This is a genomic window from Mucilaginibacter sp., from assembly GCF_039925265.1.
In the GTDB taxonomy this organism is placed as follows: Bacteria; Bacteroidota; Bacteroidia; order Sphingobacteriales; family Sphingobacteriaceae; genus Mucilaginibacter.
The window spans coordinates 1-57,671 of the sequence record NZ_JBDSZG010000029.1 but is presented as its reverse complement, the minus strand read 5'-3'; the positions used below and the strand labels follow the sequence as shown (position 1 = coordinate 57,671).

The following is a 57,671-nucleotide window of genomic DNA, read 5'->3' as shown; positions in this document are numbered from 1 at the left end:
CACCACCCATGCTACCCACCCAAATTCGGCCCGATTTGTCTTTATATAATGAAGTTGTCTCCTTTGCCTGGATAGTTACCGGATTGCCTGTGCTGAAACCATAGCCTTTTACGTCCCGCCCGTTATACCTATCAACGCCCTCGGGAGTTGCAAACCACATATAGCCGTCATCATCTTTTAAAATACTATTAACCGTATTTGATGACAAGCCATCCCTGGAAGTTACCGCTGTAAATTTTATTTCCTGAGCATTTGCATTGCCCACAAAAACAAATAAAAAAAAGGCCCAAAAGCGCAGTTTAACCCCTTGCAGCATTTTCACTAATCTACTTAAAAACAAGGGGGTATAAGTTATTTCCATACTACTTGCAGACAGATTTAGGTTAACATCGCAAATGGATCAAAATACCAATTGCAAATATTGCCCAAAGATAATTCCATTCTAAGTAAGCTCACCATAAAGAATTATAGCCTATTCAAAGACAGCCTATTCAATTTTATCAGGCCTGTTATCAATCGCTTCAATTTTCCATCTTTTACCCACCAAACATCCTGGCGTGCAAAAAAAACAGGGTTAACATAACTTAACACAATTTCAATATTTATTTTTTAACTATTTGACAATCAATACGTTAAAAAAATACAGGGTTAACATATTTTTCCAGAATAGTGTCACTATAAATTCTAAATCTTTTACCATGAAACCGTAAAGAAATTTGATAAAAACTATCTTCTTAATGGCCTATTAATTATAAAAGATGCCTGTAACAGAAAAACTGGTGGTTTATAATTGTTAAATTTACTAAAAATTTTATCTAAGATGCAACTGAAATTAACGTTTGAGAAATAAAAGCAAAACAGACTTATATCGCACTAAACTTAGTTGATATAACGCTGTTTTGGAACCCCACCGGTAGTTGATTTAGCTATTTGGGGTTCTATTGAAATAATAACGGGGCAAAATGGTACAGGTTATTACGCCATACCGGCCAGGTGTGGCCACCGGGGTACTCGTAATAGGTATAGTTAATGTTCAATTCCTTTAGTTTAGCAAGCATAGCCTGGCAGTTATTATAGGCGATGTCTTCCTTCCCGCCCATGGCTATCCAAAACTTTTTAAGGTTAGTATTAACCTGCAGTTGGTTTTTTTTCAGGTAATCGTATTGTGCGCTCGCTATTTTATCTTGCATTGGCATTATCCAACCCGAACTGAATACGCCCAGGTAGGAGAACATATTATTGTTTTTTATCCCTGTATAAAGCGTATTTAAGCCGCCCATAGAGAGGCCCGCCAATGCCCTGTGCAAAGCATCGTTTTTAGTGTGATAATTTTTTTCGATAAATGGGATGATAGATTCTTTTATTTCGGCCTCAACAGCTAATAAATAGTCTTCTGAAAAGCCTGCACCGCTAAAATTAGCATCGGGCATAACTACAAGCATTGGCTTTGCTTTCTTTTCGGCTATCAGGTTATCAAGTATCACATCCGTTTTACCCTGATTTGCCCAGCCCCGTTCATCCTCACCGCCTCCATGTAAAATATAAAGCACAGGAAACTTTTCACCAGTTTTAAAATCGTATCCTGGCGGCGTGTAAATAAATACGCGACGCCAGGCCTTAGCTTTCGCTGAATAATATTTCTTTATGCGGACATCGCCATGGGGTACATCCTTTTCCGCATAATAACCACCTCCGGAAAAAGGGATCTCGATACCGCTTGCCATACGCCCCATACCATAAAATGATTCACTGGCCGGGTCGGCAACGGCAACTCCGTCTATCAGCAAAGAATAATAATGAAACCCCTCCCCTATGGAATCTGTAGTTACTGTCCAAACACCACTGCTGTCTTTTTGCATATCGTACTTCTTACCAAGATCTATCTGTAGCTTCTTAGCATCGGGCGCTTTTATGCTAAACATTACCCTGTTATTGGGCAATATTACAGGGGATTTTGCCTGCCTTATATTGGTAGCTGCAGGCACACCTGCAGTATTGGCCATATTGGATGTCGCGCTACCGGCATTGTTGTTTTGAGCGTAACACTGGTAGCCCCCCAGCATCAATAAACAACACAAATGCACTAACTTTCTCATTTTTTTAACTTTATTGATAAGCATCAGATTATCGATTTATTTTAAGGTTTGTATCCATTTAAAAATAGGGCCCATCCAAACTTCGGTGGGTTGCCTAAGCACAAACCCATGCCCGCCATTTGGGTAAAGGTGTAATTCGGCTGCTACGTGGTGATGCCGGAGCTTTTCGTAAAAAACAATACTGTTATCCACGTCAACCAATTTATCGTCTCCGGCATGGGTAATATAAGATGGAGGTGTGTCGTCATCCACCTGCAATTCATTGGAGAACGCATCCACAACTGCCCTGGATGGCGTTTTGCCAAGCAAATTACGTTTAGAATCGGGATGGGTAAGACTGTCCTGCATGCTGATCACCGGATAAATCAGTATCAAAAAATTGGGGCGCAGGTTAATTTTTTCGGTGTTACTAATGAGTGGTTTACGAAAATGCGTTGCGAGCGTAGACGCTAAGTGCCCGCCTGCTGAAAAACCCATTACGCCAATACGGTTCGTATCAATCCCCCATTTTTTTGCATTCCCGCGAACAAATTTCATGGCCTGCTGGGCATCCTGAAGCGGCCCGATCGTTTTGTCGATCATAATGGAATCGTCCGGAAGCCTGTATTTGAGCACAAATGCCGTTATGCCGTTTTTGGCAAACGCCTTTGCGGCGGTAACCCCTTCTCCCTCATACACCAAAACTTTGTAGCTCCCTCCCGGGCAGATGATCACAGCAGCCCCGGTTGATTTGCCTTCTTCCGGCAAAAACATCTCCAGTTCGGGCTTCAAAACGCTGTAAATGAGGCCCGGGTTTAATTTCTGGGTCAATAACAGGTGCCCACTCCTTACATTAGGAATGGTGTCAGGGTATATAGCCATCAATTTTTGCGCATATGTGCTATCAGGCCATATGATGAGGAGCAAACATGTAAATACTATTTGTAAGCCAGCCGTAGTGCAATACTTTTTTAAATACATTTCTTTCTGCTATTAAAAATCGACCACCGAGAAATACGCTTTCTTGCGCAGCAGCTTTTCATCAAACAATAATGGGTAGGCTTTTCTAATTACCCGCCGTGTTGGGTCGCTCGCAGCCGCTCCCCCTCCTATCCCACCATTCCGTGCATCAAGCCAGCTATACCGGTCAGAAACATTCCAGAAGGTAACATTGGTAATCACATTTTTATACGCCCTGAAGATGTCGAAGATCTCCCGGTAACGCTGTTCCTGCAACCGGGCTAAATCCGGTGTCAAGCCAGAATCAACGGCCATAGGCGTTTGTGCTGTGCCAACGGGTCTGTCTTCGGGCCTCATAGGCTTACGCACTGTTACATCCAGTTCGGTAATTTGAATTTTAAGGCCTAAGGAAGAATACCGTTCAATCGCTTTCCTTATTAATTCAGGTGTTGGATTATCCAGTTTCCAATGGCCCTGCAAGCCTACCCCGGTGATAGGTACCTTTGCATCGACAAGGCTTTTCAACAACCGGTAAATTTTCTCGCGTTTAGATTCATCTTCGCTGTTGTAGTCGTTATAATACAGGGCGACAGAAGGGTCTGCCTCATGGGCGTATTCAAACGCTTTAGCTATAAAATCTTCCCCGCATATTTTATACCATGAGGTATTACGAAAGTAGTTTTCCGGCTTATCGTCTATGGCTTCGTTTACCACATCCCAGGCGTATATTTTACCCTTGAAATGCTTAACAACTGTTGTAATATGCTCTTTTAAGCGCGCCAGCAAAACCTCTTTACTTACCTGGTTGCCTGTACTATCTTTAAAAAGCCAGGCAGGGGCCTGGGCATGCCACAACAAATTATGGCCCCTTACCTTAATTTTATGTTTAATAGCAAAGTTTACGATGGAATCGGCATTGCGCCAGTTGTAAGTACCTTCGGTTGGATGTATTGGCCCCATTTTCATATCGTTCTCGGCAGTTACACTATTAAATTCGCGAACTATCAAATCCGCTTCATCGCCGGATAATGCCCTCACATTAACCGCCACACCAATAGAAAAATACTTTTTATAATAATCTTTCAGCCCTTTTTCGCTTTTCGTAACATGGCCGCGAAGGCGAACGTCTCTTTTGCTATGGGGCATATAAGACCAGCTTATAAGGGCAAAGGCAAAAATCGCAAGGCAAATTACCAGGGAGGTATTTTTTGGCATCCGGCTAATTTTAGAGTAATTCATATAACTATGATAAAGATTCAATTTTACTAAAATGACTAATTTATAATGATCAGCATACAACAATTCGCCTGATATGGCTACCAAATGTTCAGTCGCTGTATTAACTACGTAAATCCGGCGGAACAGTTCGATCTTTTATACAAAAGAGGCCGTCCCAAATGGAACAGCCTCTTTGTAATTCGGCTCAACAGTAAGATGATACCATTAACAAGGCTAATAGCCTGGGTTTTGTGGCATCTTTGGTCCTTCTGTTACCAAATCAATTTCGTTTTGCGGAATAGCCCTTAGCATAAACTCATCCTTTACATAAGCTGCTGCTTCGTTATTCCAGGCTTTTACCCTCGCGGTTAAGGTGCGGGTGCGTACCAGATCAAGCCATCTTTGGCATTCGGCAAAAAACTCGCGGCTACGTTCGTCCAAAATAAAGTCGAGCGTTACGTCTGATGGCTGAATAGTCATAGCCAAAACCGCTGCAGAATTTTGAACGGCAGTATTTGTTTTACGGAATGCCGCGCGTTGCCTAACTACGTTTATCCATTTGGCTGCATTTCCCAAATCCCCAAGTTTAAAAGCAGCCTCGCCGGCCAGCATATACACATCAGAAAAACGCCATATCACCACCGGCCGGGTTGAAGGGTCGTTAAAGTTTGCCGCGGCACGGCTTGGGTCCATAAATTTCTTTACAGACGGGAAGATGTTGTTATTCCAATACTTAGGCGGGATAACTATACCTTTAAAAGGACGTGTACCAACAAATTGCGGGGCACCATCGATATTGGTAGCCGGCATATAAATGGCGGTATCTACCCCAGGTACCATCGTATATGAAATTCCACGTTTGTTATTTGCAGCACCGGCTGTGTTTGATGTGGCCACGTTAGAGATCCATGCGGTATAGAATGTGTTCTCATAACGGGAATCAACGTCGCGGTTAACAAAGGCCTGGTCTAATACATAGCGTTTCCCGGCATTGGCACCAGTTTTAACAGGATCGGAATTGGGCCTTGTTCTGGTGTAGGGGCGGCCGTATTGAACGTCGCGCACCATTCCGCCGGCACCTGTAGTTACCAGGCTCCCCGAGGCACTTTCATACGAATTTATACCGCTTAAATTGGGGTAATTAAAGTTTGTGAACCATGGCAACAGATTGTACGGACCACCACCCTGGGCTTGCCCAAGCGGGTAAATACCGTATTTGGTATCGATGTTATGGTCGCTTACAAAAATGGTTTCTTTGCCATTGTCATTGGCGGGATTAAAAGCATCACCATAGTCTTGCCATAGGTCCAGGCCGTAGGTACCCTTATTAGCAATAATATCCGTAAAAAGAGCGTACGCTTGCTGAAAATCTGCCTGGTTGTTGGTTAGCCAGCCTCTTGTAAGATACACCCGTGCCAGTAAAAACTGGGCAACAGGTTTGCAAGCCGCCTTACCTGTAAAAGGTGCTGCCGGCGTATTCGGCAGGTCTGCTGCGGCTTCTGTCAGATCCTGTATTATTACTTTGTAAACATCGGCCGCAGGTGCACGGGTGTCCGCCTTTGTAGGAACGGTTATGAAGGCAGTGTGCAATGGCACATCTCCATGTTTTTGCACCAGCAAAAAATACCAAAATGCCCTTAAAAACTTAGCCTGGGCAAGGTATTGTTTACGTGTCGCGGCATCCAAATCAATACTCTTGCCATATTCCAATACGCCATTCATGGTATTGATAGCCCGGTAAGCATCTCCAAAGCCGGCGCCGCCTACGCTTGAGTTGATGCCGTTGTACGTATATAATTGAATACCACTTGCACTACCACCTGCCAAATGGTCATCGGTACCGGCATCCATTTCGGCTGTGAAACCTTCAGTACCATAGGTCGACTCGCGGATTGCCGCATATCCCCCGGCAATTCCACCTAAGACACCCGATGGCGTGTTAAAAAAAGATGGCACAATACTGGATTGCGGGTGTTCCTCCAATATTTTTTTACAACCATTGCTTACCAATGCCGTTAATATTAAAAAAGCGCAGGCAAATTTTCTATATGTTTTCATATCAATATCTTTTAAAGTTTAAAATTTAGCATTTACACCTACGGTAAATTGCCTGTAAGATGGGTTATTAAGATTCACGCTTACAGCACGATTGGTCACCGCGGCATTGCCACCAGTATTATTTACCGAACCGCCATATCCATTTCCTTCCGGGTCAAGTGCCAAATGATCTCTAACTATTGGCGAGTAAACGATGAATGGATTGGTAGCATTAGCGTAAACACGTAAACTGCTTAAACCTATTTTATTGATTAATTTGGTTGGCAACACATAACCCAGGTTGATGCTGCGGCATTTGATGAACGAGCCATCGTAATAGCCAAGCGTTGAGCCAAACAACAAACGATCTGTACTGGCATCCGGTGCCGGGAATTCATTTGTTGGGTTTGTTGGCGTCCAGTAATTGGTTTTAAGTTGATTAACACGCCCCTGGTTAAAGAAAGCGAAACCAGCAGCACCGCCATCAGCAGTAAAATAAGGCAACAGTACTTTCATACCCATACGAGCGTAAAAAATCGCGGAAAGATCAAACGCTTTATAAGCGAAGCGGGTTGTAAAGCCTCCAACCCATTTTGGTTGGAAATTGCCAAGGATCTGCCTGTCGTTAGCGTTAATTATACCATCGCCATTCACATCTTGTGCCCTTATTTGCCCCGGGAACTGTACCGGAGAGGTTTGTTTTGCAAGCGTTCCGTTGGTTTTATCTTCCGTTTGCCAGATGCCTATCTTTTTTACGTCGTAAATAACGTTCAAAGGTTGGCCCACAAACCATCCGTTGCCTGGGTCGCTCAATTGGCTTGCGTTTGTCAGTTGCGTTATTTTTTCCCTGTTAACTGCAAAGCTAAAATCGGTGCTCCAGGTGAAACCACCTTTTGTTTGAATGTTAATTGTAGATAGGTTAATCTCTATACCCCTGCTTTCGGTTTTACCAAGGTTTTGGAAAGTACTGCCGGTACCACTGCTTGGCGGCAGGCTAACCTGTAAAAGAATGTCTTTTGTTTTTTGCTGATAAACATCAATATTGGCGGTGATACGGTTATTCAGGATGGTGATATCTAAACCTATATCTGTTTGCGCTGTTGACTGCCACCCTAAATTCGGGTTTGGCAAACTCGTAACTGTATAAGCCAGCTGGCCCCCGCTACCAAAGTTATAAGCTGTTGAGGTTAGGCCTCCCAATGTGGCATAAGCACCTACATTTCGGTTACCCGAGACCCCGAAGCCGCCCCTTAGTTTTAAATTATTAACGAGGGTAACGTTCTTCATAAAAGCTTCGTTGCTGATGTTCCAGCCTAAGCCAATTGATGGGTAGGTGAACCACTGGTGGCCCGGAGCTAAAGAAGATGCCCCATCACGGCGCGCTGTAAGGGTTACCATATAACGATCATCATAGCTGTAAGCAAAACGTGCCATGTAAGAAAGCAGGCCCTGCTCGCTAAAACTACCGCCACTGGTTATAGCCCCGCTTGCCAGGTTAAAGTTAGAGTTGAGGATATAATCTGTTGGTACCCCGGTGGTGGCGAAATTGCTGTTCTTGTTATGATCCTTTGTTATTTCGTAAAGCGCGGTAAAATCTATCCGGTGCTTGTTAAACGTTTTATTATAGTATAACAAGTTCTGAACATTATAATTCCACTGCTCGTTATTATAAAGGCTGGCGTTATTTAATGATGAGTTGCCATTTACATAGGTGAGTGTTCCGTTGTAAGTGTTACCATTCTCCTGTATAAAATTCAAACCAACATTTAAACGGTATTTAAGGCCATCCAAAATATTTACCTCGCCATAAAAGCTATTGAATGTGGAATAGCGACGGGTACGGTCATATATAGAACTCGCCTTTGTAATTAAAGTATAAGGGCTTACCGCGGCGGCATCAATGCTTCCTATTTGCGGGAAAAGATTTACGGTGCCATCTTCGTTTTTCAGCGATGCAAGCGGCGTGGTTCTTACCAAGCCACCCGGTACGCCGCCACCACCCGGCAGGCTGGTGTAACGCAAGGTGTTTATACTGTTCAATCCAATTTTAACACGGCTGCTAATGCGGTGATCAATTGTGGTACGCAGATCCGCACGATCGAAGTATTGGTTAACGATGATACCGTCCTGGCGGTAAAAACCTGCACCAATATTAAACTGGGTGGCATCACCACCACCCGATACAGTTAGTTGATGGCTTTGGGTTGGTGCCGTGCGATAAATAAGGTCTTGCCAATCCGTAGAAACGCCGGCTGTTAATGCCGCCTGTTCGGCCGGGGTTATAGGATAAGCGCTGGTACCCGGAGCGGCGGCATTATAGGTAGCTGCATCAGCCTTAAGCTTGGCGTAACCGGCTCCGTCGTAAATGTTATATTTCCCAAGCACTTTGGCATTTGCGTAGTATGCATCGTAAGAAACAACCGTTTTGCCGGCACGCCCTCTTTTAGTGGTAACCAAAATAACGCCACCCGCACCACGTGACCCATATACGGCTGTAGCAGATGCATCTTTTAAGATATCAATAGATGCAATATCTTCCGGAGCAAAATCATTAATGCTGCCGGGGTAAGGGATCCCGTCTAAAACAACAAGCGGGCCATCCTGGCCATCATTATTACCGGTGGTAATAGTACGGTTACCCCTTATACGGATCTGGCCGCCTGTGCCTGGTGTTGCACCGTTACTCACTACGTCCACACCTGCGGTACGGCCTTTTAATTGGTCAATTAAGTTTGGGGCGGGTACTTCTGCCAATGTCTTGCCCGACACGGAAGCAACAGCTCCCGTTAAGTCCTTCTTACGCACGGTTCCGTAACCCACCACGATAACCTCGTTCAGATTTTTGGAGCTGGGCGTAAGCCGGACGGTAAAGTTGGTTTGGCTGCCTATATTTACCTCCTCATCTACGTAGCCTACAAAGTGAACAATTAACGTTTGTTCATTATTGGCCACGCTAATGGTGAATTTACCGTTGACATCTGTACCTACAGCTATTTGCCCGGATTTATTTTTAATGGTCGCGCCGGGAAGTGGTTGATTTTGTTCATCAAACACAGTACCGGTGAGCCTCTTGTCTTGCGCCAAAGCGGTAGCACAACTCAAAATGCTAAAAAGCAATAGGAGCGCCGCTTTATTATAAATGTTCAGTAGTGATCTTTTCATAATTTGGTTATTAGGGATTAGGAATTTAAACCGACAATGGAATGGTAGCGAGCAGCCTTTTTTGCAAAGCCATTTCTTTAATTCTAATCGTGCGGATTATCTTTCCTATTGAATATTGGTTAGTTGGTTATGGGGAGCAGATTTTGTCCTTGACAAGTGCCCTTAGATTTTCATTTATGTTACCATCATAGGTTGCTCATTTAAATTGGTTTAATAAGGCTTAAAAATCAAACAAGCAGTTTACCCGTTAAACCCAAAGCAATCGATTGCAAAATGAGTCGTAAGCGGAGTCTGAAAAATGTTGTCTGAGTAAAATTTGGTTATTGATTTATAATTTGGTTATCAGGCGGGTTTTACACCTTTTGACATCTGCTAAGTTCTGCGGTTTGGCATATTTTGTATATCACATATCGTCAAAATCATCGTACAAATGTGCAATTGCAACCTTTGGATAGCTTTTACCGGATGCATTAGCACTTTCAGTCGCAATTACGCAATGCTAATCAGTAAGTTATTTTTATGAGGAGAAATGTTGCCGCCATAAGCAGGTATCAGGAGCCTTATTAACTCCGGCGGGGAAATAAATGTGAGGATGATTGATGTGGTTAGGCAATTCAAAAGCCCATATATAATCACCTTTTGTGATGAACCGACGAAAGTATGGTCAATTAAGGCTATTCTCAGTCGTGTTAATGACCCAACTCCTCAGCAAAGAGCGCTGTGCATTAAACTTTGTTCAATTTACCGTAATACATCTGTTGTATAAAAATGGTAAACACAGCTATCTTATTACTTTAAAAATGGGGAATTTTAATCCGAGAAAATTTTCAAATATCTCTTTAGGGCTCTCGCCTTATTGGTTTCAATTCAATTGGTTAAGGACAGCGCAAGGCTGTCCTTTTTACGTTAACAAACCACTATAGTTTATTATTTGGACCCGTCTGTCCGAAACGGAGATGCCGGGAGCCCCTCACGATTATAAAGGTTAGCCCCCTCGGGATTATCTGCCCAGGCATAGCGCACGTACATAGGGTGTTCAACAGCCGGCGACGTAACAACTACCTTATCGCCCACTATCGTAGCCGTGGCCCAAACAAATTGTTTATCCTCCCCGGCAATGGCAAACCGGGAAAGTGGTTCCTGGTTGTTTGATACCAGTCCGGTTCCAACATTTGAAAAATTTAGGGTGATCTTATCACCTTCTATTATAGAAGATTGAAAGATTGGGCCAGAAGCGACAATTCGTTGATCAGCGTAAGCCAGTTTTTCAGCAGCAAGGGCCAACCGTTCGCCAACATCTTTTTTGTTTAGAGGGTGCAGATCATTCCATTCTCCGGCGTCTATGGCAACCGCTATGGCTGTATTTTTTAAACTGAGCGCCTGCAGCTGCGCTTCCCTGATCTCCGCCCAGGAACTTTCAGCTGGTGAATACTCAACTTCGCCAAAATTGGGCAACTGTACGATCAAAAACGGAAGAGAATCAGATCTCCAGGCAGTACGCCAGTTTTTTATCAAAGCGATCAATAGTTCATGGTAATCTTTTGTGCCAACATTGGTTTCACCCTGGTACCATAAAAACCCTTTAACAGGCAATTGTATAGCCGGCGCAACCATAGCGTTATATAAGGCGGCAGGCTCGTTTTGGGCAGAAAATAGTACCGGCTTTTGAAAATTTGACTTATGTGGTGGATAGACTAAGCCAACCTGGTAAAGCCAATCGCCACGCAGGTCTATAACGGTTTTACCGTCTGTTAATTCATAACGCTTATCTGGTGCAAACCCGCCTTTTCCATCGGTATTAGTTACGCGCACGGTAATTAAATTTTTCCCGGCTTTCAATAAGCCTGCTGGTATCTCATACCTGCGTGGTGGGTATTGATAGGTAATGTTCCCCACTTTTTTACCGTTAACGTAGGTTTCATCTGCATCAATAATCCGCCCAAGGAAAAGTTTAGCGGGCTTACCGGCCATTTCAGCCGGAACAGTTACTTCTTTCCGAAACCAAACAACTCCGTTTAAACCATTTACGCCCTGGTCGGCCCAGTAACCTGGTAACCAGAATTTATGCCAGTTTCTGGGCTCATAGTTAGGGTCGTACCATTTCAGCTCTCCCGCCAGGCCCTTATCGCTTTCTTGCAAAGGCGGTTTAACCGGGACTGCTGGCAGCTTACTCCGGCTAATACCGGCCATAAAAGAGGTATCTCTAAATTGTGCCAACCTACTGCTGTAAGTACCTATATCTTTTAGCCCCTCTTCGCTTATCCAAGCTTGTATTGGCGTACCGCCTATGCTGGAATTTATTATACCAATTGGAACCCCGTATTTGGCATATAGCTTTTTAGCAAAAAAGTAAGCGACCGCCCCAATATCCAGTATGTTTTGTTTTGTTGTGGTAACCCAGTGGCCGGGCAAATAATCATCGTGTGTTTTTAGCAGGTCGGCATCTGTGGTAACAAAAAAATACCGGATGGACGGATAATTAGCGTTGACGATCTCTTCCGGATATTTTTCTTTTACCCGTTCCATTTTAATGGTCATGTTAGATTGCCCGGAGCAAAACCAAACATCTCCAATAAGTATGTCATTTAAAAGAATATGGTTGCTGCCGTTTATGTCCATTTGGAATGGCCCGCCGGCTTTCATTTTCGGGAAGATCACTGCCCACTTGCCGTCATAGCCCGCAACGGCATTGAGCGTTTTCCCATTAAATTTAACTTTAACCGGTTCGGCGGGGCTACCCCACCCCCATATTTTAATTTTGGCGTCGCGCTGCAGAACCATGCCGTTGCCAACGAGTTGTGGAAGTCGTATGGTTGCGTTCGCACGTAAACCAGGGAATAGCAGTAATAGGATGCATGTAAATACTCCCAACAATATTTTCATAAACTGGTTATTCTATTTTTAGGCAACAGGTACATTGGTTCGGTCATAACTTAAATAAAGCAGAAACGCTTTAATAAGCAATCGATTGTAAATATACAAAGGCGTTCTTATTTTGCGTACAAGCTTTGGTAACAATTTGTTGATTTTTCACAAATAAGCTGAAAATATTGGTTGAAAAACAAACAAAAACACACTTGCCGACAACAAGGCGGCACGTTATACAATCGATTGTATGAAATCCAATTTTATTATTAGCCTTTCGTAGAATTTATTAATTCATAGTAATTATATTTGTTACCATAACCAATAATTTGCTTATTTAACGCCTTTGTGATTTATATCTGACGACCCAAAACCGATATAATTTACCTGGTCTAAAAACACCCTATGTTGAAGTTAATTAAATGCAGCCTTAAGCTATGCTTGATGTTAATTAGTATACCACTAATTAGCCTTGGTCAGGACAACTTCAATTTTACATCCATCACCGCAAAAGAAGGGTTATCGTCAAACACGGTTAACGCCATTGTTAAAGATCATAATGGGCTGATATGGTTTGGCACCACTAACGGGTTAAGCAAGTACGATGGCAGTAACTTCACTATTTACAGGCATCATCAGGGCGATAATACAAGCCTTCCATCTAACGAAGTATTAGCGTTGTTCGTGGATCATACGGGGAAACTTTGGGTTGGCACCTCGGCTGGCGGCCTTTGCTATTACGATCAAAAGTTCGACAGGTTCGAACAATATAAAGGTGACGGCAGCTGGAAAGAACTGCCCACAATATCTGCCAGAACTATACTGGAAGACCACGACGGGAACCTGTGGGTTGGCACTTACGGCGATTTGAGGATGCTGGATCTTAAAACCGGCCGATCTATTCCTTTACCAATCAAATTCCCTAAAACTACCGAAGTTGGTAGTTTTGTGGTCATTTCACTATTGGAAGATAGTAACCGTAATATGTGGGTTGGAACCAACAACGGGGCCTATCTTTATAACCGTAGTCAACAAAAGTTTACAAGGTTCGCCCATGATCCTGCTGATCCAACAAGCCTGAGTAATAACGTTATCAAATCAATTGCAGAAGACTCCAACCGAAATATTTGGTTTGGCACTTTCGATGGCCTTAACAAACAGGTTTCACCGGGTAAATTTGCAGTATATAAATGTATAAAAGGGGTAGCAAATTGCTTAAGCAATAATGCCGTATTCTCTTTAACCGCCAGCGCAGATGGCAGCCTCTGGATAGGGACAGAGGATGGGGTAAATATATTTGATTTAGCGTCGGCCCGGTTTAAGCAATTAAAGCCCGACCCCCGCAATATGTTCAGCCTGAAGAGTAAATCCATCCGAAGCTTTTTTATTGATTCGGAAGGCATTTACTGGGTTGGTACTTTTGGCGGCGGCGTGAGTAAATATGATAAACATCTACCGCTTTTTAATTTGAAGCAAAGCAACCCGTTTGATCCGTATGGCCTTTCGGCACCATTTGTAACTTCATTTGCGGAGCACAAAAATGGAAGCATCTTCGTTGGTACAGACGGCGGCGGGCTGGAGCTCTTTAACACCAAAACCGGTTTACTTACCCCCTGCAAGTTGATCAGTAAACTTGACGAAGCCGCAATGCCGACAATTCTATCCATGCATATGGCTCGAAATGGGAAGTTGTGGGCCGGCACCTATCACCATGGTGTTTTTTGTATTGATCCGCGCGACAAAACCTTCAGGCAATTTACAAAGGACAACACATCAAAAGGATTAAGTCAAAACAACATAACCGCTATAACCGAAGATAAACAAGGAAGGGTTTGGCTTGGCACCCTTGGGGATGGCGTTGATATTTACGACCCTCTCACCCATTCATTCTCTAAATTACACAGGAAAGCGAGTATAGGGTTCCAACAAAATTTACCCTTGAATGATTTTATTGTCGCCCTGGTAACTGCTCCAAATGGCAACGTTTGGATAGGTTCTACAGGTACGGGTATAGCGGTGTACCGGCCAGCAGACGGAAGCATAAGCCATTACACCAAGGCCAACAGCGGGTTGGCTGATGACATCATTTCTACTTTAACCATCACTAAAGATGGCGCGCTTTGGGTGGGTACGAATGATGGCATCAGTTATTTCGACTCAAAAAAGAACCGCTTCCGTTCTTTTAAAGAAACGGATGGATTGACAAACAGCTTTGTGAAAAGTATTATTGAAGACGATGCCGGTTTACTTTGGTTTAGTACCGACCGCGGGATTGGCTCTTTCGACCGCGCAAAAAAGAAATTCAGGAATTTCACAGCAGAAAACGGCGTTCAACAAGGCTCATTTATGCCCGGCGCAGCCATAAAAACCTCCCTTGGCGATTTATATTTTGGAGGGCAGGATGGATTTAACTACTTCAATCCCGATAAGTTGCCGCCCTCATCTGTACCCGGCAGGGTTATATTTAGCGGCTTAAAGGTGAATAACGTGCCGGTTACGCCTGCATCAACCTCGCCCATTCAGGAGCAGATCAGCAACGCTAAAGAGATCACGCTTAAATATGGCGAAAACTTCTCTATCAGCTATGTAGCTGTTGATTATACCTCGCCCAGGCAGGATTTATATGCTTACAAGCTTTCGGGATTTGATAAAGGATGGAACTTTGTTAACAGAACCCGAACCGCAAATTATACCAACCTTGATCCCGGCAGCTATGTTTTCCAGGTGATGGCCAGCAAAAACGAAAATTCATGGAACAACGCCACCAGCCAAATAAAAATCACGGTGCTGCCGCCGTACTGGCGCACGGTGTATGCATATATAGTATACCTGTTGGTTGCCGTCTCCATTTTATTATTCATTCGCCGACAGGGTATTAGAAAATTGCGAAACGAGTTCGAAGTGGCCCGGGAAAAATTACAGGCTAAGCAGTTGATAGAACGTGAACGCCTCGAAGCTGAGCGCCTGCATGAGCTCGATCAGGTAAAAATTAAAATATTGACAGATCTGAGTCACGAATTCAGAACACCAATTTCGCTTATCCTCGCCCCTGTTGAAAGACTAATGAACCGCGGTTTTGAGGGCGACGATTTTGGCCAGCTGAACATGATCAAAAGAAATGCAAAACGTCTGCTTAATTTGGTTAATGAGCTGTTGGATTTCCGCAAGCTGGAGGAGCAGGAATTAAAGCTAAACCTTACGCCCGGAGACATTATTCGTTTCATTATTGAATGTGCCGAGTCTTTCCGTGATATTGCGGATAATAAACAAATTAAGCTTGATATAGAAAGCACGCAAAAAGTTTGGATAACGCAATTCGATTGCGACAAATTAGAAATGGTGATATTCAACCTGTTATCTAACGCGTTTAAGTTTACCCCGGGCGGTGGCTGCGTTACCATAAAAATTAACATTTGCGATGCCGATGAATTGCAGCCTATACTGAATTTAACCGTTTCGGACACCGGGATAGGCGTGGCTGAAAATGACGTTGTTAAAATTTTCGACCGGTTTTATCAATCAGCGCAAAAAAGTTCGGTGATGAACCAGGGAACCGGGATCGGCCTCTCCATCACCAAAGAATTTGTAGAACTCCACGGTGGTAAAATACATGCTAAAAGTGCCCGTGAGCAAGGGAGCGACTTTATCATAACCATGCCATTGCTTCCTGCCATTCCTTTTGCCGAGGAACCAGAAATGGGCCTGGAATACGCTTATAATCCCCTGCAAAAAACAACAGGGATTCTTTCGTCCGAAGACTCCAGGGAAGGCAATCCAAACATGGCTACGGTTTTGCTGGTGGAAGATAACGACGAATTCCGATACTACCTTGCCGATCATTTAAAACACTATTTCCACGTTTTGGAAGCCGCCGATGGGAAGCAAGGCTGGCAAAAAGCACTAAGTGCCCACCCCGACCTGGTGGTAAGCGATGTGGGTATGCCTTATGTAAACGGTATAGAACTGAGTAAAAAAATAAAATCGGATAAGCGCACCTGCCACATCCCGGTTATATTACTTACAGCCATGGCAAAGGAAGAGGAGCAGCTTAAAGGCCTTCGCTCCGGGGCAAACGACTACCTTACCAAGCCGTTCAATTTCCAGATCCTGTATACAAAAATTTGCAACTTGCTCATTATGAATAACAGTTTGAAAGAGACATACTCCAAACATATTCAATTCAAGGTAAACGAAATTGAATCAGAATCGGCTGATGTTAAATTGATGAGCAAGGTAATGGAATGTATTGAAAACGGCTTAAACGACCCCGAATTATCTGTTGAAAAACTGAGTAAATACGTAGGGATGAGCCGCGGATCGTTATACAATAAATTGCTTGAACTATCGGGATATACACCTGTCGAATACATCCGCCAGGTGAAATTAGAAAAGGCCGCAGCATTGTTAGAAACCAGTGATTATAACGTAGCCCAAATAGCTTATATGACGGGTTTTGGTACCCCAAGCTATTTCTCCCGAACGTTTAAAAGCAAGTACGGCGTACTTCCGTCAGAATACTTAAGCAGTAAAAGGATTCAAAGGCCCAAACCTTCTTTTTCATCTGCAGTTGTCAATTAGTTTTGACGAAGAGTCAAGAAATAAGACTCAAGATACAAGACAAAAACCTGTCCTGTATCTTGAGCCTTGTGGCGCCCATTGCACTCATTTGTTATTTTACAAAAGGATCGATCAGTTTAATAGAGCCATCGGCTTCGTGCTCGAGCGTGGTCACCTTCACGTTTCTTAGATGTGTTTTGCCTGAGATCTCGGTATCGTGGTAAAATACGTACCATTTGCCCTTAACTTCTATAATAGAATGGTGAGTGGTCCAGCCCTGTACCGGTTTCATAAATACGCCTTTATAGGTAAACGGCCCAAGCGGGCTATCGCCAATAGCGTAAGTAAGCAGGTGCGTATCGCCGGTAGAATAGGTGAAGTAATATTTGCCGTTGTACTTGTGCACCCACGATCCTTCAAAAAATCGGCGGTTGTGATCTCCGCCCAACAATGGTTTGCCAAGGCTATCCAATATCACTACATCTTTTACAGCGCCGTCAAACTCCAGCATATTGGCTTTTAGCTTCACTACCTTGCAGCTGATAGCCGGTTTATCGTCGTGTTTCAAATCAGTTTTAGAGCCATCGCTTTCGTATTTACCAGTGTTCCAACGTTGCAGCTGTCCACCCCAGATACCGCCAAAATACATATACGAACTGCCATCGGTATCGGTGAACACCGCCGGGTCTATACTAAAGCTACCCACTATCGGCTGGGGTTCGGCTTTAAACGGGCCTTGAGGATGCTTTGAAGTAGCTACCCCAATTTTAAACACATCCTGCTTATCCTTTACGGGGAAATACAGGTAATAAGTACCGTTTTTATAGGCTGCATCGGGTGCCCAAAGCTGCCGGCCGGCCCATGGGATATCTTTAATATCCAAGCCCACACCCTCATCTGTTACTTTACCGCCGATGCTGTCCATCGAGAGGATATGATAATCTTTCATGGCAAAATGATCGCCGTTATCGTTCTCCTTTATCCCGGCATCAATATCATGCGAAGGATAAATGTAGATCTTCCCGTCAAATACATGTGCCGATGGATCTGCGGTGTAGATACTGCTGATAAGCGGTTTTTCAAGGAATTTAACTTTGGTACTGTCGGCATTTGCGGTGCTTACTTTCTGGGCCGGCGAATTGCAGGCCAAAAGCGAGCACACAACAAATGGCAGCATAAAAAACTGGTTTGTTTTGATTAATGAATGATACATGTGTTATAATTTATGGCTTGGTTTAATTAATTGATCTTATTGGTTTCCACCTATGCCGGGTGCCTGCAGGTATTTCCTGTTGATATAATAGCTTAACGGATGCGCTGGCTTTTCGTACCCCTCCGGTATGGGCCTTTTTGAAAACGTTTGAAAATACAATACGCAGGAATTTCGCCAGCTGGTAGCTTCATCATACTGCACGGCCATTAGTTGCTTAACCGATTGGAATTGCTCCTTATCTACATAGCGGGCCATTTTATTCCAGGTAAGCTGCATTTGCTTAACAGAATCTGCGCCCATATAATAATGATGCACCATCTCATCCCAAAGGGTTTTCCCCGACCGCATTTTATAGCTCCATTTTACGTGATGGAACCACAATAAATACGCTTCGGGGCAGGTAGCAAGGTTTTCAAACAGGTCCCTCACCTGCGGCTGATACTGGCCCACCGCGTTACTGCCGGTACTGCTGCGGTCGAAACCTATCCCCGCCGAATCGGCTTTGTGATAATAAGTAGCGTTCCAGTCGGGGCGGCCGGCATTATCAACCCAGGGGCCGGGGCCATAATGGGTGTTAACGCCCATAATATGATGCAGGCCAAGCGGGGTCATGTAATTAACCGTATTCTCCCTCGATTGCAGCATTATGCGTGTCATTGGCGCAACAAAGGCGGGTTGATTGCTAAAGTTCATCTTCAGCCAGTCGGCGGCAATGGTTGCCGAGCTTTGCGCCGGGTTCCAGGCAAGCCGGCCAAACGCGTACCAATTTGACTGGGCAAAAGGGTGCCCGCACCAGTTAACATCCGACCCGATATTTGCTACGCCCGCCATCCCGGTGATAAGTTTAGGGTTCAATTTACCTGTTATGATGTTGGCCACCGTTGAGCCTTTTCCCATCGCGTAGGTGTCAGATTCAAGACATTCCTTAAATAAAGGCGCTTCGTAAACCAGGTTTGTAGAGAAACCGAGGTACTCCTGCGTCAGCTGAAATTCGATCATCAGCGGGGTATTTGGCATGGCCTCGAATAGCGGGTGGAAAGGCTCGCGGGGCTGAAAGTCGATGGCCCCGTTCTTCACCTGGATGATCACATTCTTTTTAAACTGCCCGTCGAGCGGTTTAAATTCGTTGTAAGCTTGCTTGGCGCGATCATCCGGCACGTTGTTATCATATACAAACGCGCGCCACATTACAATGCCATTATGCGGCGATAAGGCATCGGCAAGCATATTTGCACCATCACCATGGCTGCGTTTGTAAGCTTGCGGGCCGGGCTGTCCTTCGGAGTTGGCCTTCACCAGGAAACCGCCAAAATCGGGGATGCTACGATAGATCTCATCAGCCTTATCATTCCACCATTTCTTTACCTGCGGATCCAGAGGATCGGCGGTTTTGAGGCCACCAATTTCTATAGGACTGCTGAATTTGACAGACAGGTATACCTTTATACCATACGGCCGGAAGGTATTGGCGAGTGCCTTCACTTTCTCCAGGTAATCCGGCGTCAGCATCAGGGCATTGGCGTTTACGTTGTTCACCACGGAACCATTGATCCCAACAGACGCGCTGGCGCGGGCATAATCGATGTAACGCTGATCGATATAGCCAGGCAACTTATGCCAGTTCCAGATGGACGAGCCGGCGTAACCACGTTCTACGGTACGGTTTAGGTTATCCCAATGATCTAACACGCGATACATGATGCGTGGGTACTCCAAAATATTTAGGGCGCTAATGGCTTGCTGTGTTTGCAGCAATTTCAGAAAGCCAAAAACGCCGTGCAACACCCCTATTTCGGTTTGCCCCGTGATAACAATGCACTTTTTATTGTTGACAGATACCGATTTGATGAGGTAGCCTTCATCACCGGCTTGTTGGATCTCGCTTTGCGATATGGTATTTTTTGGAAGATTTAACGACGAAGGAACACCAACAAGCAGTGCCGGGTAATCCGTTTTTTCAACGATTTGAGGTTTTAGGGCAAGCATACCTTCAAAACCGGTGAGCAGTTCTTCCCGCGCGGCGTTAAGCGTGGCAGAACCGGTTGTGATTTTTACGTACCGAAGCTGCTGCACATATTGCGCGGCCAATTTTTTATCGGCAATAGCGTGATAACCGAGCCACAGCTTATAACCGTTATCCGCATAAGCACTGCCGGCGATGGTCAAAAGCCCAATAAAAAATATAAATCGTTTCAACAGCCCGCTTGCCCTCATAAGTTTTCGCATATATTTTAAACAATCGATTGTATCTTCATAACAACCGTTAATTACTTTTAGTGAAAATTGATCATGCATCAAATCCACTTTATCCAGTCTCTTAACCTGCTATTTGCCTGCAACAGCGGGCGCCATAAATTTATTGGCCCAACTGATAAAATATTTAATATTTGGCCCGTCGGTGTGTCCGCCATCATGCTGCCGCCAGGCAAGCCGCCCATCTAAAATACCTGTGTTTACAGCAGGCATCTTCTCAGTTTTATAATCATTCGATAAGCCAAGATCTTTAACTCCCAATATTTTAAAAACCGGTCCGGCGGCGATAGTTGCCATATAGCTTCCCTGGTGATCCAGCCAGTTGGCATCGCCCTGCGACGGGATCCCATGGCTGATAAACGTAAGCCGCGGTGCGCATAAAGCGATCAGTTCATGAGAATCTACCGGCAAATCGTTGGCAGTTTTGCTGCCGAAATCGGCATCCGATGCAGCGTATCTCATGTAGTTACCCGCCATCCAATAGTGCGCGCCGCCGGTAAGGCTTTCCAAAGCTTCGCCAAAATTGCGGCGGCTTGGCTTGGTTCCACCCTGGCCTGAGGAAGCAATAAGTCCCATAGCAAACCGCTCGTCGAACGCCATGGTTACTAAAGCAGCTTTCCCATACCTGGAGACGCCCTCTATGCCTATGTGCTTAATATCCACCATAGGTTCCGAGGCGAGGTAATCCAAGGCTCTCGACGCACCCCACGCCCAGGCGCGTAAAGCCCCCCAGTCGGCTGGTTTGCGCGGTTGCCCCTTGTTGGCCAAACCTATAATCCCTTTGGTAAGTCCCGCGCCATTATCTGCCTGTATGCTTGCCGGGTCGATAAGTACATAGCCCCAGCCGGCGGCAATTAATTGCTGTGCAGCTGGTGGGTCTCCCGCGGGCCTCGGTGCAAACGGATTAAAGCCGTAGTTTTGAGCTGCTATTAAATTATAAGCCGGATATTTTTCAAAAATGGTTTTCAACTCAGGATGTTTATCAAGGAGCATTTCCTTTACAGCCTCATTAATTTGTTCCAGTTCTTCCTTGGCGGGCTGTGCCGGGGCCGGGAGTGTGCTTGGCGCAAACATCATCAGCACAGGTACAGGGCCTTTGGCATTGGCAGGCAACACCAAAGTCATGGCGATATTTACATTTAAAAGCGGGTAGGCTGAATTATCAGCATGGCCAACCAACTGTTTTGCTATGATGGGGGTAAAACCCATAAACTCCCGGTCGGTTACTTTCACTTGCCAAGTTATCCGGGGGGCATCTTTGGGTACCCGCCCATAAACTTCGCGTTCAAAATCTTCTACAATTTCCGGGCGGCGCTCTTTCCACCATTGCGCAGCAGTTGTTACTTTTTTGCCATTTTTTAAAGTTAAAACATCGGGATAATTAGGGTAAGGGTTGGCCAGTGCTTCATCGTTATTGGCATGGTTTGGTGCTTTTTCGTCGCCGCTTGGCCCGGGGCGCATTGCCCGGATGCCCAACCGCTTCATCATATTAGTTTTATCCTGGTCTGAGGTGAAATTTACCTGCGGGGGATAGTTACTGGCATCAGTAGCCGGGGTGGTTTGAGCCAATACGCGAAAAGAAGAGAAAATAAATAAGTAGAAAATCCTTTTCATTTGCTTATAAATGGTTACCTAATATAAGTGTTTGCTTTATCTCGCGCGGCTTAAATAATAAACATCATTATAAGCATCAACGGTTTAATAATTTTGGTTGTCGGCGTATCACCTATTGACACAGCATTCAAAACTATACATCTCACCGTTGCTACAATATCTCATTTGTGCAAAATGACACACCAAATGTCATGCAAAGGGGTTTTAATTGGCATTTAGCCACTGTATCTGGAGTTACAGGCCTTAGACTACACCAATTTTTCTACCCGATTTATTCTCCGGAAATTTTATCTGTGATATGGAAATAATCAAAATCGGCTGAGCCGCCTGTAATTTTTGTGGCATAATTAAACAACGCGAACCTATAACCCATAAAGTGCGGTAAGGTGTATGCCATTTTTAATGGCGTTCCTATGGGCTTCCATATCTTCCCGTCGAGGCTGTAAAAGAAATTGGCGATGTCTTTCTTATCCGTAAACACACACTCTGCTTTAAAAAAGACTTTCTGTTGGTTAAGCGCGATATTTTGCACCTCCATTGGCGTACCGGTAGAAGCATTTACCATTACTATCGTTTTGCTTTTACCATTTATTTTAACGCCTACCAGGCCATAGTTCTTTTGCAATAGGCCTATACCTGCAAAATCGCCGTCTTTCATGTTCGACAAGTCGAGCGATACCTCACCCGTGCATACAGGACCAATAGTTCGTTGCGTTAAGGAGTTGCGGGCCATCAGGAAATTAGTATCAACCCTGCCGGTAATAAGTCGCAAATAACCTTTCCGCGCTGTAACCGACCATAGGCTATTGTCGGGATTGTGGTTCCATTGCCAAACCAGTGGCAAGGCAGGCTCTCCCCTTTTCCGTGTAAACTCATCCGAAGATACGATCCCGGGGATGAGGCCTTTACTTTCCGGCAGATCGAGCGTATCAGGAACTTTCCCGTTAACGCCTATAACCGGCCAGCCATCCTCCCATTTTACGGGTACTAAATACGGCACCCGCCCAACGGCTCCAAAATCGCGGAAAAGGTATGAGTACCATGTGCCGTCCGGCTTATCTATTAAGCCGCCCTGGGCTACGCCTTTATCCTGAAGGCCAATTCGCCCCTCGTATTGCCCGGTGATTTTATCCGCGCGATGGATCACAACGGTACGCATAGCCCCGCGTGGCCAGGTAATATTAAACAGGTAGTATTTACCCTTTACTTTAAACAATTGTGAGCCTTCTGCAGGCAAGCCACCGCTATTACCGGAAGGCAGGCTAGCGTTTTCGATCAGAGTTTGATCAATACCGCCGGGCTTTATGCCGGATAAATCTGCGTTTAACTCCACTATTCGTAATTTACCTCCCCCGGTAACCATATACACTTTTCCATCATCGTCAAAAAACAAAGAGTGGTCGTGCAGGGAAGGTTTGAACGATACAGATTTCCAAGGTCCTTTTTCAATATCTTTAGTAGTGTATATGTAGGTTTTGCCCGTAGTTTGGGCAAAGGTGCTAACATAAAAAACACTGTTATGAAAACGGAGGCTGCTGGCCCAGGACCCGCGGCCATAGGTACTTTTACCGTTGGTTAGCGTAAGCTCATCAATGTTTCCAAGGGTATCAGAGGCATAGCTAACCAATTTCCAGTTCACCAGATCTTTTGATTTCATGATAGGCACACCCGGACTCATGTGCATGGTTGTGCTGCTCATATAATAAGTATCGCCAACACGGATCACGCTTATATCGGGCACATCGGCGTAGATGATCGGGTTAACGGCTTTCTTTTGCGCTTTAATTACAAAAGGCAAAAAAAGCACGGCTACAACAATAATAAATCGGGCAAGAAAACATCTCATAGCTAAAAATTTTGGGGGTCAGTTGGTGCGCAGCCAGCCATTTTATTTGATCGTATTGATTTGAAGAACACTTACCGAATATGGGTCGAACGTTCTTGTAAATTTTTTACCGATCTCCTTCACAGATGACGTAACAGGGACTATTTTTTCAGGCTTATCAATCGTATTGGTATCCTCTGGTTTATCACCTTTTATAACGATGAGGGTACCTGCTGATGATACTTTTACAGCGCCGTTCAATATAATATCCACCTGTTGCGGCTTACCTGTGGTATTTACTACTTTCAGAAACAGCTTACCAGTTTTTGTATCTTTTGTTGCTACGTAAAACATGGCTGGGATGGGCTGCGGCATTTTGTTATCCGCGCTGTCTCTTTTAGTTGCAGGCCTGGTTTGCGTTGGGATGTTTGCACCCGTTAAAGGAACAACCTTATCGCCAATATAGTTGCTGAATATTTTTTGTACGTAGTATGATGGGGAACCAAAGCTTGTTAACGCATTATAGCCGATCAGATCCGAATCCCATTGCCAGGCCTTTGGTGCAGTAGCTGTAGCCGTATTAACATTTACAAAAAGTGGCGCGTAGCACGACATGATAACAAGATCTGAATTACGCTCCATACCTGTCATCCATGCAGCATCGCCGAGCGCCGCATTAAGGTTAGTGGTTGGTGCACCTTCCCGTGTTGCCCATTCGCCCACAAATACTTTAAAACCTTTCCGGTCATAATTATCATAATGAGCGGCATCCTCTTCCATCTGCCAGGCATTACGGTAATAGTGCTCATCAACAATCTCTGGTTTACGTATGGTTAATTTACCACGAGTTCCAAGATAATCCCTGCCTCCGATAGTTGCAATACAATTCAGATTAGGGTATTTAGCTTTTATAGCATCGTTAAACTGCGCGAAACGGCCATCGTAACTTCCCGAAGCATCAAAACCATCTTCGTTGCCAATTTCTACATAGCGCAATTTAAATGGAGCCGGGTGGCCGTCGGCAGCGCGTTTTGCCCCCCAGTAAGTATGAATATCACCGGTGATGTATTCGATCTCGTTCAATGCATCCTCCACGTAAGGTTTTAATAGCGGGCCCGCGTCTATGTGATCGCCATCGAGCGCATAACCTGCGAATACAGCCAGCAGCGGTTCCATTTTGATATCTTCGCACCATTCTAAAAATTCCAGCAGTCCCATGCCGTCGGTAGCACGATAACCCCATGAACCTTTATGGCCCGGGCGGTTTTCAAGTGCGCCCAACGTAGTTTTCCAGGGAAAAGCATCCATTAATTTAGGTCCTTCGAGGAAATTACCACCGGGAAACCTTAAAAAAGCAGGCTTCATATCGGCCATTAATTTCATAATATCAATCCGGTTACCATTAGCCCGGTTATTATACGTCGGCGGGAACAGTGACACGAGGTTAAAATAATAAACCCCTTTGCGATTAGTGGAAATAACAAAATGTGCATCTGCCGTAGGTGCTATATTAGACGCAGTGGTTAATTGCAACTCATACTTTTTCCAGAAATTAGATTTCACCAGGTTAATAACCCCAGAGGCATAAACCCTTTTCCCATCATTGCTTTCTATGCTTACGGTTATGGGGCCTGCCGTGTTATTTTCTATTACGGGAGAATTTGCAGCGGATGCCGAGCCATTCGGCCGGCGTTCGGGCGTGCTACCTAAGCCTTTAATATAGAATGAAGCCTTGTAAACTGTATTAGGCTTTACCGGGATTCCCCAGTAGCCTTCGTTGGCAATCCCTGCTTTAACGCCGTCATTTTCTACAACAAGTTTTAAGCAAGTAGTAAGCGAGCTGTTTATCGCGTGCCCGCGTTGATCATTAGGGACGTTGTCCGGATCTGACCCAACTAAATGGATGGACGCTTTAGCCTCCCCTTCCTGGACCAGGCTCCATGCTTCGGGTGTTTTTGAATTATCTTTAAACACCCGGTTTCTGATCAATTCTCCATATAAACCGCCATCGTAAGAGTGATTGATCTCTTCGGTCATCAGCCCATACAACCGCTGGCTAACGTCTACCCCAGGTTTAGTTAAATCAAGAGTTAGCTTTGGGTTCTGCGCTTTCAAATTGGTGTTGATAAGCACAAACAGGCACAAGCTTAAAGCGGTGCATAACTTCTTCATAATTATGGTTTTTGGTTTATTAAATGTTTTTTATACACTTATATTTACAATAGCAAATTTAGCAGGAGTTTTGAAACTGGCAAGTGCATTTAAGAAAATAATGCGATCTACTCCCCCGGGGCAATGCCCCATACGCACTTTATCAATTTATGCCCCCATTTACAAAAACAGCGCATATTATATCCTTTTTGAGCTATTACACCTAATTTTTGCACAAACATGCTATTAAGATGGACATTTGTTGTTTGCCTTATTTTTTTTTATGATTAAATTCTAAAAAATAATCCCAGCTAAAACATGGTGAAATTGCAGCCTTTAAGAACGTATAAAAATAGAGGATACAGCCTAAAAGAACAGTCTAAATAATTGTTAATAATACAATTATTAGTTAAATTTAATCTTGTGGCTGAAACCAATGCAGCCACAAGGCCCAACCAGCAAAAACCATCAATTTATAAACTTAATTTATCAAAAAATGAACTTAAAATGTTTAGCTATTAGTTTAGCCACCACATTAACTTGCGGTATTTGCACCGCTCAAACCAGCCAAACCGCTGTATCGGACGATTTCAAACCATCCACAGTTAACCAGCCAGGGCAAGAATACCCCCAGGTGAACTCGCAGGGGTATGCCCGATTTCGGATTAAGGCTCCGCAGGCAGATAGCATAAGGGTTAGCCTTGGCCTGGGAGGAAAAGGAGGCACCAGGCTTAAAAAAGAGGAAGATGGCTTTTTCACCGGTACAACCGAAGGACCAATGGATGAAGGATTTCATTATTATCACCTCACCATTGACGGTGGCGTTTTTAACGACCCGGGTGCATTAAACTTTTATGGCTCCACCCGTTGGGAGAGCGGTATTGAGATCCCAGCACACGATCAGGATTTTTACGCGGTAAAAGAGGTTCCCCACGGCAATGTTCAGCAGATACTCTTCCCGTCTAAAAGTACCAATACCGCTCGCCGGGCCTTTGTTTATACACCTCCCGGTTATGGAAACGATAAATCGAAACGTTACCCGGTTTTATACTTGCAGCATGGCTGGGGTGAAGACGAAACCGCCTGGAGTAACCAGGGGCATGCCAATTTAATTATGGATAACCTGATTGCTGAAGGTAAAATAAAACCCTTCATTATTGTGATGACCTACGGCATGACGAACGAGGTTAAATTCGGTGGAATGAAAAACTTCAAAATAGAACCGTTCCAAACCGTTCTAACCGAAGAGTTAGTTCCTTTTATAGATGCAAATTTTCATACGCTGGCCGATAAGGCTCATCGTGCTATGGCCGGCTTATCAATGGGCGGAATGGAAACACATACCATCACGCTTAATAAACCGGAAGTTTTTGACTCCTACGCCTTACTCAGCGGTGGCCTGTACTCCCCTGCCGAGTTTGCCGGCAAAGCGAAACCGAAACTTATTTTTATTAGCTGCGGCAGTAAGGAAAACCCAACTGGTGTAAATAAAGCTGCAACAGCGCTAAAAGATGCCGGTTTTAACGCCGTTTCTTTTGTTTCTGAAAATACCGCGCACGAGTTTCTTACCTGGCGCAGAAGCCTGCATGAACTTGCACCTTTATTGTTTAAAAATTAAATAATACAACATCACTTTTAAAACCGGGTAAAACAACGGCAATTTTCACCCATAAAATTATTACCGTGAAACAAATTCAAAATTATTTTAAGAAAGCTATCCTGCTAATAGCTGTCATAACCAGTGGCAGCTTTAGCATGGCGCAATCCAATAAGGACTCGGAAGATTTTATGCCTGCATCAACCAATCAGCAGGGCAGGCAATACCCGCAGGTGAATAGTGAAAACCGGGTGAGGGCAAGTATATCTGCCCCGCAGGCTTTTAAAGTTCAACTTGATTTAGGTGGTAAAAAGTATGATCTGGTAAAGGATGAAAAAGGTATTTGGACCGGCGAATCGCTACCTCAGGATGAGGGTTTTCATTATTATCAGCTCAATATTGATGGTGCCTCCGTTCCCGATCCGGGAAGCCTTTACTTTTATGGTGCCGGCCGCTGGGGAAGCGGAATTGAGATATCTGCCAATGATCGTGATTTTTATGCTTTGAAGGATGTACCGCATGGTATGGTTAGCGAACAAATTTATTTCTCCAAATTAACCAATTCGTGGAGGCGTTGCTTTGTTTATACGCCTGCCGACTATAACCAAAACAGCAAAACCCGTTACCCGGTGCTGTATCTTCAACACGGAAGTGCTGAAGATGAAACCGGATGGAAAGCACAAGGCAAGGCAAATCTCATCCTTGATAACTTGATTGCCGATAAAAAGGCCGTTCCGATGATCATTGTGATAGATAACGGCTATGCTAATAAACCACAACCTGCAACAGCTGACAATAGCGCCCGCCCCCAGTCGATTTTTGAAGAGGTTATGATCAATGAGATCATCCCAATGATCGACACAAAATTCAGAACCATCGCTAACCGTGAACACCGGGCAATAGCCGGCCTTTCCATGGGGGCAAATCAAACCATGCGAATCATCATGAATAACCTGGATAAATTTTCGGCCATTGGAGGTTTCAGCGGTACTCCAAATTACCCGAGTTCGGATGTTATTGATCCTGCAACTTTTCTGGACGGTAAATATAAAGACGGCGCGGCAATAAACAAGCAGCTTAAAGTACTATGGCTAAGTTGGGGTTCAAAAGAACCTAACCCTTTTCCAGGGTCAATTGGCGCTTTCCGGGCCATGTTAGATAAACAAGGCATTAAATATTCTTCTTACGAATCGCCCGGAACTGCCCACGAATGGCAAACCTGGCGCCGTAGCCTGCATGGTTTTGCCACACTACTTTTTAAAGATTAAAACAACAAGCCGATAAGACGGAACTAAATTTCACACCCGTTTGAAACCTTAGTTCGGCTTATCGGCTATTATAAGTTCCGCATTTTATCAGTAATACGCTAAACGAAACAAATGAAAAGTGAATTAACACGCTTCCACACCAAAGCCCTCTTCTGCACCCTTTTTGCATTCTTGCTCCTTTATTCGACGCAAAAACTGAATGCGCAGTCGGTATCAAAAGATGAAAGGCCATCTTTTATCCATTCAAATACGGGCAAAAAAAGCCCGTCAAAAAAACAATGGAAAGTATTTACATACACCAACCCTATTATCAGCGATACATCAATGAGCATGCGCGACCACTGTATTTTAAAAGTGGGTAATAAGTGGTATTGCACAGGAACGTCGCTTCCTGTTTGGACGGGACAAAATCCCGGGGTAAGGCTGCTTGTTTCTGATGATCTTATCCATTGGAAACAGGAATCGTGGATCATCGATTCGCGAAAGTTACCTGCCGATTGCCCCTATAATGGCCGGTTTTGGGCACCGGAAATTCATTTTATAAAAAACAAATACTGGTTAACCGTTAATAGCGGCAAGGTAACAACCGATGACCCGAAAGGGATGAAAACGCACAGCGTTTGGCTATTTAAAGCTGATGATATTAAAGGCCCCTATACTTTGGTGAATGGTCCGCTAACATCGCGTTATAATAATGACGCTACTTTATTTGAAGACGAAGACGGCCAAACCTATTTGTATTGCAGCGGTAACGGTTTGTTTCAAGCTAAAATAGACCTCCCTACAGGGAAAATAGTGGGCGAAGTCCAACAATTCCGCTCAGCACGCGACGCGGAAAATCCAAAATGGATGTGGGGCGGCATAGAAGGCCCCTTTGTTTTAAAGAGGGACGGTATATATTATATGTTCTTTTCTACCTGGACACGTGGTTACGAGGTGGGGCTTTTACGTTCCAAAACACCGCTTGGCCCATGGGAATTAGCTTCGCCCGAACCGATATTCGGAACAAGGAAATCCAATTACCGGGGATCTTCGGCTCAGGTTGCGGCTCCGTTTGATGACTCTTACGACCCGTATGCCGAAACCGGCCACAATGCCCTTTTTGAAGGACCCGACGGGAAACTATGGAGTTCGTGCCATTACACCTTTTATAACGGAATGACGTTTAAGGCTTCTGATGAGACTTATGCACCCAAACCGCAGTTGGGTATAGAGCCGGTATTTTTCAGGAACGGCATTTTTACTATTGCAGGCCCAACCTGGACACAACAAGTAATCAAGTATCAGGTCAAATAGATCAATCCTTCCAATCTGCATCAACTAAAAACGCCCCTGCACCTAAAGGTACGGGGGCGTTGAAGTATATAATGAGGGGTATTATTTATCCCAAAACACCGGGGTATCCAGGTCGTCAGCACCTATACTGGCTACAGCTGCCCGGTAATTATCGGCATTAATAGATGCTTCGGTTTGCGGATAGGTGTACCTGCGCACAAAGCTTCCCTTAATTTGCTTACCCGGGTAAGTGTTTGGTGCTAATGCCGGGAAGCCACTCCTTCTGAAATTGGCCCATGATTCTGCACCGTTGCCAAACGAAGTTATCCAATACTGCGTATTAATGAGCTTTAAAGCATTTGCATCAGAATACACATTAAGCGGGCTATTTAGATAAGCATCCTGAGTACTGGCCGGAATAACGGCAGCAGCATCAAAAGTTGTAAACTGATCCATAGCAGCTTTAACACCATTGTTATAAAAAGTGCTTGCCGTGCCAGAGATGTAACCCCTGAATGTTGCCTCGGCCAATAGTAACTGAGTTTGCGCATACGTTATAAAAAACTGGGGCGCGGTTATCTTACCAAATACGCTGTAATTTACCTGAGAATATTTAAACCCAGACCCACTCCCACCGCGAAAACCGGGCGCTGATGGCAAAGTACCACTATCGTACCCTATAGGCAGGCCAAATTGGTTAGCAGATGCCGTATCAGGAGCAAGTGTTAGTGCCTTTCCGGGGTCGGCGTAAATTGCAGAAATGTATTTCAATCGCGGATCGCCTGTTGATTTAAGTTGCGTAACAAATGGCTCTGCAAGGTAATAGGTGTTGGTTAATTGCTGAATTTGTTGCGTAACCGGGTTAGGGTAAGTACTGTTATATTTTAAGTAACAGTTATCAGCATTGGATTGCATTACGCCGCCTGCAAATGCAGCCTGTACAATAGTTTTTGCTTTTGCAGCATCAGTTTTAGAATACCGCATCCCTATACGTAACAATAGGGAGTAGCCCAACCTCTTCCATTGCGGAATGTTTCCGCCGAAGAAAACATCACCTTTTACTACGTCTTTTGTAGCATCTAAGGCAGCAGTTGCCGTGGTTATTTCGTTTACCAGATCGGTATAAATATCCTGTTGTTTATCGTACTTTGGCAAAAGAATTGAGTTTAAGTAGGCTTGGCCGGCCTGGCTATATGGCACATCACCATAGGTATCTACCAATGTCATATAATTATAGGCTCTCCATATCCTCGCTTCGTTGTAAAGGTTAGACCGCCCGGCATCACCTTTAGTCTGTGAAAGGATCTGCTCAAGCAGTTTTACGCTATTTGGGTATGTATTATTCCAACGAATTACTGTATACGTTTGATTCAGCACATTGAAATTAAACGCTGAAGTAACACCTCCAAAAGGATCGATAAACTGCTGTACAACGGTTGCCTCGGTTTCCATTAAAGACGCATAGGTTAATAACTCCGCGTTGGAAAATAAAATTCCGGGATCTAGGCTGGTTGTGTTATTAGGGTTAATATTTAGCTCTCTAAATCCTTTATCGCAACTTGCGGCAGAAAACAGGCAAGCAGCAGATAATATAATTTTTATAAACTTTTTCATAATTGACTCTTTTAGAATTTAACGTTAAGATTGAACCCGTATGTACGCGTTGTTGGTAGCGAACTCTGCTCGTAACCGGCTAAAAGATCGCCGCTTGATGATATAGCCTCAGGGTCGATATTTGGCGTAAACTTTTTTATGATAAGTACGTTGTGACAAACTGCGGAAAGCACCAGCCCTTTGATGAATTTAGCTTTCACCATCTTAGAAAAATCATAGCTTAACGAAACATTTCTCAGCTTAATAAAATCTGATTTATAAATAAAAGGATCCAGAATTCCCTGCGAACGATAATTGGCATAAAAGTCCTCAGCATTCACAGCCGTAGTGTTAGGCGTACCGTCGGCATTTACGCCATCAAACTTCACCCCGCCTTCCCGGCCAACCAGGGATTCTTTTGATAAACCTTCTCTCAGGAAGTTCAGGTTGGAACTTGATAATACCTTACCACCGGCTTTATAATCTATATGAGCCAACAGCGTAAACTTTTTATAAGTAAAGGTATTTACCCAACCGCCTGTAGCTTTAGGTAATGCGCTGCCAAAAAGAACCGGGGTAGCACTTGCCACCGGTTTACCCCCTGATACAATGATCTTACCGTTTGCATCTCTGCGATAGGTTGACCCCAATATCTGGTTAAACGGAAGGCCAACCTGGTGAACTATTGAACCAAAAAACTCTCCTGTACCGATTGTAAACTGCTGTTGCCCGTTTGCCAAGGCCAGCACTTTGGTGTTATTTAAGGCGGTGTTGAACGCCGAGCGCCATGTAAAGTTCTGAGTTTTCACCGGCACTAATTCCAGTTGGAACTCCATGCCACGGGTTTTTGATTCGCCCAGGTTTACAATTGTACTTGTATAGCCCGATGCGTTAGAAATTGCAACACCTAAAATTTGGTTGGTTGTGCGCTTTTCATACGCGGCAACATCCAGGTTCACGCGGCTGTTAAACATTCTCAACTCAAACCCAACCTCCTTTTCTTTAAGGCTAAAAGGCTTTAAGTTCGGATTTGGTGTAGAGGTGTTACTGATACTGCCAAGTGGCTGCCCGTTAAAGCTGTTTGGAGAAACGGTGTACGTAAGGGAGTTACTATATGGGTTGGCACCATTTGCACTACCCACATCGGCATAGCTGGCCCTGATCTTTCCAAATGAAAGCCACGACGGCAACGTCTTAAACATTTCCGAAAACACAAAGCTGCCGCTTATCGATGGATAAAAATAGTGATTATTTTCAGGGCTTAACACCGAAAACCAGTCGTTACGGCCTGTTAAGTTTATGAATAAATACGATTTGTAGCCAAACTCCGCAGTTCCGTAGAGTGAGTTAACCGTCGACTTGGTAACGCCAAAGGTGGCTGTGTTGGTTACGCCATTACCAAGTGTGTAAAAGTCCCTTACATAAAAGTTTGTTGCCGAAACGTTATACCCTGGCGATGACGAAGGGAAGCTGTTTCCACCCACAGTGGCATCAAAAGAAAAGTCTCCCCATTTGTGGCCACCACCTAATAAAAAGTCGGCATTTATCGATCGGTAGGAATTATCATTTGAGTTGTAACTACCATTATAAAGGCCGGCAGGCGCAGCGGCGTTCGCCAAGGTGCCTGTTGGCGAATTCTGCTCGTAAAACGAAGTGCTGTATTCCATATTCACACGGCCCTGCAGGTAAAGCCAATCAAAAAATTGATAGCGCAGGCTTGCAGTACCCAAAAGGTGATCTTTGGTTTGCCTGGTAAATTGTTTGTTCATTATCCAGTACGGGTTAGTAAGGGTAGTAAAACGCGATGTAGGCGTTTCGTTACCGTTAGCATCAACCGCTGCTGCCTTTAATACATCTAAACCAACCGAGTTGGAATAACGATACATGTAGTTGGTAACCGATGACCCCTGAATTCCTATTACCGGTGGATTTTTGTTATTCTCGTGGTCGTAGTTCATATAGATCTGGGCCGACAACTTTGAAGTAAAATTGTAGTTCATGCCCAGGTTAAAGATTTTTTTATGATAATCATTATTAGGTACGATACCTTGGGCATCCTGGTTAGAATAAGAGAACCTGAAGCTACCTTTATCGTTGCCGCCGGAGAATGCGATGGTATTAGACCAGGCGTTTGCAAGCCGGAAGAATTTGCTTATACGGTTTCTTTCCGGAGCATAAGGGCGTTGTACCCCGTCAAATTGAAAGGTAGGCGCGTTATCAAACTTTTCCCCAAAACTCCAGGCACCCGAGCTTTGAGCCTGGCCTTGGGTTTTCGGCCGAACGTTATTTTCACCTTGCCCGTATTCATATTGAAAGTCGGTAAAATCAAGCGCCTGGTTCTGGGTAAAGTTTGAGGTAAACTCAACGCCGATACCCGTGTTTTTGTTGCCACTTTTTGTGGTGATGATAATTGCACCGTTGCTTGCACGGGAGCCATAAAGCGCTGCTGCGGTAGCTCCTTTTAGAACCGTCATCGTCTCTATATCGTCTGGGTTTATCTGCTGCATATTATCACCAAGATCTACCGACTGGGTATACCCGTTAGTACTCGACGGACTTTGTGACATAGGCAGGCCGTTGATGACAATTAATGGAGAATTGTCTCCTGTAAAAGAAGACTGCCCGCGCAGCCTTATTTTCGTACTCCCTCCGGGGCCTGCTGATGGTGGTGAAATATCCAAACCAGCAACCTTTCCTTCAAGTGAATTAATAAAGTTTGTGCTCCTGTTGGTGGTAATTTCGCCTACGCGTACATTCTCTGCAGCGTAACCCAATTTTTTAGATTCGCGTTTGATGCCTAAAGCCGTTACCACTACTTCGGTGATAGCGCTCGATCTTGGCTCCAGGGTAACATTAACTACGCTACGCCCTTTTACTTCTTCTGTTTTGGCGTTATAGCCTAAGTAACTAAAAAGTAAAACCGCGTTATCGCCGGCAACCTGTATTTTGTAGTTACCGTTCACGTCGGTCATGGCTCCGTTATTGGTTCCTTTTTCGCTTACGCTCACGCCAACAAGCGGTGCCCCTGTCTCGTCGAGCACTTTACCGGTAACTGCCTGCACATTTACTGCTCTGTCTGTACGGGGATTGCCGGTATTTCCCGCCCTTACGTCCGTTGTAAAAATTAGTGTCGAAAAGACACTTATTAGAACAGACAGCATCATTCCGGATGCCTGAATCTTTTTTTTCATAATGTTAGGTTAAATTCAATTGGTATAAGTTCTTAATTAATCTCTTTTGCAGAATTGGTAATTGCTAAAGAGACCTTCCTGGCGACAACTCCGTCGCCCTTGTTGAGTTAATGTATCTTTTTCTTCATATTTTATGTAGGGGTTAGTTTTTAAATTGGTTATATATTTTGATATAGTGTATTACAATAAATAGTTTAACGACAATACCCCCGCAAGCCCAATTATTGAGACCAGGCTTTCCATAACCGTCCACGAGCGTAAAGTTTGCTTAACAGAGAGGCCAAAATATTCTTTGCATAGCCAAAAGGCTGTATCGTTTACGTGTGATCCAAACAAGCTCCCTGCCCCTATGGCCAACACCAGTAAATTCGCGTTTACGTTGTTATGCTGCGCGATGGGAAACAGTAGCCCCGCCGCAGTCACACCCGCCACAGTAGCCGAGCCAAGGCAAAGGCGTAAACAGGCCGTTGCCATCCAGGCAAGCAACAGGGGCGGCAGTGCGCTATGCATCAGCATAACCGCAAGCGCATCGCTCAATCTGCTATCCACAAATATTTGTTTGAGTGCACCGGCGCTACCAATAATGAGCAACACCATGGCTATATCTTTCACGGCGCACACATAGCCATCCATAATTTTTGCTAAAGGCCTTCCCTTAGCTAACCCAAGTGTATAAGTGCTTATGATAACGGTGAACAGCATAGCAATAATTGGCTCGCCAAGCCATTGCGCTACAGTTTTGCTTATTGCGCCCGTACCAAAAAGCACCGGCAGTAAATACCCCAGGCAAATTAATATCACCGGTAAAAGCGAGGACAATACACTATTTACAATACCCGGCAATTCACTTTCAGGCAAAATAGTGGCGCTGTTAATAAGCTTTGAACCGTTTGGGCCTATTGTTTTAAGCGTAACCGCAAATAATGGCCCCGCTATAATGATGGCCGGAATTGCAATTACTAACCCATAACCAAACGTTTTTACAATATCCGCGTGAAAAACGCCGATCAGCGTCATCGGTGACGGATGCGGAGGCAAAAAGCCGTGCATTACCGATAGGGCGGTAAGCATTGGCATCCCTACATACAAAAGCGGCAAACGGTAACTGTAAGCAACCGAAAAAATGATAGGGATCAGCAAAATAAAGCCAACATTGTAATACAATGGTATGCCTACAATAAAGCCCGTTAATGCCATGGCATAGGTTACATATTTGGCACCAAACAAATCGTGCATAAAATGAGCTATGCGTTGGGCAGCACCGCTTTCGGCAACCAGTTTGCCCAACATAGCGCCCAGTACAATAATGATAGCAACTGAGCCCAGCGTATCGCCCAGCCCTTTATTTATAGAGGCAATCACTGCTGAAAATGGCATCCCGAATAAGCAACCTGCCAGCAGCGCCACGATAAGAAAGGCAAGAAAAGCGTTCACCTTTGCCAACGTTATCAGCGTTACCAACACCAGGATACAGAAGATCAATAGGAATACGGTCATTACCAATCGGCTCTATTTTGTATTAATGAGAATCGCGTTTTACTTCAGATCCGGAATTACCTACCAGGAAATCAAGATCGGCACCCTTGTCGGCCTGCTGCACGTGGCGTTCATACATGGATACGTACCCCCTGTTGGTATGATACGCGGGTTTTTGCCATAGCAACCTTCGTCTTTCCAGTTCGGCATCATCAACCAGCAGGTCTATTCTTCTTGCCGGTACATCAAGGCAAATCAAATCGCCGTTTTGTACCAAAGCGAGGTTGCCACCAATGGCCGACTCGGGCGATACATGAAGTATTACGGTACCGTAAGCAGTACCGCTCATCCGCCCGTCGGATATCCTCACCATGTCTCTAACACCTTTTTCCAGTAGTTTCTGAGGTAATATCATGTTTCCCACTTCGGGCATACCCGGATAGCCTACCGGGCCCACGCCTTTCAGCACCATTACGCAGGTTTCGTCAATATCAAGATCCGGGTCATCAATCCTGGCGTGGTAATCTTCCATCGTTTCAAAAACCACCGCCCTGCCGGTGTGCTGCATCAGCGCCGGTGTTGCTGCGGAGGGTTTAATAACCGCGCCATTAATGGCCAGGTTTCCTTTCAAAACGGCTATGCCTGCCTCAGGGATAATGGGGTTATTGTATTCGGCTATAACTTCATTATTATAACAAGTACTGTTATCGCTTATATTCTCTGCGTGCGATTTACCGGTAACGGTTATCGCGCCCATATCCAGTTCTTTACTCAGTTCTTTTAGTATCACCGGCAGGCCGCCTGCATAGTAAAAATCTTCCATAAGATATTTGCCTGATGGCATAAGGTTAAGCAACAAAGGAATCTTGCTGCCCAGCCTGTCGAAATCGTCGATATTCAGGTCGATACCAACGCGCCCGGCAATCGCGGTGAGATGTATAATGAAATTGGTAGAACCGCCAATTGCGGCGTTTACTTTAATTGCATTTTCAAAAGCCGACCGAGTGAGTATTTTTGATATAGTTAGCCCTTCTTTCACCATTTCCACAATGCGCCTGCCGGATAATTGCGCTATTACCTTTCTTCTCGAATCTACAGCCGGGGTAGCAGCGCCCTGCGATAAGCACATCCCAAGTGATTCTACCATACATGCCATCGTAGAAGCGGTGCCCATCGTCATGCAATGCCCTGCACTTCTCGACATGCACGATTCGGCAAAAAGATAATCGTCATTTGTTATTTTACCTGTTTTCAGGTCCTCTGTCAATTTCCAAACTGCCGTGCCCGAACCAATATCGGTGCCGCGGTACTTGCCGTTCAGCATAGGGCCGCCCGGCACCACAATGGTTGGTAAACCAACACTGGCTGCACCCATCATGGTAGATGGCGTAGTTTTGTCGCATCCGGTAAGCAGCACAACGCCATCAATAGGGTTGCCGCGTATCGACTCCTCGGCGTCCATACTGGCCAAATTCCTAAAAAGCATTGCGGTTGGCTTAAGCAGTGTTTCGCCCAACGACATAATGGGGAACTCTACCGGGAACCCGCCTGCCTCAAATACGCCACGTTTAACAGATTCTGCTATATCACGAAAATGGGCGTTACATGGGGTTAATTCCGACCAGGTGTTGCATATGCCAATAACAGGCCTGCCGTCAAAAAGGTCGGTAGGCATCCCTTGGTTTTTCATCCAACTTCGGTAGAAAAAACCCATCTTACCCGTTTTACCAAACCAACCCGAACTTCTAAATTGTGACATCGCTTATTCTTTTATTATTAATTTATATAGAGGTATTGTTGAAATTGCCGTTTACATAACGCCATATCCCAAGCGGATTGGCATCTTTTAACTCATCAGGAAGTAATGCCTGTGGCATTCCCTGGTAACAAACAGGCCGGGTGAAACGGTAAATAGCCGCTGTGCCAACGGAGGTGGTTCGCGCGTCAGTCGTAGCCGGGTATGGGCCGCCATGCACCATGGATGCAACCACTTCCACACCGGTTGGGTAGCCATTTATGATGAGCCGGCCAACTTTAGTTTCCAGCACATCCAGCAAGCCTTTGCATGCCTCAAGCTCCTCATCTGTACCATGTACAGTAGCCGTAAGGTGGCCTGATAAGCTTTCGGCAAATGCGGTCAACTCAGCGGGTGAACCAGCCGTAATAACTATTCCGGAGGGGCCGAATAATTCTTCCTCCAGTTCCGGATGGTGGCTAAATTCTGCAAGGCTAGTCTTGAAAAGTACAGGTTGGTGATACCCGTTGTTGTCTGTTTCAGATCCATTTGCGAGGACTTGTAAGCCGTAAAGGGTGCTCCTGTCTGATACACCCGAGCTGTACGCCTGTGCTATTGCGGGAGTTAACATTACACCACCCATCGCAGCTTTTAAATTATCGGCCAAACTTTGATGGAAAGCATCGTCTTCTTCGCCGGACTGATGGATCAACAAGCCGGGATTGGTGCAAAATTGCCCCAGACCAAGGGTGAGCGCGGCTGTGTAACCCGCCGCTATAGTGTTTCGTCGGTCTTTTAAAGCTTGCGGCAATACAAAAACAGGATTTGAGCTGCCCATCTCGGCAAATACAGGTATAGGTTCGGCCCTTTCGGCAGCAGCATAGTGTACCAACCGCCCAACCCGGTAGGAGCCTGTAAAGCCAATTGCTTTAATTGAAGGGTGAACAGTTAAGGCGGCACCCACCTGCGGAATATTTCCCTGGAGCAGCGAGAAGCAGCCAAGCGGCATACCGCTCGCAGCCGCCGCAGCAACTATGGCCCTCCCCACAATTTCGCAGGTTGCCGGGTGCCCGGGATGTGCCTTGAATATTACAGGGCACCCCGCGGCAATAGCACTTACCGTATCCCCTCCGGCTGCAGAAAAAGCGAGCGGGAAATTACTGGCTCCGAATACGGCTACGGGCCCTATCGGGCGCAGCATAGACCTGATATCGGGCCTTGGCGCAGGTTTGCGCTGCAAATCTTCGGTATCTATTTTGGCATCTACCCAATGCCCATCACGTAGCAGCGTTGAAAATAATTTTATCTGATTTACTGTCCGGGCAAATTCGCCTTCTATCCGCGCTGTGGCTAACGCGGTTTCCAAACAGGCCATTTCAACCAATTCCGGCCGTACTTTTTCAAGTTCAGAAGCAATCGCATCTAAAAAGCTTGCTTTTTCAATCCCGGTTTTAGCCCGGGTTATGGTAAAATCTCTTCGGGCCGCAGCAGCAGCCATATTGATATATTCCTGGGAGGCATTTAAAAATCGCAATTCAAGATCTTCTCCCAACGCACGATTCACCGAATGAAAGTAATCGGTGCCCGTTGCAATACTTTGGCCGTCTATCAGCTGCTTGCCTTCAAAGTTTGTCATCATTATTCCCCTACCCGGTTTGTAAGTGTGCCTATATTGCTGATAGAGATATTGATCACATCACCATAGTTCAGCGTGAATGTGTCGGGAGGCACAATGCCTGTACCGGTCATCAGGTATGCCCCTGCCGGAAACGACATCTCCATAAAAAGATATTTTGCGAGTTCCTGGTGCGTACGTTTCATCCTGCTGATCAATATTTCGTCGGCAAACATTTGCTCTTCGCCACGTAAAATCTCCAGTTGGATCTTTGTATCGGGAGAGATAGGCTCGCCCGGCACATACAGGCATGGCCCAACCGCTGCAGCGCCATCATAGGATTTTGCCTGCGGGAGGTATAAGGGATTTTCGCCTTCTATATCTCTCGATGACATATCGTTACCTATCATATAACCTTCGATAGTACCGGCGCTGCAAATAAACAACACCAGTTCCGGCTCGGGCACGTTCCATTTGGAGTCCTTACGGATGCGTACAGTACCACCACTGCCAACAGCGCGGTATGCAGGCGATTTAAAGAACAGTTCGGGGCGTTCGGCGCTGTATACCCTCGAATAGAAATCGCCGCCGCCAGCGTCTTTAGATTCTTCCATGCGGGCATCCATGCTGCGCAAATAGGTTACACCCGATGCCCAGATCTCCTGGTTGGCAATAGGCGCGCTTAACTGTTCTAACTCAGCCGATAATGAGGGGTTGGCCGGCACATTGCGGATGTCGGCTAATACCTGCACATACAGCGCCTCGCGGTTTATAAAACTATCCCAGTTCCATTCCGGCGAGCTGTAAAACAGGCCCGAGTATTTAACAATAACTTTATCGTTCGTTTTAAAAATATGCATAGCAGTTTATAAGCATACCGCGTTTAGCACGGTACTTGTTGTTTGATTCAAAAAATGCGTTGGTTCGCTTACAGTTGGTTACATTACAAAGAATGTTAATCCCTATTACTCTATCTTCCAAAAAACCACAGCGATGATTTTTACACAAAAATTGTATGGGAAAACACTTATGCGGTATTATTCGGTACCGATTCCTTGCAATTGGCTTCTGCACTATGGGCCGGTGGTTTTTTATGCCAATACGAAGCCAGTAACGAGCCTGTAATGTTCATTAAAGTTGAAAAAATAACCGGAGCCAAACCCAGCGTACCTATTTTACCCATCCCCTTTGCCAGCCCCGCTGCCATACCGCCGTTTTGCATCCCAACTTCTATAGCAATAGTGCGGCAATCCCGTTCTTCCATCCTAAACAGCTTTGCCGACCAATACCCAAGCAAATAGCCGCCAATATTGTGTATCAGGACCAGCACGGTTAATACCAGCCCGACTTTAAGCAGGCTCTCCCGCCCGGCAGCTGTTATAATGATAATAATGCAGATAATGCCGCCCATAGATATCGTGGGCATCACTTTTTTTAGCGGGTTGGCCCGCCCTTTGGCCACTGAAGAAAACAGCAGGCCCAACGCAATGGGGATCATTACCATTTTAAAAATATCCGCAACCATTAGCCAGGGGTCTATTTCAATAAGCGGGCCTGCAAGCAGGTTCATCAAAAAAGGCGTCACCAAAGGCGAAAGAATTGTAGAAATGCTGGTTATGGTTACCGATAGAGCCAGGTTTGCCTTAGCCAGGTAGGATACCACATTAGATGCCATACCATTAGGGCAACAACCTATCAGGATAATGCCCGCAGCTATCTCAGCAGGCATACCGGTTAACTTTATGCTGAGGGTAGCTATACTAAAGCCAAGTAAAGGCATAATGATAAAATGACTAACTACCCCTATCAATATCCCTTTAGGGGCTTTTAATACGCCAAGGAAATCTGTGTAGTGCATAGAGGTACCCATGCCAAACATGATAAGCTGGATAAGCGGGATAATTAGCGTGGCGTATTTGAAACTGCCATAACTAATAAAAAGCGCGGGGTAGTAAAGCGCCATAGCAGCAGCCGCAAAAATAACCACGGTGTATGAAAAGCTTTTTGTTTGTGGATATGCTTGCAGGCTAAGCGCAAGCAGACCAAAAAACGCAAGCAAATACGGGCCTGCCTGCGCCATGCCACTAAGCATAATCGTTAAAATTGAGCAGGCAAGTGCTGCAACCGTCAATGAAAAGACGATTTTATAAAAAACGCTCATGTTTGAATTGATTTTAAGCGAAGAACGGAACACCAGGTATGGCGTACTTCTTCAGTCCCTCCTCGTTGATTTCCACACCTACTCCCGGCTTATCAGACAATACCAGGAACCCTTTTTCGATAAATGGTTTATCGTACGTTATTATTTCTTTCCATTTGGGTTCGGTGTCGCTCAAGGTTTGCCATTCCATAATATGAAAATTGGGTACCGAGGCGCAAACGTGCGCGGTTGCCATGGCCCCCAAAAAGGACCCCACCATGTGGGGCGAAAATGGCACATAGTACAGGTTGGCCAAATTGGCTATACGCTGCCCCTCGCCTAAGCCACCACATTTTTGCAGATCGGGCATCACAATATCTACCCCTGCTTCAGAGAGTAGTTTGGCGTAACCATACGCCAGGTAAAAATTCTCACCGGCACAAATAGGCGTGCTTGTTTCCTGGGTAACCGTTTTGTAAACGTCAATATTATCGGCGGGGATAGGTTCTTCCAACCACATTAAATTCAGGGGTTCCATCATTTTTGCAACCCTGCGGCCGGTAGTAGCATCATAGCGGCCATGCATATCTACACACACATCAATATTTGGCCCTACTTCTTTCCTAACAGCAGCAATGGCATTATACATTCTGTCCAGTTCGGCGTTGCTCGCTGTCCAGTTGTAACGGTCAAACTTATTGGGGTCACGCCCATCGTCAATATCAAATTTAACGGCAGTATACCCTCGGTCAACCGCACCACGGGCGGCCTTTGCATAATCATTAGGGGTAGGATGCGTAGCTGTATATAATTCCGTATCGCAGTATACCCGGCACTTGTCACGAAACTTGCCGCCCAATAGCTGGTAAACAGGTATGCCAAGGGCTTTGCCCGTAAGATCCCAAAGGGCAGCCTCCACCGCAGTAAGCACAGCAACGAACATACCAGACTGCGCCCCCCCGAAAAAGTTTGCCTTTCGTATTTCTTCGGCTATCCTGTTGGGGTTTAACGGGCTGCGGCCCTTAAGCATAGCCCCCATGCGCTGCACCAGGTAGTAGGTGCCTGCTATTGCATCAACTCCTTCACCCGAGCCCCAAATGCCCTGGTTGGTGTATATCTTTACAAAAAGCCCTCCTCCGGCATACGCGCATTTAACATCGGTAATTTTTAGGTCGGTTGGGGATGATGCCTGCGATGTACGCTCTTTGGCGTCTATCAATCCCTGGCCAAATGTTTTGTTTAATGGTGCCGCCAGTACGGCAGCACTTACTAACGAGGCCTTCGTAAGAAAGCTGCGCCTGTTTTGATGGTTTGACATAAGTTTATGGTTAGCTGTATATTATTTACCAGGTTCGGTTTTTGAGGATATTTTGTATTTGTTCTTTAGGTACCGGCAACTCGTTGATATGCGCGTTCAGCCAGCCGGAAAAATCCTTTTCTATATCGTCGCTCCAGCGGGCATCTATCTGGCCGGCGGTATATTTACCTTCTTTTAAGCGCAGGTGGCCAAACATATCCCTTAGCCGCACTATTTCAGAAGTGCTTACCACCTTCTCGGCCAAATGCGGTGGGATAAAAATCACAACACCGTTCTCGCCAAGCACCACATCTCCCGGCATAACGGTTGCCTGCTTTATTCTTGTAGGTTGGTTTATACCGATGATCATCGTGTTCAGGTCGCCGGTGGGGTTATGGTACGATGGATCGTAGCTTTCTACAAATGATGTAAAACCGCCCATCTCCTTTAGCCCGCGAATATCTCTTACCGCTCCATTGTAAACTATACCGTTCCCGGTTTTGGCATATATGGCATTACCCACGTTATCGCCAATGGTTGGGCCGTTTTTATGTGCGCCAAACTGGTCGGCTACGTATACATCGCCTTTCACCAATAGGTCTACCGGCCAGGTATTTTGTCCTTTTTTCCCTTGCTTTTTACCTCTCTCATCAATCGCTTTCCAAACATCCGGGCGTGCGGGCATAAAAACAGCGGTTACCGCGCGGCCCACCAAAACGCTGTCGGGATTTATCACCAGCCAATTTTCGGTTAACTGGTAACTATACCCGGCATTTTTCAGTACAGCCCACGCCTCTTCAATACTTACCTTTTTCATCCGTGCCAAAATAGCATCAGGTACTTTGGGGCGGCCATCTTCAAAGCGCTCACCCTTCCATTCAGGGGTTAAAAATATCAGCTCGTCTCTGGAGATCTGCTGTGCAGATACGGTTTGAAAAAAAATACTGCAAAGCAGCAATACGACACCCGCAACGCGGAAATAGGAAAGCCATTTTTTCATGAGATAAATTATTGCGCAAACAGATGCAACGGGGTTATTGCACTAATTCGCGGCTTAAGGTTTATACTAAAGGTTATAATTGCATACAAAGAATTGGAAATTCCAAGCCAAAAAATACCATTAAAAAACAGCGATGGTTTTTGTACAAATCTTAGTTTGAGATTGCGTAAACTTGTTTTTTATAGGCATCGGTCTGCGATGCCCTGATACCCGTTTCGGTATTGTAATTACCGTAACGGAATACCAATTATTTATTCTGAATGAATCAACTGATACTTCAGCAGGGGGCATCCAAGGAGCTTGCGCACTTTCCGCATATTCTTGAATTTGCTCACAAAAAGAACAGTATTATCCAACTCAACTCGTTCAGCAGCAATGTTACGAGCTGCATTTGCCTGTACTTTGTTTTGGAAGGAAAATTTACATGGATAATTGATTTACAGGAACATACCCTATACCCAGGAGATTTTGCAATTGTATTGCCAGGACAAAGCATTGGCGGCCAAAGCAGCATATTAAATATTGGTGCCCTTTTTTGGATAAAGATATCTACCGAAGATAATGGCAAGCTTTTATTGGGTAAGTGGAGCGGGCTTACCAAAAAGGAAAAACTATCCATCAACCAAATTTTGATGGTAAATAAAGAGCAGCATGTTTTAAAGCTGAAAGAGGCGCACACGCTGATGCATAATCTGCAAGCGGAATTACAGAACGAAGAGGTAGGCTTTTATACACGTGCAAACCAACTGCTCGACGAACTTTTTATCTTAATAAGCCGACAGCTCATCAGGCAAAATAATTCGAGGCGAGATTTCCCGCAAACTTTCTTAAAATTGGAACAAACCTTAAGGCAAAACCTCGCTCACCAATGGACGGTGGAAGAAATGGCCGCGCTGATTGGCATGGGCACTACTGCTTTTACCGAAAAAGTAAAAAACTATTCGGGCTTTTCGCCACTGAATTATTTGATAAACATAAGGATAGCCGAAGCAACCAAGCTTTTAAAAAGGAACGAGCGGAATGTTACCGACATAGCGCTAAACACGGGGTTTTATTCATCGCAGCATTTTTCCACCACGTTTAAAAAACTTACAGGCTACACGCCGACCGAGTTCAAAAAAAATAACACACCAGATCATCAATATACATCATGAACTGTATCATCATCATAGAAATGGGCACTGCCGCAGTAAAGGTTTTTGCCTTCGATCTTTCCGGCAATTTAATAAGTTCTTCAAAGGGCCATTACCCAACCTTTCATGAACAGCCCGACCACAGCGAGCAAGACCCGGAGCAGATGTTTATTACGATGCTTTATATATTAAAAAACCTGCTCATAGAGAAGATATACCCTAAAAAATATACAGTAAGCTGCATTTGCTTCGGTTCATCTATGCATAGCCTGCTGGCGGTAGATAAAGACGGCATCCCATTAGGCAACGCCATTACCTGGGCCGATAACAGGGGCAAAAAAGAGGCTGCCGAACTTAGAGGGAGTACCCTTGGCGATGAAATATATAAAGCTACCGGGACGCCTATACACCCCATGTCGTCGTTAATAAAAATTGCCTGGATGAAGAATAATGAGCCTGAGAAATTCGGGCTGTCGAAAAAATTCATGCCGATAAAAAGTTACATTATTCAGCAACTTACCGGTGCCTGTGTAATAGATTATAGTATAGCATCGGCTACCGGGTTAATGAATATACACACTTTAGCATGGGACCAGGCAGCGCTGGATTTTGCAGGTATCACACCGGAGGAATTGCCCGCTTTGCATCCTGTTTTCTACTCGGGCGTAGTGCTTAAAAAAGAATATCAACGGGTTTTAAAATTGCAGCCGACCGTAAAAATACTTATCGGATCCAGCGACGGTTGCCTGGCCACCCTTGGTGCCGGTGTTTGGGATAATGGCATGGCCACTATTACCATTGAAGATAGCGGCGCGTTCCGCATCATCGGCGATAAAATAATTGAGGACCCTAAACAGCAGATCTTCAACTACCTCCTTACCGAAAAGCACATTATTACCGGCGGGCCAACAAGCAATGGCGGTGTAATATTCAATTGGTTCACTAAACAGTTCGGCGATTTTCAAAAAGCTTTTGATATTGACCAATCCATGGAAATGCTGATCCAGGAAGCTGCGGATGTTGAAGTTGGGTCGGGTGGCCTGATCTTTCTCCCTTTTTTGCATGGCGAACGAGCCCCTATTTGGAACCCTAATGCGAGGGGTTGCTATTTTGGCGTAAACATAAGGCACGAACGCAAGCATTTCATCAGGGCCACCATTGAAGGGATTTTGTACGAAATGTATAGTATAGGCCGCTCATTGGAAAAGCACCGCCACATTGAAGGCCTTTCTATCAATGGCAACTTTGCCTCCATACCGTTTTGTACCCAAATTATCGCGGATATATTTAACAAGCCGGTGAGCACACTCAGCCATGGCGATAGTATTGGCAGAGGGGCCTTCCTGTTAAGCGCCACCGAAATGGGCATTTATCCGTCGTTAGAAGAAGCTTCTAAAACGGTAACTATGCATCAAACCTATTTCCCGAATGCCGAAAATCACCAGGTATATGCTCAATACTTTAAAGTATTTGAAAGCCTGATAACAAAAGTAGCCGATGAGTTTGATATTATTTCTGAGCTGCAACAGCGGTATAGTCAATAAACCGATACGCTTTTGTTTACAGTGCCCTTGGGCGCAGCGTTAGCTTCCCCTCCTGCCCCGCTCCGGTTCTTATAGCTACTTATCCGTATCGACATCGCGGATTCACGCGCTCATTTGGCGTGAGGTTTATCCCATTAAAAGCCTTAGTTTACCGTTTGTTTTTGGTGCGGCTAATTCCTGTTGGCTGCTTTAGCCTGCCTTATCGCACCGGCATCTTTCAGGTTAAAGCGATAAACAAAACTGAGGCGGTAACGTGCCGCGTTTGTTATATTGGTTTGGTTCAGCACATAATCGCTGCCGGTAACGGTGCTGCGGTTCTTTCTTAAATTAAAAGCATTGGTCACATCAAAAACCAGCGTAGCTTTGTCTTTTAATAAAACCTTACTCAGGCCCATATCAAGCGATTGTAAGGCGGCATTGCGGGCCTGCGCGTTGCTTTGCGCACTCCTAAAATTATACCGGGATTGAAAACTAAATTTTGAGAGCAGCTTTACCTGACTGCTCAACCTTCCTGTTAAAGTTTGCCCGCTGTAGCCCAAATCCCTTTGTTGGTAAACCCCTTTTTGCGAAAAGCGATAGAAATTCAGTTCACCATTTACCTGCAGCCATTTAAAAGGGTTATACAAAGCAGAAAGTTCTGCGCCGCTGCGTATTTCACGGTCAATATTGATTGGTATAGAGAAAAATACCGCATTCTGGCGATAGGTAAAATCCTGAATATAGCCACTTTCTGCCTGGTAATAAACCGATGGGTTAAAAGTTAGCCTGTCCCATATTTTCAAAAAACCCAGTTCAAACACATCAGAATAAGATGGATTAAGCCCAGGGTTGCCGATATACTGTGCATTCAGATCAGTAAGTTCATTAAAAGGATATAGAGCATATAAGGACGGGCGGTTAATACGTTTGCTGTAATTCAGTTGCATTGTTGCAGCGGTATTAAAGCGGTAACTCAGGTTAAAAGTCGGGAATAACCGGTCATAATCCTTCCGGTCGTTATAAGTATTTTTAACGTCGGTAATGGCAATGCGCGTCAGTTCGGTTCGCAAACCTATCATGTACGCCAATCGTCCAGCTTTGCTACTGAACTGTGCATAGGCGCTGGTAATAGTTTCATTGTATTTCAAATGGTTATCAATCCCCTGAAATATGGCCCAGTCATTCCCCTGTTGTTGTTCGGCTAAGAAATCGCTCAACACTTTTCTATTTTCAGCCTTTATTCCAAATTCCAGCGTAGATACCGTGTCCAATGGCTGTACAAAGTCAGTCTGCACCAGGAGATCCTTGCTGCCGCCGATTGAACTTGTTCTGATCCCGGGATACATCAAGGCTGCCGGCGTTAATCGCTCTGTAAACAGGTTCCAGTTTTTATCACTGTTCCACCAGTCGTACTGCATAGCAACTGTCCACTTCTTTGTGGGTTGTTTAAAAGTTTGGGTGTAATTGAATTCTAACTGATTGTAATCTCGTTTCTCCCAGGATTCACCGTCGCGTTTCAAAGTGCTGTCCTGGCTGCCGGTGGGGTTGCTGTACTTATATAGTAAATGTGTTTTGTCGTGGTCATGGGTAGCGTTCTTTAAAAAAGCAGCGGTGACGGTTTGATGCTCGTTTATAAAATAATCGGCTCCAATGTAAAGCAATTTACCATCGTCGTGACGGTTCTCGTTTTGAACCTGGTTTAGTAAAGCGGTTTTTCCATTATTAATTGCCGACTGGTTAGTGGTGTAAAGCCCCACGTAATCAGAAGAACGGATACCGAAGGTGGAAAAAAGATTGATCTTATCCGATTTGTAATTGATGCTCGGGTTGATCCGGCTGTCATTCGGAGAGCCGCCAACTAATCTTACCTGCCCGTTAAAACCGCTTTTTTTATTCTTTTTTAAGATGATATTGATAATTCCTGCAGAGCCGGAAGCATCATACCTGGAGGAAGGATTGGTAATTACCTCAACCCGCTCTATCTGGTCTGCGGCGATCTGATCCAATGCATTACTTTGCGTCAGGCCAGAGCGCCGGCCATTGATCAGGACCAGTACACTGCTGTTACCGCGCAAGCTAACCGTACCTGTGGGGCTCACGGCAACAGATGGCACCCCGTTCAATACATCATTGGCAGAGCCATTTTGCGACAAAACATCTTTACCCACTTCAAATACCTTTTTATCCAGTTTTAAACTTACACCGGGCCGCTCTCCGCTTATTTTAACCTCCTGTAATTGCGTAGCATCTGCCTGCAATTTCAGCACACCCAGATCCAGGCTTGCTTTACCGAGAGGCACCGCCAGGGATTGCGTTAAGGTTTTATACCCCATAAAACTAACGGTAAGGTTGAGGTCGCCGGCGGGTATACCATCCAGGCTAAAGGCGCCGTGTTCATTGGTTATACCAGCTGCCACTATTTTTGAGGCGCTGTTTTTAATTGCTATGGTGACGTAGGGCAGCGCTGTTTTAGAGGCTTGATCCTGCACTTTACCGGAAACTGTTGCCTGTTGCGCGGTGGCAAACAAAAAGCAAAAAAGGATAAGGAAGCTGGTGATTATTGATTTCATGCCACAAGATTAGGCGGCCAGCGTTCATACTTCCCCATAAAACATGCCAATGGCACCACCGGCTTTTGAAATGCATTATTCTATTCAATAATCCCCTTACCTTTATTCCATGCACCGATTGATGTTTTTTATTCTGCTCATACCTATCCTGCTGTCGTCCTGTAAGCAGGAAGTGGACTATGAGGTAACTGACCCATTGTATAAGTCGGAAAAAGGCATCCTGCAAAAAGAAAGGATAAAATATGCCAACAATTCCTTTCGAGCGGAAATGAACGTAAAACTGCTTAAACGCTACACTACCGAAGCAATGGGTATACAAGTTAATGCCTTTGGCGCTTTTAATGTGTACTGGGATGGTGTTTTATTAGGCAGTAACGGGCAACAGGCCCAAACCGGAAAAGCTGAAATTCCCGGAACGGAAACCACCTATTATGCCATACCTGAACAATTGGCTGGCCTGGGTGACCACGTTATACTGCTGGTTGGAACACAGGCATTTTTCCCAGGCGTGCAAAGAGGCATCGATGTAAAACCGGAAGGCTACCAGCGTTTGCTTCGAGTGCCCCTGATTATAATGTCTTTTATGAATCTGATGGCGGGTGCATTTCTGATCGCGGCCATTTACTATTTTCTGCTTTACTGGAACAGCCGCAGCAGGGCCTTGCCTGTGTTGCTCTTTGGAGGGATCTGTTTACTTTTTTTCAGCCTGCTCATTGTCGAGTACCTCAAATTCTATACAACTATCCCTTACACCTGGTTTTATTTCCGGCTGGAAGTAATCGGTTGGCTTACTTTTACAATAGCCCTGCTGGTGCCCTGGTATTTTATGCTGCAATTTCAAATGAATAAGAAGGTGGCCTGGCTCCTGCTTTTATTGGCAACCCTCACAGCAGTTTATATTGTTAATTATCGCCACTATGATATCACGGCAATTCGGTTGAGTCATGCCATGTGGGCAGCATCTATGCTAATTACGGCCGTGTCCGTATTCCGAAAGATGCCGGGCGCTGTTATCGTGCTGGCAGGCCTACTGCTTAGTGCGGTAGTCAATTATTTCCTGGTATATGATTTTGGGCTGTTCATCGCCTTTACCATTATTGTACTTTGCATGTTATACTTGCATACCATCCGCAGCAAGCAGATAGAAGACGCCCACCATGCCGCGTTACTGCGCTCCTCCCGATTGCAATTGGAGTTGGTGAAAAAGAATATCCAACCACATTTCCTGCGCAATACTTTAACCTCTCTGATAGACTGGGTGGAAGAAGATCCGCAGCAGGGCGTTATCTTTATCCGTTCGCTGGCAGATGAATTTGATATTCTGAACGCGATCTCCGAAGTAAAGCTCATCCCTATCCGGCAGGAAATTGACCTGTGTCGCAAGCACCTGGAAGTAATGTCTTTCAGAAAGGAGATCTGTTATACCTGGGAAGAGCATGGGGTCGATGAGAACGACCTCATCCCCCCGGCCACTTTGCATACCCTGATAGAGAACGGCATCACCCATAGCCTGCCGCCGGAGCATGGTTGCATCACCTTTCGTTTAAGTGTATTAAGGAAAGAAGACCATAAAGAATTTCAGTTATTGACGATAGCCAAAAATAGAGAACCCGGGCAAACGCGTGGCGGCGGAACCGGCTTCCAATACATCCGGGCCAGGTTAAGTGAAAGTTACGGGGAGAACTGGCTCTTTGATTCTCATGCCGTGGAAGATGGCTGGTTAAGCAGCATTAAAATAACTCAGCAAACATGAATATCCTGATCATAGAAGATGAGGCGAGGATAGCCAAAAGAATTGAACGGATGACCCGCGCTTTCTTTGGTGAGGTTGCGCAGATCCTGCTTTGCGAGTCTCTTCAAAGCGGGCTCAAAGCTATTGATCAGCATCCGGTTGATCTGCTGCTGCTGGACCTGAATCTCAATGGCGAGGATGGGTTTGACATACTCCAAACAATGGTGGCGGGTTCTTTTCATACGATCATTATTTCCGCCTATACCGACAAAGCCATTACCGCCTTTGCGTATGGTGTACTTGATTTTGTACCAAAACCCTTTGATGAAATAAGATTGGGGCAGGCTTTTGCCCGTTTGAATAAAGAGATCAGGCCGCCCGTGCATGAAACCCGTTTCCTGGCCGTGAAAAGAGGCGGGCGGATAAACCTGATCGAAATCAAAAATATCCGCTATATAAAAGGGGCTGGGATCTATACCGAATTACATCTGACAAATAATCAAACAGAACTGCACGACAAATCACTGGAGGCTCTTGAAAAGCTGCTGCCCGTTAATTTCGAGCGTATACACAAATCTTACATTGTTTGTTGGGCGGAAGTTGATCAATTGATGGCTGAGGCGGGCGGCAGGTATAACTTGCTATTGAGGAATAAGGAATTGTTGCCGGTAGGACGCTCAAAATACAAGACGATTAAGAACCGTTTGATTTGAGCGGTGGTGGCGGCAAATTATAGGTTTTCGGGTTGCTAACTTCAAATAACCCCTGTGTTTATTTTTGCACAATTTTCAGTTGATATTGTATAATAGAGCGGGCACTCCCCCCAATTATTAAAGTGCAGCGTTGAACCTGTAAGCGATTAAAAGGAAAAAAGCCGGGGAATTCCCCCCGGCTTTCAAAAAACATCTTAAACTTTTGCTCTTGCATCAACTATCGCAACAGCCTTACATCGTAAATGGCGGCCGTTTTGTTTCCTGCTGATGCAACAAATTTCACAACTACCTTATCGCTTTTTTTGGCCGCATCGGGTATGGCATATTCCTCGGTTACAAATTCATCGTTGTTTCGTGCTTTGGCCGTTACATATGCAATTTTCACATCGTCAATAAAAATATCAAACTCGTAGCCAGCCTCTTTTGCATAATAGGTAATGCCCAGGGTTTTCACATCTGGCCGCATCCGCATTTTGTAGCTAAAATAGCCTGTGGCACTTCGCCAATGCAAGTTGCGGAAATAACCTGTTTTGGATTGTTCTTCAATCATACCATGGTCGTTTTCGGGCTGTTGTTCGCCGGGTGACACATCGTCTGCCGTGCGCGATGCCAGTTTGAAGTAGTGGTCGTCAAGAGCCTGCAGGCCTACTTGTTTTTGTGCCACGCCATCTGCCGATGCAACGGGCCAGTACATCATATAACGGGTATCGTGCACTTTATAAAACGGGATGAGTTTTAGCTGCTTAAATTCGGGCTGTGCAATAAGTTGGCTTATACTGTAGGCATTACCTTTGTCAATGGCTTTCATGTAAGGCGAAAGGTCGCGTTTATTAGTTGCCAATAAAGGCGATTGAGCCAGCGCAGACATCGGCCCGCCCGCGATATGCCCCCACCTGCTGCCATCTGCCATCAGGCCTACCAATTTGTTGGTATCGGTTGGCGCGGCCATTACCAGCGGGCCATGCAGGAAAGATACCCATTCCGAATGATCCGGCAGGTATTCGGTATAATTTTTCATGGGCAGGCTTATGGCAATACGGTCGCCGGATAACCACAGGCGGTTGATGCGGGCATAACCGTTGGCCATATCAATGGTTTTTTCGTTCTTCCCATTCACGCTTAATGCAAATTCCCCGGCTGTAACCCAATCTGGTTTGCGAATATAAATGGAGAATTGCTGAGGTCTTTTAAGCTTTAATATGATTTGCGATTTCTCCGTCTCGGGCAATTTGGTTTGTTGTGTTACCACCATGCCCCGATCTTTCCATTGCAGCGTAGACGGGATAAAAAGGTTCACATACAAATCGTTTTTTTTATGCGTGTAGATGAGTTCGCCGTATTTACCGTGATTTTCCATACCAGTGCCCACACAGCACCAAAAATCCTGGTCGGCAGTGGAGTAAACCCGGTAATGGTCGGGGTGGATGGGCGTAAAATACACAAAGCCGCCCTTTACCGGGTGCTGCGACGACAAAATATGGTTATAAAGCAGGCGCTCGTAAAAAGCCATGTATTCGCTTCGTTGCTTATCATCCAAAAACAACATTTTCGAAAGCTTAAGCATATTATTGCTATTGCAGGTTTCGGGGCCCTCGGCAGATTCTAACATCGGGCTAAAATTATCCACCGGGTTAAAATGTTCGCGCACGCTGTTGCCACCTATGGATATACTGCGGTTGCGAACCACCGTGTGCCAAAAGAACTTTGCCGCCGAGAAGTAAGCGGTGTCTTTATCCAATTCCGCAATGCGTTCAAAACCTATTATTTTGGGGATTTGCGTGTTGGCGTGCAGGCCGCTTAGCTTATCCTTGTGTTGTTCTAAGGGTTGAAGAATAGCCAGGTGCGAAAACTTGCGTGCAAGTGCTAAATATTTGGGGTTACCGGTTATGGCAGCAGCATCGGCAATTACCTCGTTCATCCCGCCGTGCTCGGCATCAAGCATGTGTTGTACCTGTTCGGTACTCAGCCCCGATAATTCCCCGTCTGCCCAATCTGTTAGTTTAATAAAAACTACTTTCGCCTGTTGATTCCCGGTAAGCAGGTAGCAATCTCTTAAACCGGCAAATAACTTATGCAGGTTGTACCAGGGCACCCATTTGCGGTTAAACTCGGTAAAGTCACCTGTTTTTACCAAGGCCCACATGCGGTTACCGTCGGGCACGCCGCCTACATAGCCGTTTCCGTTTTGTGTTTGGCAGCGCGCCAGTTCACCCACCATATAGTTCAGCCGTCGTTTGCATTCGGCGTTTCCGTTAACCGCATACATCTGGGCCAAAGCCGTCAGGTAATGTCCCGCGGTATGCCCGTCCAGTCCCGAGTTTTCCCAATTGCCATAGCTGGCAGCTTTAGGTTTCAACCCGGCCTCTCGTAAAAATGGATGAAGCAACCTGTCGGGGTCCAGCTTTAATATGTAAGCAAGATCGGTTTGCTCGGCACTTAAAAATGGACTATCTGATAGGCGCACATCCGCAAGCGGGAACATTTGCATTTGTTGCGCCTTAACAGCGGGAATAACTAAACTGCTCAGCACTAAGGCTACACCGGTAATTTTATAGAAAAAATTCCTGCTTGTTGGGTTTATCATTACTATTTGTTTAAGATCGAAAACATTAATTGGTTGCTGCTGCTCCGATAGTAGATAATCGGGAACGCCTTTAGGTTTTATTTTATAACGAAGCTAATCTAAATATTAACTGTATAAATAACAATTAATAAAAAACAATCAAGGTGTTTATACCATCTTGTCGCAAAGTATATTTCCAAACAAAAAAAAAGCCTGAAAACAAAAAATCCTGTAAATCATATCATTTACAGCATTTTAGTGTGTTTTGTTTAGTACTCTAAGCGGTGAGGGAGGGATTCGAACCCACTCTCCTATTCACTTGATTACCTTTGCATTACCTAACTTATCGGATTCATGTCACACTTGCATTTTTAGCTGTAAATTCTATAGCTAATTTACGAAATATCGTAACGATTAATAAACATACAAGAATAGCCCAGGTGAGCGCACACGCGGCGCAAGTACAATCCGGCTTTCGTAAGCATGGCGTTAATTCCATCTTACATAGTTTGCCGAGCGGTAGTCTTGCAATTCATTGTTATTTAAAATTTAATTCACCTTAGCTCTCAGGCAACCGCTGTATCATCTCCGGCTTGAAAAGCAAGGATCCTGGTAAACCAAGATTTGCGGAAACGCTCCTGGGTAGGATCACGCCTAATTATACCTTCATAAAATGCTGCTCGTAGCGCATTGATTTGGTTATAAAGAGCTTCGTGACCTACCGCGTTTGCAGCGCCGATGGTGGCTGGGCCTTCTTTTCCGTCAACGGCAATCGGATTGCAGATCGGAGTTGATTGACAGCCTCCTGCAGTATTTTAGCCCCGCGTCCTGTACCGGAATTTACACTCATGTCAAATAGTTGAAGGGAGATCTGGTTGGAATTTAACAGATCAATATTTAAGGGATCCCAGAAATTCTGCTTGTAAAAATCCAGTACCATGCCGGCAAGCGACATGTTTTCCGACCTATAATATCTTTCGTGATATCGGCGCGGGAAACCCGCTGTTGAGCCGCAGTAAGGAAAGCACGCTGCACCTCGAAAAGATTGACGACCTGGAGTATTACGGTTTTATCACCTTTGAGCAGCCCGGTGAATTATTCACCTATACGGCTGACGGGCTACAGGACCTGGACAGTAACCAGGTGCGGGAAATGATCGAACAGCTGAGCGGTATCCGGGACAATCCCGTTTCCTGGAACCAGTTACGGGATTTAACCGTTGACCACTTCACCGCCGTTCACGTGGATGACCTGCCCGGTAATGAACGAAGCATCGTCCGAGGCCAGGAACACATAGGTCGGTGCCAGTTCCGAGGGTTGCCAGGCTCTTTTCATGGCGGTTTCCGAACCAAATCCCCTGATCTTGGACTGGTCAAAAGTGGCCACGATCAGCGGTGTACAGACCGGGCCCGGCGCCACCGCGTTTACCCTGCTATTTTTCTTGACGATATTGGTCGCCAGCGAACGGGTAAAGGAGGTGATCGCCCCTTTGGTGGAGGAATAATCGACCAGGTTCGGTGAGGAACGGTAAGCTGTTACCAAAGTGATATTGATGATACTATCGCCGGCTTTCATAAACTCCAGCGCTCCATTGGCGAAATGAAAATAAGCGAAGATATTGGTACGGAAGGTATCGTCCAATTGTTTTTCATCAATGGCCACCTCCTGACGAAAGCGAAGGCTAATGTTAAAATGGGGTATGCATCGGCAGATATACTTTAAAGTTAGTTACATTTTTAAAAAAAAACAAACATCATCGGTTAACTGAATAGTTTGGAATGACGATTGTTCAGACAATATAAAAGATCGATGAAAACGCTATTTCAAATATCACTGTACATCAAAACGCCGTCAGGATTTGAAACCTACGGCACTTTCGACCTTGGCCGGGACCGGGAACGGGCCAAAGATATCTTTGACCAGTTAAAAGGCACGCCCGATATCGCCCCGCATTCCGTCCTTTACATGGACCTCTCAGAAATGCGGAATGGTATCCCCTTGCCTATGGAGATCCGGCATTGCACCCTGGAGGATATTGCTTATAACGCGCGGGTCATCACCCGCGACGTGTTCAAAAACCTCAGCCTCTGAAAATCTGACATTTTAACTGTAAATTTTTCAGTCAGTAACTGCGAATTTTTCAGTTTTTGGCAATTGGCACCCGGCTTGTAAGCAATGAATAAAAACATATTTTAAACTTATTTAAAACATCAAATTAAAAGAGCCATGACACTGGTAAAATTTAACAACAACAAAGGAGCGAACGCATTGCTGCCAGGCTTTAATGACGTTTTTGAATCGATCTTTAATGACACTTTTTTTAATGACCGCCTGACCGCGCGCGTACCCGCGGTGAACATCAGCGAAACTGCCGAAGGTTATCACCTGGAACTGGCCGCACCGGGCGTGAAAAAACAGGACTTCAAGATCAGCCTGGACCGCCAGGTGCTGAATATTTCTGTGGAGGAGCAGAAAGAAAATAAGGCGGAAACTAAACAGTACAGCAAAAAGGAATTTAGCTATACGTCGTTTGTCCGCTCTTTCACCCTGCCGGAACTGGCTGATCCCGGCCGTATCGAGGCCGCTTATGAAGACGGTCTACTAAAGATCGCTATCGCCAAGAAAGAAGAAGCGAAAATGGCAAGCCGCCAGATCGAGCTCAAATAACTAAGAAAGAAAAGGCCGCGGCGGCCTTTTCTTTTTAACTAAATTCCGTACCTTCATTCCTTAATGACCGGGAAGCGTACAAGCTTTCACGACCATATAAATCCTGTTAAACCATCAGCTCCGCAATGGATGACCAGATCACCGCTTATTTTGAAAGACTGCCGACTGGCCAACAACCGACCGCACTGCGGCTCCAGGAAATGGTCCAGTGCGCCTTTCCGCAACTGACGGTCTCGATCAAATGGAAGCAACTGACCTTTAGTTACCGAATGATAAATATCGCTTTATTTACAGTCTGTCGGAAGACTACCTCAACCTTGGCTTTTTTAACGCTACCGCGCTGCCGGACGACCAGGCCTTGCTGGAAGGCACCGGTAAAAATATGCGTCATCTCAAATTATTCCCGGAAAACCCTATCCCCGAAACTCAGATCCATAACTGGTTCGCGGCAGCGTTGATGCTTGCCGAAATAAAGGCCAAACAGTAATCGCGCCCCGTGGCAAACAATGATTTTCCCCGGCTGTTAATTTGGAGATTATGATGAATGAGACCACACCATTTCGGCGCAAGCTGACCCACTGTTTCGGGGCAAACTGACCAGGGCATTTCGGGGCAAACTGACCCACCAAAACGCGTAGCAAATGCTGTAGAAG

At 45.2% G+C, this 57,671-nt stretch carries 34 protein-coding genes (1 of these 34 running past the window's edge); 10 read left to right on the top strand and 24 right to left on the bottom strand.

The features are described 5' to 3' along the window. From ABIX36_RS13620 to ABIX36_RS13590, 7 genes are all read right to left on the bottom strand, one after another. A protein-coding gene (locus tag ABIX36_RS13620; RefSeq protein ID WP_348082714.1) for a two-component regulator propeller domain-containing protein crosses the window boundary here: on the bottom strand, positions 1 to 361 show its 5' end (the start). The gene continues 3,833 nt to the left of window position 1, outside the view; 361 of the gene's 4,194 nt are visible here — the first part of the coding sequence; it begins with the start codon at positions 359 to 361; its stop codon lies beyond the left edge, outside the window. 577 nt (positions 362 to 938) lie between these two features. Further along, positions 939 to 2,096 (bottom strand): alpha/beta hydrolase-fold protein, encoded by a 1,158-nt coding sequence (locus tag ABIX36_RS13615; RefSeq protein WP_348082713.1) that lies wholly within the window; start codon positions 2,094 to 2,096, stop codon positions 939 to 941. A gap of 36 nt (positions 2,097 to 2,132) precedes the next feature. Then, positions 2,133 to 2,957: an alpha/beta hydrolase gene (locus ABIX36_RS13610; protein WP_348082712.1), complete on the bottom strand. Its 825-nt coding sequence runs from the start codon at positions 2,955 to 2,957 to the stop codon at positions 2,133 to 2,135. Between the two features lie 111 nt (positions 2,958 to 3,068). Beyond that, on the bottom strand, positions 3,069 to 4,181 hold the full coding sequence (locus ABIX36_RS13605; RefSeq protein ID WP_348082711.1) for an endo-1,4-beta-xylanase: 1,113 nt from the start codon (positions 4,179 to 4,181) through the stop codon (positions 3,069 to 3,071). Between the two features lie 306 nt (positions 4,182 to 4,487). Further along, complete coding sequence (locus ABIX36_RS13600) at positions 4,488 to 6,311, bottom strand: RagB/SusD family nutrient uptake outer membrane protein (protein WP_348082710.1); 1,824 nt, start codon at positions 6,309 to 6,311, stop codon at positions 4,488 to 4,490. Between the two features lie 18 nt (positions 6,312 to 6,329). Beyond that, entirely contained in the window at positions 6,330 to 9,452 is a 3,123-nt protein-coding gene (locus tag ABIX36_RS13595) for a TonB-dependent receptor (RefSeq protein ID WP_348082709.1), read from the bottom strand. Positions 9,453 to 10,379: 927 nt separating this feature from the next. Then, positions 10,380 to 12,335, bottom strand: a complete 1,956-nt coding sequence (locus ABIX36_RS13590; RefSeq protein WP_348082708.1) for a sialate O-acetylesterase — start codon at positions 12,333 to 12,335, stop codon at positions 10,380 to 10,382. Between the two features lie 426 nt (positions 12,336 to 12,761). On the opposite strand from ABIX36_RS13590, the gene ABIX36_RS13585 reads away from it, so the two are divergent. Then, complete coding sequence (locus tag ABIX36_RS13585) at positions 12,762 to 16,895, top strand: two-component regulator propeller domain-containing protein (RefSeq protein ID WP_348082707.1); 4,134 nt, start codon at positions 12,762 to 12,764, stop codon at positions 16,893 to 16,895. Positions 16,896 to 16,986: 91 nt separating this feature from the next. On the opposite strand, the gene ABIX36_RS13580 is transcribed toward ABIX36_RS13585, so the two are convergent. The 5 genes from ABIX36_RS13580 to ABIX36_RS13560 all read right to left on the bottom strand — a co-directional run bounded on the left by ABIX36_RS13580 (position 16,987) and on the right by ABIX36_RS13560 (position 25,951). Next, a complete protein-coding gene (locus ABIX36_RS13580) occupies positions 16,987 to 18,087 on the bottom strand; it encodes a glycoside hydrolase family 43 protein (protein ID WP_348082706.1) in 1,101 nt (366 codons plus the stop codon). Positions 18,088 to 18,123: 36 nt separating this feature from the next. Continuing rightward, entirely contained in the window at positions 18,124 to 20,313 is a 2,190-nt protein-coding gene (locus ABIX36_RS13575; RefSeq protein WP_348082705.1) for an alpha-glucuronidase family glycosyl hydrolase, read from the bottom strand. 99 nt (positions 20,314 to 20,412) lie between these two features. Continuing rightward, positions 20,413 to 21,954 (bottom strand): acetylxylan esterase, encoded by a 1,542-nt coding sequence (locus ABIX36_RS13570; protein WP_348082704.1) that lies wholly within the window; start codon positions 21,952 to 21,954, stop codon positions 20,413 to 20,415. A gap of 271 nt (positions 21,955 to 22,225) precedes the next feature. Continuing rightward, positions 22,226 to 23,800, bottom strand: coding sequence for a glycoside hydrolase 43 family protein (locus ABIX36_RS13565; protein WP_348082703.1), 1,575 nt, complete (start codon positions 23,798 to 23,800; stop codon positions 22,226 to 22,228). 42 nt (positions 23,801 to 23,842) lie between these two features. Then, on the bottom strand, positions 23,843 to 25,951 hold the full coding sequence (locus ABIX36_RS13560; RefSeq protein WP_348082702.1) for an alpha-L-arabinofuranosidase C-terminal domain-containing protein: 2,109 nt from the start codon (positions 25,949 to 25,951) through the stop codon (positions 23,843 to 23,845). A 475-nt stretch (positions 25,952 to 26,426) separates the two neighbouring features. On the opposite strand from ABIX36_RS13560, the gene ABIX36_RS13555 reads away from it, so the two are divergent. The 3 genes from ABIX36_RS13555 (at position 26,427) to ABIX36_RS13545 (ending at position 30,091) form a co-directional block, all read left to right on the top strand. Next, a complete protein-coding gene (locus tag ABIX36_RS13555) occupies positions 26,427 to 27,548 on the top strand; it encodes an alpha/beta hydrolase-fold protein (protein ID WP_348082701.1) in 1,122 nt (373 codons plus the stop codon). A 65-nt stretch (positions 27,549 to 27,613) separates the two neighbouring features. After that, positions 27,614 to 28,795, top strand: coding sequence for an alpha/beta hydrolase-fold protein (locus tag ABIX36_RS13550; RefSeq protein ID WP_348082700.1), 1,182 nt, complete (start codon positions 27,614 to 27,616; stop codon positions 28,793 to 28,795). A 111-nt stretch (positions 28,796 to 28,906) separates the two neighbouring features. Further along, complete coding sequence (locus ABIX36_RS13545) at positions 28,907 to 30,091, top strand: family 43 glycosylhydrolase (RefSeq protein WP_348082699.1); 1,185 nt, start codon at positions 28,907 to 28,909, stop codon at positions 30,089 to 30,091. Between the two features lie 81 nt (positions 30,092 to 30,172). Here the strand turns inward: ABIX36_RS13545 and ABIX36_RS13540 are convergent, their stop codons facing one another. The 9 genes from ABIX36_RS13540 to ABIX36_RS13500 form a co-directional block, all read right to left on the bottom strand. Further along, on the bottom strand, positions 30,173 to 31,684 hold the full coding sequence (locus tag ABIX36_RS13540; protein ID WP_348082698.1) for a SusD/RagB family nutrient-binding outer membrane lipoprotein: 1,512 nt from the start codon (positions 31,682 to 31,684) through the stop codon (positions 30,173 to 30,175). Positions 31,685 to 31,695: 11 nt separating this feature from the next. Next, a complete protein-coding gene (locus tag ABIX36_RS13535) occupies positions 31,696 to 34,854 on the bottom strand; it encodes a SusC/RagA family TonB-linked outer membrane protein (RefSeq protein ID WP_348082697.1) in 3,159 nt (1,052 codons plus the stop codon). Between the two features lie 180 nt (positions 34,855 to 35,034). Continuing rightward, complete coding sequence (locus tag ABIX36_RS13530) at positions 35,035 to 36,351, bottom strand: gluconate:H+ symporter (RefSeq protein ID WP_348082696.1); 1,317 nt, start codon at positions 36,349 to 36,351, stop codon at positions 35,035 to 35,037. A 22-nt stretch (positions 36,352 to 36,373) separates the two neighbouring features. After that, positions 36,374 to 38,089, bottom strand: coding sequence for an IlvD/Edd family dehydratase (locus ABIX36_RS13525; RefSeq protein ID WP_348082695.1), 1,716 nt, complete (start codon positions 38,087 to 38,089; stop codon positions 36,374 to 36,376). Positions 38,090 to 38,111: 22 nt separating this feature from the next. After that, positions 38,112 to 39,704, bottom strand: coding sequence for an aldehyde dehydrogenase (NADP(+)) (locus ABIX36_RS13520; RefSeq protein ID WP_348082694.1), 1,593 nt, complete (start codon positions 39,702 to 39,704; stop codon positions 38,112 to 38,114). Beyond that, the gene (locus ABIX36_RS13515) at positions 39,704 to 40,540 is read right to left on the bottom strand and encodes a fumarylacetoacetate hydrolase family protein (RefSeq protein ID WP_348082693.1); all 837 of its coding nucleotides are present in this window, start codon (positions 40,538 to 40,540) and stop codon (positions 39,704 to 39,706) included. Before ABIX36_RS13515 ends, ABIX36_RS13520 begins: the two co-directional genes overlap by 1 nt. 167 nt (positions 40,541 to 40,707) lie before the next feature. Continuing rightward, a complete protein-coding gene (locus tag ABIX36_RS13510; RefSeq protein WP_348082692.1) occupies positions 40,708 to 41,841 on the bottom strand; it encodes a bile acid:sodium symporter family protein in 1,134 nt (377 codons plus the stop codon). A gap of 13 nt (positions 41,842 to 41,854) precedes the next feature. Continuing rightward, the gene (locus ABIX36_RS13505; RefSeq protein WP_348082691.1) at positions 41,855 to 43,138 is read right to left on the bottom strand and encodes a mandelate racemase/muconate lactonizing enzyme family protein; all 1,284 of its coding nucleotides are present in this window, start codon (positions 43,136 to 43,138) and stop codon (positions 41,855 to 41,857) included. 25 nt (positions 43,139 to 43,163) lie between these two features. Then, positions 43,164 to 44,117 (bottom strand): RraA family protein, encoded by a 954-nt coding sequence (locus ABIX36_RS13500; protein ID WP_348082690.1) that lies wholly within the window; start codon positions 44,115 to 44,117, stop codon positions 43,164 to 43,166. A gap of 260 nt (positions 44,118 to 44,377) precedes the next feature. On the opposite strand from ABIX36_RS13500, the gene ABIX36_RS13495 reads away from it, so the two are divergent. Then, the gene (locus ABIX36_RS13495; RefSeq protein WP_348082689.1) at positions 44,378 to 45,271 is read left to right on the top strand and encodes an AraC family transcriptional regulator; all 894 of its coding nucleotides are present in this window, start codon (positions 44,378 to 44,380) and stop codon (positions 45,269 to 45,271) included. Next, on the top strand, positions 45,268 to 46,794 hold the full coding sequence (locus tag ABIX36_RS13490) for a gluconokinase (protein WP_348082688.1): 1,527 nt from the start codon (positions 45,268 to 45,270) through the stop codon (positions 46,792 to 46,794). The genes ABIX36_RS13495 and ABIX36_RS13490 overlap by 4 nt, the downstream gene beginning before the upstream one ends. 170 nt (positions 46,795 to 46,964) lie before the next feature. Here ABIX36_RS13490 and ABIX36_RS13485 read toward each other — a convergent pair whose 3' ends face one another. Then, positions 46,965 to 49,343 carry a TonB-dependent receptor gene (locus ABIX36_RS13485; RefSeq protein ID WP_348082687.1) on the bottom strand — a complete coding sequence of 793 codons (2,379 nt, stop codon included), beginning with the start codon at positions 49,341 to 49,343 and terminating at the stop codon, positions 46,965 to 46,967. A gap of 121 nt (positions 49,344 to 49,464) precedes the next feature. On the opposite strand from ABIX36_RS13485, the gene ABIX36_RS13480 reads away from it, so the two are divergent. Beyond that, a complete protein-coding gene (locus ABIX36_RS13480; protein WP_348082686.1) occupies positions 49,465 to 51,096 on the top strand; it encodes a histidine kinase in 1,632 nt (543 codons plus the stop codon). Next, entirely contained in the window at positions 51,093 to 51,788 is a 696-nt protein-coding gene (locus ABIX36_RS13475; protein WP_348082685.1) for a LytTR family DNA-binding domain-containing protein, read from the top strand. The genes ABIX36_RS13480 and ABIX36_RS13475 overlap by 4 nt, the downstream gene beginning before the upstream one ends. 217 nt (positions 51,789 to 52,005) lie before the next feature. Here the strand turns inward: ABIX36_RS13475 and ABIX36_RS13470 are convergent, their stop codons facing one another. Beyond that, entirely contained in the window at positions 52,006 to 54,372 is a 2,367-nt protein-coding gene (locus ABIX36_RS13470) for a glycoside hydrolase family 127 protein (protein ID WP_348082684.1), read from the bottom strand. A 1,191-nt stretch (positions 54,373 to 55,563) separates the two neighbouring features. After that, positions 55,564 to 56,013 carry an SDR family oxidoreductase gene (locus ABIX36_RS13465; protein WP_348082683.1) on the bottom strand — a complete coding sequence of 150 codons (450 nt, stop codon included), beginning with the start codon at positions 56,011 to 56,013 and terminating at the stop codon, positions 55,564 to 55,566. A gap of 147 nt (positions 56,014 to 56,160) precedes the next feature. On the opposite strand from ABIX36_RS13465, the gene ABIX36_RS13460 reads away from it, so the two are divergent. Together ABIX36_RS13460 and ABIX36_RS13455 are read left to right on the top strand one after the other, a co-directional pair. Continuing rightward, positions 56,161 to 56,442, top strand: a complete 282-nt coding sequence (locus tag ABIX36_RS13460) for a hypothetical protein (protein WP_348082682.1) — start codon at positions 56,161 to 56,163, stop codon at positions 56,440 to 56,442. Positions 56,443 to 56,577: 135 nt separating this feature from the next. Then, positions 56,578 to 57,018 carry an Hsp20/alpha crystallin family protein gene (locus ABIX36_RS13455; RefSeq protein ID WP_348082681.1) on the top strand — a complete coding sequence of 147 codons (441 nt, stop codon included), beginning with the start codon at positions 56,578 to 56,580 and terminating at the stop codon, positions 57,016 to 57,018. The last annotated feature ends 653 nt before the right edge of the window (positions 57,019 to 57,671 follow it).

Excerpts from the sequence above, each read along its gene's own strand:
- ABIX36_RS13615 (WP_348082713.1), bottom strand. The coding sequence starts at position 2,096 with ATGAGAAAGTTAGTGCATTTGTGTTGTTTATTGATGCTGGGGGGCTAC.
- ABIX36_RS13610 (WP_348082712.1), bottom strand. The coding sequence starts at position 2,957 with ATGGCTATATACCCTGACACCATTCCTAATGTAAGGAGTGGGCACCTG.
- ABIX36_RS13605 (WP_348082711.1), bottom strand. The coding sequence starts at position 4,181 with ATGCCCCATAGCAAAAGAGACGTTCGCCTTCGCGGCCATGTTACGAAA.
- ABIX36_RS13600 (WP_348082710.1), bottom strand. The coding sequence starts at position 6,311 with ATGAAAACATATAGAAAATTTGCCTGCGCTTTTTTAATATTAACGGCA.
- ABIX36_RS13595 (WP_348082709.1), bottom strand. The coding sequence starts at position 9,452 with ATGAAAAGATCACTACTGAACATTTATAATAAAGCGGCGCTCCTATTG.
- ABIX36_RS13590 (WP_348082708.1), bottom strand. The coding sequence starts at position 12,335 with ATGAAAATATTGTTGGGAGTATTTACATGCATCCTATTACTGCTATTC.
- ABIX36_RS13585 (WP_348082707.1), top strand. The coding sequence starts at position 12,762 with ATGTTAATTAGTATACCACTAATTAGCCTTGGTCAGGACAACTTCAAT.
- ABIX36_RS13580 (WP_348082706.1), bottom strand. The coding sequence starts at position 18,087 with ATGTATCATTCATTAATCAAAACAAACCAGTTTTTTATGCTGCCATTT.
- ABIX36_RS13575 (WP_348082705.1), bottom strand. The coding sequence starts at position 20,313 with ATGCGAAAACTTATGAGGGCAAGCGGGCTGTTGAAACGATTTATATTT.
- ABIX36_RS13570 (WP_348082704.1), bottom strand. The coding sequence starts at position 21,954 with ATGAAAAGGATTTTCTACTTATTTATTTTCTCTTCTTTTCGCGTATTG.
- ABIX36_RS13565 (WP_348082703.1), bottom strand. The coding sequence starts at position 23,800 with ATGAGATGTTTTCTTGCCCGATTTATTATTGTTGTAGCCGTGCTTTTT.
- ABIX36_RS13560 (WP_348082702.1), bottom strand. The coding sequence starts at position 25,951 with ATGAAGAAGTTATGCACCGCTTTAAGCTTGTGCCTGTTTGTGCTTATC.
- ABIX36_RS13555 (WP_348082701.1), top strand. The coding sequence starts at position 26,427 with ATGAACTTAAAATGTTTAGCTATTAGTTTAGCCACCACATTAACTTGC.
- ABIX36_RS13545 (WP_348082699.1), top strand. The coding sequence starts at position 28,907 with ATGAAAAGTGAATTAACACGCTTCCACACCAAAGCCCTCTTCTGCACC.
- ABIX36_RS13540 (WP_348082698.1), bottom strand. The coding sequence starts at position 31,684 with ATGAAAAAGTTTATAAAAATTATATTATCTGCTGCTTGCCTGTTTTCT.
- ABIX36_RS13535 (WP_348082697.1), bottom strand. The coding sequence starts at position 34,854 with ATGAAAAAAAAGATTCAGGCATCCGGAATGATGCTGTCTGTTCTAATA.
- ABIX36_RS13530 (WP_348082696.1), bottom strand. The coding sequence starts at position 36,351 with ATGACCGTATTCCTATTGATCTTCTGTATCCTGGTGTTGGTAACGCTG.
- ABIX36_RS13525 (WP_348082695.1), bottom strand. The coding sequence starts at position 38,089 with ATGTCACAATTTAGAAGTTCGGGTTGGTTTGGTAAAACGGGTAAGATG.
- ABIX36_RS13520 (WP_348082694.1), bottom strand. The coding sequence starts at position 39,704 with ATGATGACAAACTTTGAAGGCAAGCAGCTGATAGACGGCCAAAGTATT.
- ABIX36_RS13515 (WP_348082693.1), bottom strand. The coding sequence starts at position 40,540 with ATGCATATTTTTAAAACGAACGATAAAGTTATTGTTAAATACTCGGGC.
- ABIX36_RS13510 (WP_348082692.1), bottom strand. The coding sequence starts at position 41,841 with ATGAGCGTTTTTTATAAAATCGTCTTTTCATTGACGGTTGCAGCACTT.
- ABIX36_RS13505 (WP_348082691.1), bottom strand. The coding sequence starts at position 43,138 with ATGTCAAACCATCAAAACAGGCGCAGCTTTCTTACGAAGGCCTCGTTA.
- ABIX36_RS13500 (WP_348082690.1), bottom strand. The coding sequence starts at position 44,117 with ATGAAAAAATGGCTTTCCTATTTCCGCGTTGCGGGTGTCGTATTGCTG.
- ABIX36_RS13495 (WP_348082689.1), top strand. The coding sequence starts at position 44,378 with ATGAATCAACTGATACTTCAGCAGGGGGCATCCAAGGAGCTTGCGCAC.
- ABIX36_RS13490 (WP_348082688.1), top strand. The coding sequence starts at position 45,268 with ATGAACTGTATCATCATCATAGAAATGGGCACTGCCGCAGTAAAGGTT.
- ABIX36_RS13485 (WP_348082687.1), bottom strand. The coding sequence starts at position 49,343 with ATGAAATCAATAATCACCAGCTTCCTTATCCTTTTTTGCTTTTTGTTT.
- ABIX36_RS13480 (WP_348082686.1), top strand. The coding sequence starts at position 49,465 with ATGTTTTTTATTCTGCTCATACCTATCCTGCTGTCGTCCTGTAAGCAG.
- ABIX36_RS13475 (WP_348082685.1), top strand. The coding sequence starts at position 51,093 with ATGAATATCCTGATCATAGAAGATGAGGCGAGGATAGCCAAAAGAATT.
- ABIX36_RS13470 (WP_348082684.1), bottom strand. The coding sequence starts at position 54,372 with ATGATAAACCCAACAAGCAGGAATTTTTTCTATAAAATTACCGGTGTA.
- ABIX36_RS13460 (WP_348082682.1), top strand. The coding sequence starts at position 56,161 with ATGAAAACGCTATTTCAAATATCACTGTACATCAAAACGCCGTCAGGA.
- ABIX36_RS13455 (WP_348082681.1), top strand. The coding sequence starts at position 56,578 with ATGACACTGGTAAAATTTAACAACAACAAAGGAGCGAACGCATTGCTG.